The sequence below is a fragment of the Bacillus sp. FSL R9-9497 genome (assembly GCF_038005805.1).
Taxonomy (GTDB): domain Bacteria; phylum Bacillota; class Bacilli; order Bacillales; family Bacillaceae_G; genus Bacillus_A; species Bacillus_A cereus.
Genome location: NZ_JBBOTY010000001.1, coordinates 3831618 through 3889288 on the forward strand (window position 1 = coordinate 3831618; position 57671 = coordinate 3889288).

Here is a 57671-nt window from a genome sequence, read left to right on the forward strand (position 1 = left end):
GAATGGATTCAAAATCGTCACGGTTAATGCCGTAGTTTCCGATTAATGGGTACGTGAATGTTACGATTTGACCGCAATATGATGGATCAGATAATGTTTCTTGATATCCAGTCATTCCTGTTGTAAATACAACCTCACCTGACTTTTCGATTTCGCCTCCGAAACCTGTTCCAATTAATACTGTTCCATCTTCTAAGATAAGTTGTCTTTTCATACTAATGCACTCTCCTTTTGCCATGCGATCTTACCACCAACGATTGTCATTACCGGCCATCCTTGGCATTTCCAACCTGCGAATGGTGTATTTTTTCCTTTTGATAAGAATGTTGTTGGGTCAATCTCTTCTTCTTGTTCTAAATCAATGATTGTAATATCAGCTGTTCTACCTTCTTTCAGGCGACCTGCTTCTAAGCCGAATGTATCAGCTGGCTTTTCTGTTAAGAATTGAATTAATTGTTCTAATGTAATAATTCCTTTTTTCACAAGGTTTGTGTATAGAAGTGGGAATGCTGTTTCAAAACCAGTAATTCCAAACGGTGCTCTTTCAATTCCTTGTGCTTTCTCTTCCGCTGTATGCGGTGCATGGTCAGTTGCAATCATATCGATCGTTCCATCTAATAAACCTTCAATTAATGCTGCATGGTCTTCTTTTCCACGAAGCGGTGGGTTCATTTTAAAGTTAGGATCAGCTGATGGGATATCATCTTCACATAACACTAGGTGATGCGGTGTTACTTCTGCTGTTACTTTAATTCCAGCGCGTTTCGCATCACGGATTACACGTACCGAACCTTTCGTACTTACATGACATACGTGATAGTGGCAATCTGCTGCTTCAGCAAGCAGTATATCCCTTGCAATATGTACAGATTCACATACTGATGGGATACCGTTTAATCCGTGTTTCTCAGAAAACTTCCCTTCATGTACACAACCTTTATTAATAAGCGTATTCTCTTCACAGTGCGCAACTACTGCCATATCTAATTTTGCTGCACGTTTCATAGCCGCTAACATCATGCTCGCATCTTGTACGCCTACGCCGTCATCTGTGAAAGCAAATGCTCCAAGTTCTTTTAATGTTTCGAAATCTGTCATTTCAGAACCAGCTTGACGTACTGTAATTGCTCCGTATGGTAGTACGTTAACATGAGCTTTTTCTTCAATACGTTTTTGCAAGTCTTCCATATGTTCTCTGCAATCTGGTACCGGACGTGTATTTGGCATTGCGCAAATTGTAGTGAATCCACCTTTTGCCGCTGCTAGTGTACCTGTTTCAATTGTTTCTTTATGTTCACCACCTGGTTCACGAAGATGTACGTGTACATCTACTAATCCAGGTGCGATTAACTTTCCGTTCACATCGATTACTTCAGCATTATCTGCCGTAATATTTTCTGCTACCTTAGCGATTTTACCGTCTTGTACGAGAAGATCCGTTGCTACGATTTTTCCTTCTTCATTCATATAACGACCATTTTTAAACAAGTAATTCATGTTTCATTCCTCCTAATACATTTGGTAAGGCGCGTTTTAGTACAGCCATTCTTACGTAAACTCCATTTTCCATTTGTTTAAATATGCGTGAACGCTCACACTCAACAAGTTCACTTGCAATTTCAACATCACGGTTTACAGGAGCTGGATGCATAATAATGCTTCCTTCTTTCATACGCTTTTCTCTTTCCACTGTTAATCCGTGTTTCTCATGATACTCTTTCATAATGTCTGTTTCATAATGATCATGACGCTCATGTTGTACACGAAGTAACATCATTACATCCACTTCTGGAACAAGTTCATCTAATGGTTTGTATGTTCCAAATGTGTTGTCTTCATCTTTCCACTCTTCTGGACTTGCAAAGTAGATTGTTGCACCTAGTTTCGTTAATGCTTCTGCATTCGAACGCGCTACTCTGCTATGACGAACATCTCCTACTATCGCAATCTTTAATCCTTCAAATCTTCCAAACTCTTGTTTAATTGTAAGGAGATCGAGTAGGCACTGCGTTGGGTGGTTTCCACATCCATCTCCAGCATTTAAGATTGGGATATTCACCTGATCTTTTAGTTCATCGAAGTAGCGATCTTGCTCATGGCGGACGATTACCGCTTTTGTTCCGATTGATTCTAATGTTCTTATCGTATCGTATAAAGTTTCTCCTTTTTGTACGCTAGATGCATCAGCTGAAAAGTTTAAAACATCAAGTCCTAATCTCTTCTCAGCAACCTCAAAGCTAAATCTCGTTCTCGTACTATTCTCAAAGAACAAGTTCGCAACAAAAGTTTGCTCTGTCGTTTTGCTTTCTTTTCCATTCGCAAAATCTTCTGCGTCTTTTAGGATTTCTGAAATTTCTACTTCCGATAATTCACTCATCGTTAACAAATGGCTCATCGTCATCCCTCATCTTTCTAATTTTTATGTTACCACTTTCGTATATTTATAACAACCTTTGTATAAAAATACCCTAGTCATGTGAGACTAGGGTGCAAGAAAGAAGCCACCCTTTTCGGTCTCACAGGACTGAATTAAAAGGTTATTATTATGAAGCAATTTGCTTAGATTGTTTTATTTGTTTCGTTTCTGGTAGTAGTAGATTTAATAGTACACCTACAATTGCTGCTAGTGCCATTCCTTCTACTTGGAACGATTCTCCTACGTGAAGTACCGCTCCGCCAATACCAATCACTAGTATCACTGATGCAATCATTAAGTTTCGTTTGTCACTTAGGTCTGTTTTATCATCTACCATCATGCGTAATCCGCTTGATGCGATTACACCGAATAGTAGGATTGATACACCACCCATAACTGGTGTTGGGATCGAATGAATCAGTGCAGAAATCTTACCGATAAACCCGAATATGATTGCAAACACTGCTGAACCGATGAATAAGTATACACTGTATGCTCTCGTAATTGCTAGCACACCGATGTTTTCACCATACGTCGTATTCGGCGGTCCACCGATTAGTGACGCGATTAATGTCGCTACCCCATCACCGAAGATTGAACGGTGTAAACCTGGTTTTTCAATTAAATCTCTTTTAATAACATTTCCAAGTACAATTTGATGTCCGATATGCTCTGAAATTGTTACTAGTGCAACTGGTACCATCAGGAGTACAATCTTCCACGAAAACTCCGGCGTATATGTTACAAATGGTACTGTGAAATCTGGTATAACAAACCATTTTGCCTCAGCTACCGGCTTTAAGTCTACTAGCCCTTGGAAGTAAGCGAAGATATATCCGCCGACAATCCCTAGTAACACTGGTATGATACTGAAAAACCCTCTCCCGAATATCGAGCAGATAATTGTAATTGCTAACGTTACTAACGCTACTGAAAAGTGTGTAAAGCTATATTTGCCATCCGCACCGTTCATCGCCATGTTAACTGCTGTATGTGCTAAAGCTAGACCGATTACCATTACTACTGGACCAACTACGATTGGCGGAAGTAATTTCATAATCCACTCTGATCCTGACTTCTTAATTCCGAGTGAGATTAAGATGTACACAAGTCCTGCTAGCAAACCACCAAGCATTGCTGCTCCCGGTCCACCTGCCGTTTTCGCTGTTATAATCGGTGCGATAAAGGCGAATGATGATCCTAGATAGGCAGGTACTTGACCTTTCGTTATAAGAAGGAACGCTAACGTTCCTAATCCACTTGATATTAATGCTACTGATGGATTCAATCCTGTTAAAAACGGAACAAGCACTGTTGATCCAAACATCGCGAACAAATGTTGTATACTTAAAAATAACCATTTTCCCGGTTTCGGTACTTCATTAACGTCTAACACTGGCTTTTGTTCCATTGTTACATCCTCCTTCAGTTTAAATCTTTGCAATAAAAAAACTCTTTGTGCCTGTGCACAAAGAGTCCTACACTTTCGTATGCCAAATTTGACATATGAAAGCCAAGACCCTTTGGCAGCCTCACAGGACTACATTTAAAAGGGCTTTACTTATCGTATATGCTTACTCGATCTTGTTGATCTGTCTCTTGCAAATCAACTTCGATACGCTCTTCACTTGATGTTGGAATGTTCTTCCCTACATAATCAGCGCGAATTGGTAATTCGCGATGACCTCTATCAACAAGAACCGCCAATTGGATTTGAGATGGTCTACCTAAATCCATAAGAGCATCCATTGCTGCTCGAACTGTTCTTCCTGTATATAATACGTCATCCACAAGGATAACTTTCTTCTTCGTAATATCTACAGGGATATCAGAACCTTTTACAAGTGGTTCTTTATTTTTCGATTGTAGTGTTAAATCATCACGATATAACGTAATGTCTAACTCTCCAACTTCCATTTCTTTTCCTTCAATTTGACCAATTCGTTCTGCCAAACGTTGTGCAATAAAAATTCCACGAGTTTTAATTCCGACAAGAACACAATTATCGACACCTTTATTTCGTTCCACGATTTCATGACTAATTCGTGTTAAAGCGCGGCGAATCATTTGGTCATCTAAAACGACAGCTTTCTCTTGCATGCTCTACACCTCCAAGCTTTTTTCTTGCGTGAGAGTAATGGTATAAAAAAAGTCCTCTCAGCGTGTGCGAGAGGACTTTTGAAAAAAGGGTACAACATACCCTAAGTATTTCAAACCGTTACCTTCTCAACCTCACGGGGCTGTGTTAAAGGATCATTATTTAACTGTTGTCAGTATCTCAGTTTTCTTATGATTTGTCAATACTATTTTCGTAAAATATTTAATACGTCTTCAAACACTTCTGGAATCGGTGCCTCAAACTGAATATATTCACCAGTACGAGGATGATCAAAGCCTAAAATACCCGCATGAAGTGCTTGTCCATTCATATCTAACGTTTTCTTCGGACCATACTTCGGATCTCCTGCAAGTGGATAGCCAATATATTTCATATGAACACGAATTTGGTGCGTACGTCCCGTTTCTAAGCGACATTCTACAAGCGTAAAGTCTTTAAAGCGTTCTAACACTTGGAAGTGCGTAACAGCGTTCTTACCATTTTCATCAACTGTCATACTTTGACGCTCTTTCTTATCACGAGCAATCGGAGCATCAATCGTTCCCTTATCATGCGGAATCACACCGTGTACAATCGCTTTGTAACGTCTCGTTACTGTTTTTGCTACAAGCTGATTTACAAGCGATTCATGTGCCATATCATTTTTAGCAACCATTAATAGTCCAGATGTATCTTTATCAATACGATGCACGATACCTGGGCGCATTACACCGTTAATGCCTGATAAGTCTGTACAATGGTGCATAAGGCCGTTTACAAGTGTACCACTTGTATGCCCTGGTGCTGGATGTACAACCATACCACGTGGCTTATTTACAACAAGCACATCTGCATCTTCATAATAAATTTCTAAATTTAAATCCTCTGGTTGAATATCTAACTCTTCTGGTTCAGGAATTGTTACTGTAATTTCATCTTCTTCTTTTACTTTATAATTCCCTTTTACCGCTTTTCCGTTTACTGTCACAACGTCACCTTTAATCCATTGCTGCACTTGCGTACGTGACCATTCGTTATTTATCCCTGCAACGAATTTATCAATTCGCTCGTTTTTTTGCTCTGCTGCAACTGTTACTTGTACTACTTCACTCATTCAATTACTCCTTCGCTTTCTTGCCTTCTAATAATGTTTGAATAATAATTAATACAACACCAATACATAATGCTGAATCAGCTATATTGAATACTGGATAGTTGTACGAGAAAATATACACGTGAATGAAATCCACTACTTCTTGTCTAAATACACGATCAATAAAGTTACCAATTGCCCCGCCCAAAATTAGGCTTAACGAAATACCTAGAAGCTTGTCTGTTTTCGCATACTTTTTCATATAAAATACAATAAACACTACAAAAACAACTGTAATAATGTAGAAGAACCACATTTTATTTTCTAAAATACCCCAAGCAGCGCCTCTATTTCGATGTGATGTTATGTATAATACATTGTCGATAATCGGAATACTCGTACCCAATTCCATGTTCTTTACAATTAACCACTTCGATATTTGATCGATAGCAATGACGAATAACGCTATTACATAATATATCATTTTCATTTCCCCCACAAAGACAGTGTACCTCAAAATTTTAGCATAGCTGCTACCTTTTCACAATGAACCTTTATAGAAGAATAAAATAAATTTAAAAAAGGTAATATAATATCGTTGTGCGTATTCATACATTTACCTTTTCGTAGAAGAATTCATGAATCGTACGGGCAGTCGGCATTGTCTTCATTTGCTTTGTCGAAATTAATCTCCCTGTCTCTTCACAAATACCATACATGTCTATTTCCATTTTAAATAATGCGCGTTCTACATCCTTTAAATCCTCTTTTATATCATGTAATAGCAATTTTTTCTTTATCTCTTCCTTAATTTCATATCCAAGCTCTTGGCTGAACTCGACATCATATTTGTGCATTACTTCTTTAGCTAGTCTCTCTTGCAACTCTTTTCTCATCAATTGCAATTCTTCTTTTATTTCCATGTAAATTTCATTCACGTGTACATTCCTCCTAGCTGTAATGTACAGTTAGTGTGTCCGAAATTTATTTGCTTACCTCACACACATTTTTCCTTCACAGGAAAGAGTCTGAAAGTGATCTTGATATGCCATCAACAAAAAAACTGACCGCATCAATAGCAGTCAGTTTTTTATTATTTTACATAGTTTTCTTTAACAACTGTTGCACAACGCTCACATAATGTTTCATGTTCAGCATCTTTACCAATTGTTTCTGAAACTACCCAACAACGTTCACATGTTTCACCAGTTGCTTGAACAACAACAACCGCTGTATGTTCATACTTCGGTGCATCTGCTGGCGCTTCATCCATCATACCACCAAGTTTATACTCAGAAACGATGAATAATTGCTTTAAGTCTTCGCTAATAGACTCTAACATAGCTTTCATTTCTGCAGTTGGATATAGCGTAATGCTTGCATTTAATGACTTACCGATTACTTTTTCATTACGAGCTACTTCTAGTGCTTTTAACACGTCATCACGTAATGTCATAAATGCATCCCATTTTGTTTTTAACGCTTCCGCGTCATCTAATTGTACAGCTTCTGGCATATCAGTTAATTGTACACTTTCTTCTGTTACGCCTGGAATATATGGCCATACTTCATCAGCTGTGTGCGGTAAGATTGGTGTTACAAGTTTCGTTAACGCAACAAGAACATCATATAATACAGTTTGAATTGCACGACGATCTTCGTGGTTTGCACCTTCAATGTATAAAATGTCTTTTGCAAAGTCTAAGTAGAATGAACTTAAATCAATTGTACAGAAGTTATGAATTGCATGATACACAGCAGCGAAGTCGTATGTCTCATATGCTTCTTTAACTTTTGTAATTAAGTCATTTAATTTTACTAACATGTAACGATCTACTTCACGAAGTTCAGCTACAGCTACTGCATTTTCACTTGGCTTAAAGTCGTCTAAGTTTCCTAATAAGAAACGGAATGTGTTACGGATTTTACGATACACTTCTGCTACTTGTTTTAAAATATCATCTGAAATACGTACGTCAGATTGATAGTCAACAGAAGATACCCATAAGCGTAAAATGTCTCCGCCTAATTGATCCATGATTTTCTTCGGTACGACGATGTTTCCAATCGACTTACTCATTTTACGTCCTTCACCATCTAGTACGAAACCGTGGCTTAGTACGCCTTTATATGGAGCTTTACCTGTTACAGCAACTGCTGTTGATAATGAAGAGTTAAACCAACCACGATACTGGTCAGATCCTTCTAAATATAAATCAGCTGGACGCTGTAAATCTTCGCGCTCTTCTAATACCGCTTGGTGAGAAGAACCTGAATCGAACCATACATCCATGATGTCTGTTTCTTTACGGAATTCGCCATTTGGGCTACCTGGATGTGTAAATCCTTCTGGTAATAGATCTTTCGCTTCACGCTCGAACCATACGTTAGAACCGTGTTCACGGAATAAATCTGCTACATGGTTAATTGTTTCATCCGTAATAATTGGATCACCATTCTCAGCATAGAATACCGGAATTGGCACACCCCATGCACGCTGACGAGAAATACACCAGTCACCACGGTCACGAACCATATTATGAAGACGAGTTTCTCCCCATGCTGGTACCCATTTTGTTTCTGCTACAGCTTCTATTAATTCTTTACGGAATGCTTCAATAGATGCAAACCACTGTGCTGTCGCACGGAAAATAATTGGTTTTTTCGTTCTCCAATCATGTGGGTATGAATGTGTAATGAATGTTAGTTTCAGTAACGCGCCTACTTCTTCTAATTTTTCTGTAATTGGTTTGTTAGCTTTATCATAGAATAAGCCTTCAAATCCAGGTGCCTCATTTGTTAATACACCTTTATCATCGACTGGGCAAAGTACTTCTAATCCATACTTTTTACCAACAACGAAGTCATCTTCCCCGTGTCCTGGTGCTGTATGAACACAACCTGTACCTGCATCTGTTGTTACGTGATCTCCTAGCATAACTAATGAATCACGATTGTAGAATGGATGTTTTGCAACTGTATACTCAAGTTCGCTACCTTTTACTGTTTTCACAACTTCAGCATTTTCCCACTCTAACGTTTTTGCAACTGTCTCAAACAGCTCAGAAGCAATGATATATTTCTCATCATTTACTTTTACAATGCTATATTCAAGCTCTGGATGAACAGAAATACCTAAGTTTGCAGGTAATGTCCAAGGTGTTGTTGTCCAAATGATGTACTTTTCATCACCTTCTAATACGTTCTTTCCATCTTTTACAGGGAATGCTACGTAAATAGATGCTGATTTTTTATCTTGATATTCAATTTCAGCTTCCGCTAAAGCAGATTCACTCGTTGGAGACCAGTAAACTGGTTTTTGACCTTTATAGATATAACCTTTTTTCGCCATGTCACCAAACACTTTAATTTGTTGTGCTTCATAAGCTGGCTCTAAAGTAATATATGGATTATCCCAATCTGCACGTACACCTAGACGCTTAAATTGTTCACGTTGACGTTCTACTTGTTCATATGCATACTCTGCACATAACTTACGGAACTCAGCAACTGTCATTTCTTTACGTTTTACACCTTTATTTGTTAAAGCTTGTTCAATTGGTAAACCGTGCGTATCCCATCCTGGAACATATGGCGCACTAAAACCACTCATTGATTTATAACGAACAATAAAGTCTTTTAATACTTTATTTAATGCATGTCCCATATGAATGTCACCATTCGCATATGGAGGTCCATCATGCAATACAAATAAAGGACGACCTTTTGTATGTTCTTGTACTTTTTCGTAAATATTCATTTCAGCCCATTTTTCTTGCATTGCAGGCTCACGTTTTGGTAAATTCCCACGCATTGGGAACTCAGTTTTTGGCATCAGTAATGTATTTTTGTACTCCATGCTCAATTCCTCCTTACATGTATAAAAGAAATACTTAAAAAACGGAATAAAAAAGAGACCTTCTCATCCCAAAAAGGGACGAGAAAGTCTCCCGCGGTACCACCCTAGTAGATCATATACATATGTATAGAATCCTCTTTATATTCTTAACGCGAATACACGCCTACGCTTACTCTATTTGTTCAGCGCGGAACTCCAGGGTGATATTCCCACTATCTCCTTATCCTGAGCTTACACCATCCTCAGTTCGCTATATAAGGTTTGAAAAGGTACTTATCCCTATCTTCGTTTTTCTTAATAAATATGTTGTTTAAAATTATATGTAATAATGAGAAAAACGTCAAGCTTACACTGTTTCTTCTTTTTTCAACAGTTCATCTACTTCGTCTTCTAATTCAATTAGTTTATCCCAATCATCGTTGTTTAACATCTCAAGCTGTGTTTCTAATAACATACGGAAACGAGTTCGGAATACTTTCGCTTGTTTCTTTAGCTCTTCAATATCAAAAGCAACTTTTCTTGATTTTACTAATGCTTCGTTAATAATACGATCAGCATTCTTTTCAGCTTCACGCACAATTAATTTCGCTTCTTTTTGCGCATTACGTTTTACTTCTTCCGCTGCTTCTTGTGCAACAACGATAGATTTGTTTAACGTATCTTCAATATTAGAGAAATGATCTAACTTCCCTTCTAACTGCGCAACTTTTTCTTCTAAAGCTTTTTTCTCACGAATGACCAATTCATAATCTTTGATAATTTGATCAAGAAACTCATTTACTTGATCTTCATCATAGCCACGGAATCCGCGACCAAATTCTTTGTTATGAATATCTAATGGTGTTAACGGCACAACGCCACCTCCAAGTAGTTATCTAAATTTCCTCTTTCAATTATATCTTTTCTTCGACAAAATAGGAGGATTTCCTTCTAAAAAACCAATCATTTTAGTATACCATACAAAATTCTCCATTTGTCGCGTTTTGTTCTACCTTCTACAGAAAATAATTTACTTCGGCCATATCCTCTAACAGAAAAAACATCTCCTGGATAACATTCATAAGAAGTTTGCTCCACTGTTTTCCAATTGACTTTTACTAAACCATTTTTTATGAAAGGTTGTACTTTCTGTCTAGATAAATGTAACATTTCAGCTAACATAACATCTAAACGAAGTGAAGAAACCGTTCCAGATTTCTCTCCCCACGTTTCATGTATCTGTAGAATTTGTTCTCCATGCACTGACGCTAAAGAGACTTTTACTTTCCCTATTGATTGTAAGTTCATCTCAATATACGATACAATTTCTTTCGCAACTACAATTTGGGCACGATTTTCTTGCAGCAAAATATCACCACATTTTTCTCTTGTTAAACCAAGAGACATAAATGTACCTAATATTTGCCTATGTTCTAGCGTATAAAACTTGGAAGGATAGTCAATTTCTAATACTTCTACTTGAAATTCTTCTTCATTTAATTCTAGATAGTCTGGATAAATAAGTGCTCTTTTACGCTCTGCATTAGGCGTTGCACCACCAAATTGCACAGCAACATCACCTTGTCCTATTACCATAGAAACAATTTGTTGTTGCCTAGGATCGAGAAAATCCGTTAACTTCACTTGATGGTACTCCGCCGCTCGCTTCCACTCTAGCACTTTATCCACAAAGACCTCCTCATCAGGCCTAAAATGTTCGTAGATGCTCATGTATTTACCTTCTTACTATAAGAAATAGCTTAATAAACTGAACAAACCAGTTTTAGCAAGTTTCAACGCAAAGATCGCAACGATTGGAGAAATATCAATCATTCCAAGCGGCGGAATAAAGCGGCGGAACGGTTCTAAATACGGTTCACAAATACGTGCCAGGAACTCTCCAAAAGATGATTCCTTCGCACCAGGAAACCATGATAGGAGAATGTAAATAATAAGTGCCCACGAGTAAATCTCGATAGCATAACTTAACACTATAAAAACTGTTGTCATGGCGTATTACCACCTCTTTATATTTGTTTCTTCTTCTTCACCGAATAACTCTGAAATCGCACCAACAATATCTACATTTTCAGGTGTACACATAAATGTTTTCGGCCCTATTTTTTGAATGTCCCCGCCTATAGCGTATACAGTACCACTTAAAAAGTCAACGATACGTACCGCTTGATCAGTAGACATTCTCTGCAAATTAATTACAACAGCTCGTCTACCTTTTAAGTGGTCCGCAATCCCTTGTGCTTCCGAATATGTGCGTGGTTCTAATAAAACAACTTTTGAAGATTGTTTTGCTGTTTCAATACTCACAACATTTTGCTTCGGTTGCGCTTTCGGAAACGTAACGTCTTGTTGTTCTGGTGGATCTTGCTGCTTTTTCATGTCTGTTTGCTCCTTTTCATAACCATATTGAGCTGCTTCTTTTTCTTCCGGTGTATCAAAAAAGAAGTATTTTACTTTTGACCAACTCATAATAAGATTCTCCTTCCTTTTACGCTTTTCCTACTAAAATCGTTCCCAAACGAATATATGTAGCCCCTTCTTCAATTGCAATCTTGTAATCGTTGGACATTCCCATTGATAATTCTTTACATGGCGCATGTAATAACTCTAGCTCCTGCACCTCTGTTTGCAGCATACGTAATTCCTTAAAACAGCGTCTGATTTCTTCCTCTTCTTCTGTAAATGGAGCCATCGTCATTAGTCCAACCACTTCAATTTTATCGAATTCTTGCAAACTTTGAATAAAAGAAACAACCTCTTCTATTGCCAATCCTTGCTTCGATTCTTCAGATGAGGTTTTCACTTGAATAAAGCATTTCACTTTCTTATCAGCACGTTTCTGAATTTCTTTCGCCAGTGAAAGACGATCTAACGAATGTAAATAATCAATTTCATTAATGATTTCTTTTACTTTTCTCGTTTGTAATGAGCCAATAAAGTGCCAATTAACTTTTGAACCGAAATGCTCGTATTTCTGTAAGAAACCTTCATTTCTATTTTCACCTAAATCGATAACTCCAGCTTCAATTACTTCGTTTGTTTTTTCAATCCCTACAGTTTTTGTAACTGCAACAAGTTTAATATCTTGCAACGAACGTCCAGCTCGAGCGCAAGATTCTTTAATAGCTTCGTTTACAATTACTAAATTTTCTTGTACTGTCACTTGCTTTCTTCCTCCTTAAAACCTATGAAACTCAACATTCTTCCTGTCTTACCTTGATCACGACGATGAGAGAAAAATAGTTGCTCTTCACAGCTTGTACAAAGAGATGACATTACAATATGCTCTTCTTTTATGCCTGCTTGTACACATAATATACGATTAATTTCTTTTAAATTAATTGCGTACTGCCCGTCAGAAATTTTTTGATGAGGAACAGCACCCCTAACTACTTCCTGTGCTGCTGTTAATACACGATCATCCACAACATAACAACAAGATCCGATCGACGGCCCAATTGCAACATGAATTTCATCACTTGAAATACCTTCTGCATTCCACTTTTGAATCATTTCCTTTGCAATCTCTTGTACAGTACCTTTCCATCCAGCATGCGCAAGTCCTATCATACCATGTGATGGTGCATAAAAATAGAGCGGAACACAATCCGCGTAACAAGACGTTAACAGAACATCTTCATTGCTCGTATAAATGCCATCTGTTTTTGAAATGCCGTCCTCATATGAATAGACACCACTTCCCTTTTCCTGTTGCCCTACTTTTTCAACATGATGAGCATGAACTTGTTCAGAGCAAATCCAGTTTTCTAATGGTTTTTGTAACTTATTTGCTAAAATGCGTCTGTTTTCATGAACGTTCTCCACGATATCATTCACATGTAATCCTAAATTCATCGCATGAAAGGAGCCCGTACTTATCCCACCATCTTTTGTCGTAAATCCAGCAGTAATGTTTCCAAGTTCTTTCCACGCTTGTAAATACAGTATACCGTCCACATATTTAAATGGTTCTCTCATAATAAAGCGGCTCCTTTTAATTAAAATAACAGAAAAAAGCATGGTACTTCCTGTCTATTTTACCATACTTTTATTTTTTCATAATCCTAACAGAAAAAAAAGAGGAATTTGTAATATTCTTTATGAAATTGTCGGTGTTTGTATTGATTCTGTTACAGAATTAACAGGATTTACTCTTACAAGTATGACATCTTCCCCAATTTTCACAATTTCCTTCCAAGGAATTACAATCTCAACATCTTTTCCAAAAATACCTAGCATACGTGTCTGTTTGGAAATAATAACAGAACAAATTTTCCCTGTGTTCATATCAATTTCAATATCTCCAATATTCCCAATCCTTTTTCCATCTGAAATATTTATAACATCCTTCATCTGTAACTCTGAAATTCGTATCACCATTTTCATCCTCTCCCTTATATGACAAATTGGAAACTGTTTCTCATATTTACAGGAAGCCACCTATACGAAATTATATGAACACTAATCCCCTACTATGAGCACAAACCATATTACATATAAAAAGGTCTCACCATAATTGGTGAGACCTTATCCTTGAATCGTTTTATTCATTTGTTTAATGGCTGACTTCTCTAAACGTGATACTTGCGCTTGGGAAATCCCAATTTCTTCTGCAACTTCCATCTGTGTCTTTCCTTGGAAGAAACGTTTTCTAATAATCATTTTCTCTCTATCATTTAAACGCTTCATTCCTTCTTTCAATGCTAATTCTTCAACCCACTGCTCGTCCTTTTGTTTTTCATCACTTAACTGATCCATAACAAAGATAGGATCTCCCCCATCATTATAAATCGGTTCAAATAATGAGACTGGATCTTGAATTGCATCTAAAGCAAATACTATCTCTTCATGAGTTACTTCTAGCACTTTTGCAATATCCATTGCTGTTGGTTCTTTTGAATTTTCTGCAATCAACTTTTCTCTTACTTGCAAAGCTTTATACGCAATATCTCGCAATGAGCGCGATACGCGAATCGGATTATTATCACGCAAATATCTGCGTATTTCCCCAATAATCATCGGCACAGCATACGTTGAAAATTTTACATTTTGGCCTAAATCAAAATTATCAATTGATTTCATAAGTCCGATGCAACCAACTTGAAATAAATCGTCAACATATTCTCCTCTGTTATTAAATCTTTGGATGACGCTCAGTACAAGACGTAAGTTTCCATTCACTAATTTTTCTCTTGCGCTTATCTCTCCACTTTGCATTTCACGAAATAATTTACGCATCTCTTCATTTTTTAATACTGGAAGTTTAGCTGTATCAACACCGCAAATTTCTACTTTGTTTCTCGTCAAAGTGTTCCCTCCTATCGGGAGTTGCTGTACAGTGTAAAGTATTTCCTTTGAAGGGGATTTTATGCATGTGGTTTTTTCACGATTTGTTATTTAAATTATCTTTCCTAATACAACTAAATAGAATAAGACCAGCCTACATAACGGCTGGTCTTATTCTTTACACCATTTTATTAAATTCTTTTCGTAATCTTTTTATAATTCTTTTTTCTAAACGCGAAATGTATGACTGTGAAATCCCAAGCATATCAGCCACATCTTTTTGCGTCTTTTCCTCTCCTCCAGCAAGCCCAAACCGAAGTTCCATAATTTGTTTTTCACGATCATTTAATTGGTGTAATGCTTTCATTAAAAGGTGACGATCTACAGTAGCTTCTAAATCTTTTGTAATAATATCATCATCTGTACCTAACACGTCAGACAATAACAGTTCATTCCCATCCCAATCAATGTTTAGTGGTTCATCAAAAGAAACTTCCGAACGATTTTTGTTATTTCGACGTAAATGCATTAAAATTTCATTTTCTATACAACGCGATGCATATGTTGCTAATTTTATTTTCTTTTCTGGATTAAATGTATTTACCGCTTTAATAAGGCCGATTGTTCCGATACTAATCAAATCTTCAATATTTATCCCTGTATTTTCAAACTTTCTTGCTATATATACAACGAGCCTTAAGTTACGTTCAATAAGTAATGACCTTGCTGCCTGATCTCCTTTTGGCAATTTATTCAAAAGAACTTCCTCTTCTTCTTTTGTTAACGGTGGTGGCAACGCTTCACTTCCACCAATATAATAAATTTCATCGGTCTTAATTCCTAATTTCAGCAATACTTTATACCAAAGGTATACTAAATAAAATTTTAATTTCATCATATTATCCCGCCTCTCATTATTAAGCGATTACCATTTTTTGCGAAATTAACATTTTTGGATGCACAATACATTGATACTCCCCATTAGTAGACAGCTGTTGTGTATTTAATCCAATTAATACTTTGTTTACAACAATAGAACTACCTTCATGGTCAACTTGCACACTGTCAGGCTTAATTGCCCACAAAAATTGACTCTCTACTCCTACTGCACGGAAAGGAATTAAGCGTAATTTTGTCGCCCAACCAGAATCATTTTCTGGTATTTGAGGAATTTCTGTTTTGGAATAAATTTGTTCTGTTAACCAAGATGGTAAGCAATGTTCTAATGATGAAACATGCATAATCATAACGGGTGTTTTTGTTAATGGGTCATAAAGTTGGTTCCCACTGTCAATAAGACCTGCCAGTTCTAGTTCTTCTTCTGCTAATTGAATTTTTACTTTCACAATTTGATCATAGTGTATTTTCGTGACCTCTACGCTTTCAATACGCTTTTTAGAAAAATAATAAATTACTGGAAAACCAAAAATAACAAATAACCAACTAATTGGATCACCGTAAGAAATTGACTGAGATTGAACCAATCCATTTACCATTTCATTCGTTTGCAAAAAGAAATGAGTTCCAATTAATCCTCCGCCAACCATAAAGGTTACAAAGTAAAAAGTAAAAACAGTTTGTGCATAATTTCTAAATGTTGTAAACCCAAATGCTGTATACACAATAAGTAATGAGTACAGTAGTTTCATAATTGGATGTGTCATCATAGAAGCAAAAGGAGTAAAGGCAAAAATAACAATAGTTGAACCTATAAATGCCCCTAACACAAGCCTCCATTTTTTGATTTTCTTTTTTAACACGGTAGCTGTTAATAAAAGCAAAAGAAAATCAATGCAGGCGTTTAACAACCAAACAACGTCGGCGTAAACAACCAAACAATTCACCTCTTTTTTCAAGTTGAGACTAGTATAATGCATATCCAATAGGAAAGTGTGTCAATTTGCGGAGGTGTTTTTTTGTTATTTTGTGATTTCTAGACATAATCTGTCGGTAAAAAATAAAAGTACAAATTCATAGAATGATATACTCTTATTTTCACCAACAAAATATACCAAATAAAAAAAAGACCTGCTTAGCAGGTCTTTTCCATTTAAAAAACAAAAAAGGAGCATGAAAGCTCCTTTTTTTATCGTCTACGACGGTTACGTAAAAATGCTGGAATATCGATATCATCTGAATCTGAATGACGCTCATGTACAACTGGCTCTTCACGCTTCATTTCACGTTTTACTTCACGTTGTTTTGAAGGTTGAGCTACTGGTTGTTGCTGTTGTTGCGTGTGGTTCGCATTCGGACGAATAATTGGTTTTGGTGGTTGAGTTGCAATGCTATCATCAAAACCAGTTGCAATTACAGTTACAACGATATCATCTTTTAATCCTTCGTTAATAACAGAACCGAAGATCATATTTACTTCTGGATCTGAAGCTGAAGCTACAATATCTGCCGCTTCTTGTACTTCATATAAGCTTAAGTTAGCGCCACCCGTAATGTTCATGATAACACCTTGAGCTCCATCAATAGATGTTTCTAGTAATGGACTAGAAATCGCTTTTTTCGCAGCTTCTGCAGCACGATTTTCCCCGTTACCAGAACCAATACCCATTAAAGCAGAACCTCTATTAGACATAATTGTCTTTACGTCTGCAAAGTCTAAGTTAATTAAACCTGGCGTTGCAATTAAATCCGAAATACCTTGAACACCTTGACGTAATACGTTATCAGCTTCACGGAATGCTTCTAACATTGGCGTATTTTTATCAACAATCTCTAATAAGCGATCGTTTGGAATTACAATAAGAGTATCTACATTTTCTTTAAATGCTGCAATACCAGATGCTGCTTGCGTCGCACGCTTACGTCCTTCAAAAGTAAATGGACGTGTTACAACACCAACTGTTAAAGCACCTAATTCTTTTGCAACTTGAGCAACAACTGGAGCTGCACCAGTTCCAGTTCCACCGCCCATACCGGCAGTTACGAAGACCATATCCGCACCACGAAGTGCTTCTTGGATCTGTTCTTTACTTTCTTCTGCAGCTTTTTTCCCTACTTCAGGGTTTGCGCCTGCACCAAGTCCACGCGTTAATTTTCCACCAATTTGCATTTTTGTTTCAGCTTTTGATAGATTTAATGCTTGTGCATCAGTGTTCACAGCGATAAAGTCTACACCTTGTACACCGTGTTCAATCATACGGTTTACAGCATTGTTTCCGCCACCGCCGACACCGATAACTTTTATATTCGCTAATTGATCTTGAGTAGTATCAAACTCTAACATGTCGAAATCCCCCTAGAACCTCATTTTTCGTGTCCAATTTTAATCCCATAAATAACGGAATACACGTTTTACTTTTGACATCATGCGGTCATCATTTTGATTATTATTGTTTTGATTACGAGTTTTTTGTTTCGCGGGTTGCTGTTGTACCGGCGTTGGTGCTGGTGCTGGTACTGGTTCAAAATGCTCTTGCTTTTCCTGCACATTTTTCCCACGTAATTTAGCTTTTTGATAAGAATGTTTAATTAATCCAACTCCACTTGTATATTGAGGCTCACGCACACCAATATAATCAGGAGTTGCTACACGAACATTTTCATGTAAAATATCATATGCAAGATCAAGAACACCTGGCATAGAAGCAATTCCGCCAGTTAGTACATAACCAGAAGCCACTTGCTTTACTCCTAACTTACGCACTTCATCTTGAACAAACATTAAAATTTCCTCTACACGAGCCTCTATTATATCCGATAATTCCAACTGAGAATATTGTTCTGTTTGATCACTTCCCATAATAGGAACCGTAAACATCTCTTCTTCAGATGCTGTATCATAAAAAGCATGTCCATATTTCAACTTAATTTGATCTGCATTTTCTGTTGAAGTTTTCAACCCAATCGCAATATCTTTCGTTATATGGTCTCCACCTAATGGTAATACGCTCGTCGCTTGTAACTCTCCATCTTTAAAAATAGATAAAGTTGTAGATCCTCCCCCCATATCAACAAGGGCTACTCCTCTATTTTTTTCATCTGAAGATATAGCAACTGTTGCAGCCGCTAAAGGTTGAAGACAAATATCAACAATTTCAAGACCTGCTTTTTCTACACAACGAAGTAGGTTATGTAGTAAAGTTCTCGAGCCTGTAATAAGTGTACCTTCCATTTCTAATCTTACACCGATCATCCCGCGTGGATCGTTAATCTCGTCAAGACCGTCTACGATGAACTGTCGAGGTACCACATCAATAAACTCACGTTCTGGAGCAATTGACACAACTTGTGCTGCATCTAGAACGCGTAAGACATCTTCATTCCCGATTTCACGATCTTCATTTGAAACAGCGACTACTCCGTGACAAGGAAGTAGCTGTACCTGGTTTGCATTGACACCTACTACAACTTGCTCAATGTGGATTCCCACCATGCGCTCAGCTTGTTCAATTGCTTTTTTAATTGATCGAACAGTCTCGTCTATATCAACTATCGATCCCTTCTTTAAACCATTTGATTTTACATTTCCAACACCAATAATGTTTAAGCTGTCATTAACCATTTCACCAATGATGACTTTAACATTGGATGTACCGATGTCAAGACTAACATATATTTCATTGCTGTTCATTCTTTGGCACCTCCTTCTTTATTTATACCATACAACTCAATATATGGAACAACAATCGCAACTTTACTATTTATAAGAAAAATATTCAACGTCTTTATACGTTTCCCTTTTTTAACCCTATATTTTTCTTATTTTTATTTAGCATTCAATTAAGAATATCGCAGTAAACTATGAATAACTGCTTATCTTGAAATAATTCTATTTCGAGTGTAAAGTTTACCGCCAAGTATAAGTCTACACTAAGATGTACTCATAGAAAAGTGAAACTTGTACCAATACTAGTATGAATCTAAGAATTTTTACATATTTTTCATCAAATGAACCATTCTTCTAAATTCGTATACATATAATAGAACATTCGTTTCGTTTTTTCTGCTATAAGCAACGAAAACTACCATTCTATTCTTTTTTTTCTTCCGCACCTAATTCTTTCGTATATGCACCTACTTCTAAGTCAATTAATACCTTCTTACCTGGCTCAATTGTTTTTAAAATAAGTGGATAGGCTTCCATACGTTTTGCGAAATTTTGAATCGTAGTGCTCACTTCATAACCTTCATTCATATATAAAGTAAGATGATCTTCATTCGCATTCGTTGGTGAATAGCGAATCTCCGAAATAGATTTTAAAATAGCTGGTGTTAATTTTTCTAGTTCAGCGATTAACTCCTTCATTTTCTCTTCTTTAAAAGGTTCAAAAATCGGTGCTGCAACAGGAAGTTTTCCATTAGGTAGTACATCAAGCGTTTTTCCATTTTCTAATAACGGTTGTAATTTTCCCTCTTTATTTATATAACCAATCGTTAAATATTCTTCGATATGAATATCAATCTTGTTTGGAAAACGTTTTTTTACATTTACTGCTTTAATTTCTTTTCGCTTCGTTAAGTTTTCTTCAGCTTTATGTGCTGTCACTCGGAAATAACTTGTATCATATGTCACGCCTGAATCCTTCATTACTTGCTCATCCGTCATATAGTGATTTCCAAACACACTAATCTTTTTTATATTACTAAGCGGAGACCGAAAATAAATTAAAAAGAGCACTAATAAAAATAAAATTGATATGTATAAAATCAATCGATGATTAACATTTTTTTTGTTTTTTTTCTTTTGATTTTTCAATTTTGGTACACGATCTTGTAGTTTAATCACTTTACTATTATTCATGTACGATCCCCCTATGTAACATAAAGAACGGCATGTTCCTCATGCCGTTCTTATCTTCTTATTATAACATAAATGATAATGAGCGGAACGAATAACCGTTATCTTCCAATGATTTCTACTTCTGTGTGCATATCTACATCAAATTTATCCTTAATTGTATGTTTTATTAATTCAATTAAAGACAATACATCTTGCGCTGAAGCTCCCCCGGTATTAACAATAAAATTGCCATGCATTTCAGAAATTTGAGCTCCACCAATCCTATAACCACGAAGCCCTGCTTTTTCTACTAAATCTCCTGCAAAATGTGGGATTGGATTCCGAAATACACTTCCTGCACACGGGTGATTCCATGGTTGCGTTTCACGGCGGTAATCTTTATTATTTTGCATACTACGTACAATTTCTTCACGTTTTCCCGCCTGTAATTGAAACACCGCCTCTAAAACAATACCAGGACGTTTCGTTTGCAATACAGATGCCCGATAAGAAAACTCCAGTTCTTTATTTGTTAACCAGTCAATTGTACCGTCTTCAAACAGAATGAGAGCCTTCGATAATACACTCGATATATCCGATTTATGTGCACCTGCATTCATATATACTGCACCACCGACACTTCCTGGAATACCGCTCGCAAACTCCAATCCAGCTAACCCTTGACGACTAAGTAAAGTTGACAATTTAATAAGAGGATATCCACTACCAACTCTTACCTTATGTTTTTCGACCTCTAAGTGATCTAATCCTTCTCCTAAACGAATAACAACACCTTCTATGCCTTGATCAGATACAAGAAGGTTTGAACCGCGACCAATTACAGTCCACTTCGTTTTGTATTGCTTTACTAACTGTAATGTTTTTTCAATACCGGCTACATGCTTTGGCACAATTAAAATATCCGCTGGTCCACCTATTTTCATAGTTGTATAACGTGCTAACGGCTCGTTAACTAAAACACGACCAACGTCTGCTTCTATAAGCTCATTTACTAATTGTTCCATAGACAATCTCCCCCATATTAAGTCTCCTTATGACAATAATATGCAGGGCGTTCACCTAACGTTATCCCTCTATTTACGGGCAGTACAGCTCCTAAATCAAAATTCGGCGATAACAAAGAAATTAGGCGGAATCAGGATGTCAGTAAACATCCTATTAGTGAAAGATAATAATCAACGAGAGAGAATCACTCCCCACTGATTAAAGCCTCACTTTATTTTTTTACAAGCTTATTCATTACTTCATACAGCTTATTTGCTGCATCTGGAATACCTAGTTGCTTAGCCGCTAGCTTCATATTTTGTAATGTTTGTGCATTCAATAAAATCTCATCAATATCACGAATAAGCGTTTCAGCTGTTAAATCTTTTTCAAGTAACATTTTTGCCGCTCCTTTATCAACAACTGAACGTGCATTCTTTTCCTGATGATTATTTGTTACATACGGACTCGGTATTAACACACTTGGTTTTCCTAACGCTGTTAATTCTGCAAGTGTTGTTGCCCCAGCCCTTGAAACAACAAGGTCTACACCAGTTAGTACCTCTGGCATATTATGAATGAACGGCTTAATAATAACATTGCTTGGGTTTCCTTTTTGCTTCACGGCTTCCATCACTTTATCATAATGTACTTCACCCGTTACATATAGTATTTCGTAGCTTTTGTTCCCAAACTGTTCAATTGCTTCAACGAAGGCATCGTTAATCGGTCTAGCCCCACGACTTCCACCAAATATAAGTACAGACTTTTTAGGAAGAGAAAGCCCAACTGAACGTTTCCCCTTCATTCCATTTTGATCCATTACCTCTGATGCTCTTGGATTACCTGTCATTACCACTTTTGACTCTGGAAAATGCTCTATAGCTGCTTCAAAACAAACAGCAACTTTATCAACATAACGGCTTAAAAACTTGTTCGTTACACCTGGTACACTATTTTGTTCATGTACAATAGTTGGAATACCTAGTTTGGCTGCAGCGTATACAACTGGTCCACATACATATCCACCCGTTCCAATTACGATATCCGGATTAAAACGACGAATGTATCGTTTACTATCCTGTACACCTTTTAGAAAACGCATTACTGTTTTCACATTATCTAATGATATTTTTCGTTTAAATCCACTTATAACAATAGATTGAAATGGTATACCTGCTTTTGGAACGATTGTACTCTCTAGTCCATTTTCCGTACCAATATATAAAAATCTCGCTTCTGGATTTAACTTTTTTATTTCTCTAATTAAAGCAAGAGCTGGATAAATATGACCACCAGTACCCCCACCACTCACTAATACACGCACTACTAACTCCTCCGCTTCTCTTTTCTTATTTCCATTATACTTATTTCTATATACATATTGCATTTTTACACACATACGAAAAACCCTGTCTTATAAACAGGGTTTAGTAGCGAGAATGGCGACTTATATTTAATAATACACCTACTGCCATTAACATTAATGTCAAACTTGATCCACCATAACTTAAAAACGGCAAGGTAATACCCGTAACAGGCATCAGTCCTGTTACAACACCAACATTAATCATTACTTGAATCGCAATCATCGCCACAATACCTACTGCTAAAAACGTACCATATAAATCTGGCGCTCCTAATGCGATACGAATCCCGCGCCATAATAATAGACTAAATAATAATAACACAAATGAACCACCAATAAAACCTAATTCCTCGGATAAGATTGCAAATATAAAGTCAGTTTGCGGTTCAGGTAAATAAAGAAATTTTTGTCTACTTTGTCCAAGTCCAAGCCCAAATAATCCACCAGGTCCAATTGCAAGTAATGATTGGATAATTTGAAATCCACTCCCGAGCGGATCTGACCACGGATCTAAATATGATGTAATGCGTTTCATTCGATACGGTGCTGATGCAATTAACCCTACAAATCCTGCTACACCAATCAAACCAAACATTGCAAAGTGAAAGACTCTCGCTCCCGAAATGAATATCATAATGATACATGTCCCAACCATTACCGTTCCTGTCCCAAGGTCTGGCTGTAACATAATCATCCCAAAAGCAAGAAAAACAAAACTAAGAGCCGGTAATAAACCACGTTTAAAAGATGTAATCAATTTTTGCCGTTCTGCTAAAAACTTTGCCAAGAAAATAATCATCGCAAACTTCATAAATTCTGACGGTTGAATCGAAAATGCTCCGATTCCAATCCAACTTCGTGCTCCTCCTCGAACAAGACCTACTCCAGGAATAAGAACGAGAATAAGAAGAATGAAGCAAACTAGCAAAATCACTTTTGAATACGTACGCCACACCCAATAATCAATTTTCATAATAAAAAACATAGCTACTACACCAAGACCCGCAAACAGTAATTGTCTTTTTGCAAAAAAGAATGAGTCCCCCATTTTATAAGAGGCCCAAACTGCACTCGCACTATAAACCATAATCATTCCGATTGTCAACAATGAAAGTGTTACGATGATGAGAATAAAATCAGGCGTTTTCTTCATTACCCACAAACACCACCTCTTTAGGCAGAACCTTTTGCCCTATGTAACAAAACATCAGTAGGTGTTAGCCTACTGATGTTTTGATTTACTTTATATAAGTTTATGCACAGCTTGTATAAAAATGTCTCCTCTTTCTTCAAATGTTTTAAATTGATCCCAGCTTGCACACGCTGGAGAAAGAAGAACAACATCGCCATCTTTAGAATGAGCATAAGCCTTCACCACTGCTTCATCCAAAGTATCGGCACTTTCAATTATATCTAATCCCGCTTTTTCTGCCGCTCTTACTAGTTTAGGAGCTGTTTGTCCAAATGTTACAATCGCTTTTACATTTTTGAAATACGGAATTAAATCATCGAATTCATTTCCGCGATCAAGCCCACCTGCTAGTAACACAATCGGTTGTGTAAACGCAGATAGTGCTTTCTCAGTCGCTAACATATTCGTTGCTTTTGAATCATTATAAAACTTACGGTTGTTAATCGTTGTTACATATTCTAAACGATGTTTTACACCCGTAAAACGTTTTAACACGACCGTAATTGCTTCATTAGAAGTACCTAATAATTTCGCAATACTCATCGCAGCTAAAATATTTTCTAAATTATGTTGACCAGGTAAAACGATATCGCTTACTTCAACAACTTTTTCACCTTTGAAATAAAGAGCGTTATCTTTTATACACGCGCCATCTTCAATTTCTTTCGTTGTCGAAAACAGGATTTTTTGACCTTTAGAATACGCAGACAAAGCCATCACATCTGCATCATCCGCATTTATTACACTATAATCATTTTCTGTTTGGTTTTTAAAAATATTTGCTTTCGCTAAACCATATTCTTTCTTCGTCCCATGATAATCTAAGTGGGCCTCAAATAAATTTAAAAACGCAGCAATTTTAGGTTGGAACAATTCTACTCCCATCAATTGAAACGATGAAAGTTCTGTAACTACAACTTCATTTTCTTTTGCACCCTGTGCTACTTCACACGCTACAGTTCCAATGTTCCCTGCAATTACAGGATGCTTTTGTCCTTCTTTTAGCATTTCAAATGTCAGCATTGTCGTCGTCGTTTTACCGTTAGACCCCGTAATCCCAACAAATGGTGCTTCTGAAATACGATATGCTAATTCAACTTCCGTAACAATTGGAATTTGCTTTTCTTTCGCAGCAACTAATATTGGATTAGAATACGGGATTCCTGGATTTTTTACTACAAGAGAAATATTTCTCTCTAATAATTCTAAAGGATGACCACCGCATACAACGTCCATTCCTTTTGCTTGTAATTCTGCAGCAAGTACATTCTCTGCTAAAGGCTTTCCGTCATTTACAATAACATTTGCCCCTAACTTTTGTAACAATGTAGCTGCTGCATAACCACTTTTTGCAATGCCTAATACAAGAATATTCTTATTTTGAAATTCAGTTACAGTTTTCAATTACATCCACACCCCGATATAAATTCCTAACACAGCTAATAAAAATCCTGCAGACCAAAACGTCACAACAACACGCCACTCTGACCAACCACATAATTCATAATGATGGTGTAATGGACTCATTTTAAAGACACGTTTTCCTGTTGTTTTAAATGAAATGACCTGAATGATAACCGATAAAGTTTCCATTACGAATACTCCGCCAATAATTACAAGTAGCAATTCTTGTTTTAATAAAATCGCTACAGCTGCAATGGCTCCACCTAAAGCTAATGAACCTGTATCTCCCATAAACACTTTTGCTGGATTCGCATTGAATACTAAAAATCCAAGTACAGCTCCTACAACTGCCATACAAAATATCGCTACTCCAAATTGCTCTTGTGCCACAGCAATAATACTAAATGCTCCAAATGCAATAGCAGCTGTTCCTGATAATAAACCATCTAAACCGTCAGTTAAGTTAACTGCATTTGATCCACCAATAAGCATAAATAGTACAAGTACAAAATACGCCCAACCTAATTCAAACTTAACATCCGTTCCCGGAATCATGATGTATGTGTGGAACGCTTGCCCTTTTCCAATTAAAAAGAATGCAATAGCAATAACAAGCTGACCTACTAATTTTTGTTTTGATGTTAAACCAAGATTTCTCTTCTTAACTACCTTTATGTAGTCATCTAAAAATCCAATCAATCCGTAACCAAACGTCACTAATAGTAATAACGAAACCTCTGCACCTAAATAATTAAACTTAATCGCCATAATAAGTGAAGTTACCATCATAGATACGTATATGACGATACCACCCATTGTTGGTGTCCCTGATTTTTTTTGATGTGACTTTGGTCCTTCATCACGAATACTCTGTCCGAACTTTAATTTTCTTAAAAATGGAATAAACAATGGCGAAAGGGCAACAGAAATTAAGAATGCTACCCCAGCCGTTACTAATAAACCTTGCTCAAGCACATGTAGTCCTCCTCTCACGTTGTTACTCTTCGTTGCTTAAACGCCCTTTAATTGCTTCTTTAGCAACTTCACGATCATCAAAATGATGAACTTCTTTACCAATAATTTGATACGTTTCATGACCCTTACCAGCAATAATAATGATATCATCTGCTTTCGCTTTAGTGATTGCATGGTGTATCGCTTCTTTTCTATCAATAATCACTTCATAATTTTTCCCACTTGCACCATGTACCATATCATCTAAAATAGCCGCTGGATCTTCACTTCTTGGATTATCTGATGTGTAAATTGCATGAGTTGCATATTTTGTTGCAACACTTGCCATTATCGGTCTCTTCGTTCGGTCCCTATCGCCGCCACAACCAACGATACAATACACATCACCTTTTGCAAATTGTTTTGCAGTTTTTAATACATTTTCTAAACTATCCGGCGTATGTGCGTAATCAACAATAACTGTATAATTTTGTCCTCCATCAACAACTTCAAAACGCCCTGGAACCCCAGCTAGTTCTTTTATAACAGCAATGATTGTTTCTAATTTCACACCCGAAACAAGTCCTGCTGCTGTTGCTGCAAGTACGTTATATACATTAAATTTACCTATTAATTTCATCGTAACATTTACACTTTCATATGGTGTGACAAGCGTAAATGTAGTCCCGCCACTCGTCATAACGATATTTTTTGCCATAATGTCACTTGTTGTATCAATACCATATGTTACAACTGTTGCTGCAGTACTTCTCATATACTCTTCTGTTACATTATCATCGCTATTCAGCACAGCGTACTTTTCGCCATTATGATTATAACTATTGCCAAGCTGTGCAAATAGTAACCCTTTTGCATGTTTATATTCTTCCATCGTTTGATGATAGTCTAAATGATCTTGTGTTAAATTCGTAAATACCGCTACATCGTAATCACATCCGTGTACACGACCAAGATCTAACGCATGTGACGAAACTTCCATTACCGTGCTGTCCACACCTTGTTCAACCATTTTTGAAAACGTCTGTTGAAGTGTTAGTGCATCTGGTGTTGTATTTTTCACCTCAAATGTTTCATCACCGATTTTCATATTAATCGTTCCAATTAGCCCTGTTTTATGACCATGTGCTCGCATAATCTCATCCATAATATGCGATGTTGTTGTCTTTCCATTTGTACCTGTAATTCCGATTAAATGTAACTTGTGTGTCGGTTGACCATAAAAATAATCAGCTAAAACCGCTAACGAACGAAAAGTATTTTTCACAAGTACAACTGGAACGTCAACATCAATTGGTCTTTCCGCAACAATAGCAGCCGCTCCTTGTGCCGCTGCTTGCTTAGCAAAATCATGGCTATCAACCGTATATCCTTTCATACATACAAATAAGCTTCCCTCTTTCACTTTACGTGAATCAGCTTCTATAGATGTGATTTCTGGATTTTCTTTTGGAACAACTGGAAAATCATGCAAACATGATACAAGTGTATGCAACTTCATTTCACTAAACCCTCTCTACATTGTTTATTTATCTTTTTTAGTAAGCAACACATTACCTCCTATATAAGGAGGTAAGTGCTACTGACCTATTTATGAATGAGACACTTACTGTCTCAAATTAAGTAACTGTTCTATAAAGAACTCACTTCCACCAATTGTACCATAAAACGTACTATGTTACCTTTAATTCCCGAAGTAAATTCTAATTTTTGAGCCTTCTTTTACTTTAGCTCCCGCTTCTGGTGATTGTTTAATTACTTTCTCTCCATCTCCACTTATATCAAGCTTCAAATCGACGAGTTGTGTTTGTAAGTCTTTCTTTTTCATTCCAATTAAATTCGGAACTTCCACAGTTGGTGTATCGCCCCATTTATATTCTTTCTCAACTTGTTCTTTTCTCGGTTTCACTCCCATAACAGGAAGCGCATCTCGAAGAATATTCCCGACAATTGGAGCTGCTACCACTCCACCAAACTGTGTAACCCCTTTTGGATTATCAACAGCAACATACACAACAATCTCTGGATCATCCGCTGGAGCAAATCCGATAAAAGATACTATATAATTATTCTCTAAATATTTACCATCTTTCACCTTTTGAGCAGTACCCGTTTTTCCACCTACACGATATCCATCAATATAAGCACCTTTACCAGAACCTTTCGCTACAACATTCTCTAATGCATAACGAACTTTTTCTGAAGTTTCCTTGGAAATAACTTTTCTTTTCTCAACAGGTGTCTTTTTACTAACAACTTGATTATTTTTCGGATCAATAAACTCCTTAGCTATATACGGCTGATACAATGTTCCACCATTTACAGCCGCCGCTACAGCTGCTACTTGTTGAATCGGTGTAACAGAAACCCCTTGGCCGAATGAAGTTGTTGCTTGCTCTACTGGACCAACTTTATCTAAATTAAATAAAATCCCACTGCCTTCACCTTGCAAGTCAATTCCAGTCTTCTGCCCAAAACCAAAATTACGAATGTATTTAAATAATCGGTCTTTACCAAGGCGATCACCAAGTTCAATAAATCCCGGGTTACATGAGTTTTGAACGACTTCTAAAAACGTTTGACTGCCATGACCTCCTGCTTTCCAGCATTTCAATCTAGCTCCACCTACTTCAGCTGCTCCATCATCATAAAACGTATCCTTCTCTAAGTCTACTAAATTTTCATTCAATGCTGCAGCTAATGTAATGATCTTAAATGTTGAACCAGGCTCATACGTACTCCATACAGGTAGATTTCTGTTATACACTTCTGGAGAGACACTTTGAAAATCCGCTGGGTCAAAACTCGGTCGACTAGACATCCCTAAAACTTCACCATTTTTAGGGTTCATCGCAATCGCAATCATACCGTCAGGATTATAAGTTGACTCCGCGATATTCATTTCTCTTTCCATAATCCTTGTAATACGCGCATCGATTGTTAATCCTAAATTTAAACCGGCTTCTGGCTTTTTGAAATCATCACCAACATTAGGCATCCTTTGTCCTTTCGCATCTGCAAAAAAACGCACATGACCTTTGTCCCCATTTAGCTCTTTATCATAATATTTTTCTAGTCCCATAAGACCTTGGTTATCGCTACCTGCAAAACCTAATACATGTGATAAAAAGTTTCCAAATGGATAGTACCGGATAGAATCCTCTGCGATATACACGCCCTTCAGACTTAATCCTCGTACTTCTTTCGCTTTGTCATGTGATATTTTCCTTCCGCCTTTATCTAACCTTACAATCGATTCTTTTTTTGTAATCCTTTTATAAATCTCATCTTTTTCCACACCTAATACTGCAGCTAACTTCTCTGCAGTCTCTGCTGGTTTTTCAATTTGCCTCGGTACAACAAAGACAGTTGGAGCACTTTTATTCGTGGCAAGTTCCACACCATTTCGGTCTAAAATTTTCCCACGTTCGGGTTCAAAAGTAATATTACGACTCCATGAATCTTTCGCACGATCCGTTAACATATTCCCAAGAAAAAATTGCACATATCCAAGACGAATATCGATAATCGTGAAAATAAGTATACCTGATATAAGTATAAAAATAAGTCGTTTTCTAACTGTTACATTTGATACACGCATATCGGAACAAGCCTCCCTTACGCCTAGCTTGTTCCAATATATGCTTGTACTTATTTAATTAGAACTTATTCTCTTTTACCATTACGGCTTTTCTGCTTCTTGCTGTGGTTCGAGTGGCGGTACGAGTGTGACACCTAATTCTGTACCAGGTTGTAATAATGTTCCTTCCGCCACACTTTGTTCTGTTACGTATCCTGTACCAGAAGGTTTCAAGTTAAGCTGTAATGTCTTCGCTAAATTCATAACATCACGCAGTGCCCATCCTTGTATATTTGGCATTGTAGGCTTATCTCCTACCAAGAAGACTCGGTCGCCTTTTAATGTTTGTTCAGTCGCTTTTGGTACTTGTTGCTGTACTTTCCCTTCACCTAGTACGATTGGACGAAGTTTTGCTTTATCAATCGCTTTCCCCGCTTCAGCCATCGTTTTACCATTTACATCCGGAACAGTAGTTTGTTGTTCTTTCAGATGTTTTTTCGGATCTTTCACTTCATTTGGCTTAATCTTTAAATACTCTAAACTATTTTTTGTTACATATTTAAAAATATCAGCTAACGGTTGTGCACCGTTCTCATCATCTTTTAATTTCGGCTGTTTAACAGCTACATACACAACAAGTTGTGGATCGTCCATTGGTGCCATACCTAAGAATGAGAATATATAATTCTGTCTCCCTGTCATATAGCCGCCTTTTCCATCCGGAATTTGCGCTGTACCTGTTTTACCACCAACTGAATATCCATCAATTTTATAAGCTGTCCCTGTACCTTTCGGAGATGTAACAACACGTTCTAATAATTGTCTTACTTGCGCTGCTGTTTCCTTTGTAACAGGTTTTCCTACTTCTTCTGGCTTATGTTCTAATTTTACTTTGTCTGTTATCGGATCTACAATTTTATCAATTGCATAAGGTTTCATCATTTTCCCATCATTTGCAATGGCCGTTGCAGCTTGTACAAGCTGAATTGGTGTTACAGTGGAACCTTGTCCAAAAGCTGTTGTCACTTGTTGTATTTGCTGATCAAATAAAATTGTATTCGATCCTTCACCTGATAAATCAATGTTCGTTTTTTCATCTAATCCAAAACTATGAATATATTTTCGGAAACGTTCTGGACCAAGTTTTTGATCTCCTAAAATTGCAAACGCTACGTTTGAAGAACGCTCTACCCCTTCATCAAACGTGATAGAGCCCCAACCAGCACCACCGTTATGATCTTTTATTTTCCTATTTCCGACTTGATATGTCCCGGACTGATAATAATCTTGCCCTTTGTACACACCTTCATTAATGGCTGCCGCTAACGTGAAAATTTTCATTGTTGATCCAGGTTCAAATGCATTGGCAATTGCATCATTGAAGAAATATTTAATTTGACGATCATTAGGGTCATAACTAGGTTTAGTAGACATCGCTAATATTTTCCCAGTTTTCGGATCTGCAACAATCCCTATTAAACTTTCTGGCTCATATTGCTTACTTGCTGCTTTCATCGCGTCTTCTAAATAACTTTGGACACGTTGATCAATTGTTAAATACGCGTTATCTCCATTTTTAGGTGCCTTTACATTAACTTTTCCACCATCAAGGGACACACCTTTACGATCACCTGTATACGCTACTTCTCCGTTCGAAGCACTTAAGTATTTATCCAAGCTTTTCTCTATGCCAAATTGACCTACCGAGGTTCCATTCTCATTTGGTTTTGCATGACCTATAACGTAAGATGCAAAATCACCGTTTGGATACACCCTTGCATTTTCTGTAATAAAAGATATTCCCGGCAACTTCAACGCTTCTATTTGTTCCTTCTTTTCTTTCGTCAAATCCTTGCCTAACGTTCCAAATTCGACTTGACTTCTACCTTCCTTATTTAAAGAAGCTAAAATATCCTCTTCGCCTTTTCCAAGTACTCCTGCAATTTTCTTTGCAGTATCTTCTTTATTCTCAACTGAGTTAGCACCTTTTAGTGCAGCTACCATTTTGTAAGAGTTTGCATCTTGCGCTAACACATGACCGTTTTGATCATAAATGGTTCCTCGGTTCGCTTCAAGAACTCCTTTTTTACTATGCTTTTGTTTAGCAAGTGCATCTAAATCCTGATTATGAACTGTTCCTGTTGATTGTATGTAAAAAAATCGGGCTAATAACAGCAAAAAGAGCAGGAGGAAAAATATCATAAAATAACCTGCTCCCTTATTGGTATGAAATTTAGTCATATTCTTCTTCATCGTTCCTTCACACCTATTGCCTTATTTGAGGCCTTTCACATTATTCGCATTAATTTCTAGCCCGTGTTTTTTTGCAACTTCAGCGATTCGTTCATAGCGACTTAACTTCTCTACTTCAGCTTGTAATTCTTGATTTTCTTTTTGCTGCTGTACAATTTTTTCTTCTATCGTCGCTGCTTCTACATTAACTTGATAAAGGCCTGCTTTATTTCCAATAAACGCGACACAGGCATACAATAAAAAGCCAATAAACGCTACATACAACAGTTTTTCGATTCTTGTAATTTTTGCTTTAACCTTCGGCTTAGCCATCTGCTGTGGGGGCGTTTGAATTTGCACCTCTTCTTGCGCTTGTTGTTTGTACTTTACAGCTAAATTAGTCATACCTCTCTCTCCCTTTTATCGTTTTTCAGCGATTCTCAACTTCGCAGAACGCGCACGATTATTTTCTTCTAGCTCTATATCAGAAGGTAAAATCGGTTTTCTTGTAATAAGCTTTAATTTCGGCTTAAATTCATCAGGAATAATCGGTAATCCTGGCGGCAATTGTGGCGTTGTACTATTTCGCTTAAACGTTGTTTTACAAATACGATCTTCTAATGAATGGAATGTTATAACACTAACCCTTCCACCTGGCTTAACCATCTCAATAGCAGATTCCAATGCTTCTTCAAATACTTTTAATTCATCATTTACAGCTATACGAATTGCCTGAAACACTCGCTTAGCAGGATGCCCACCCGTTCTACGAGCTGGAGCCGGAATACCTTCTTTAATTAGCTCTACTAATTCTCCTGTCGTTTCAATAGCTTTATTCTCACGATAAGCTTCAATTTTTCTTGCAATTTGTTTTGAAAATTTCTCTTCACCGTATTGGAAGAAAATCCTTACAAGTTGTTCATATGACCAGCTATTTACAACATCATACGCTGTTAATGGGGCATCTTGATCCATCCGCATATCTAGCGGTGCATCATGATGATAACTAAAGCCTCGTTCTGGTGTATCTAATTGTGGGGATGAAACACCTAAATCAAATAAAATGCCATCTACTTCTGTTATACCTATTTCCTGCAGTTTTTCAGCTAAATAACGGAAGTTACTCTTTACTGTTATAAACTGTTCACCGTATGAAGAGAACTTTTCTTTCGCGTTTTGAATCGCTATCTCATCTTGATCAAACGCTATTAATTTTCCACCTTCAGTTAATTGGGATAATAAATAAGAACTATGTCCTCCTCCCCCCAGTGTACAATCTACATATGTACCATCTGGCTTTATATCTAAGCCGTCTACTGTTTCCTTTAAAAGCACTGTTACGTGTTTAAACATTGTTGCACCTACTCTTTTTCCAATTAATTATGTTGAATGTATCCCTTCCTCTAAACACATATTTCACGCTTAGAGAATGAAATAATACGAAAGAACGACTCATTTAACTTACCAACAAAGGCAACATACTATACAAATCGCTATTTTCTTTTATTATATACTAAATTTTATCATCTTTTGCGGGAATTTAAATAAAAAACTGTCGAAAAAGCGAATAATACGTTTACATTTTGTGCTATTTTGTCATATATTTAAGTATCCAACACAATTGCCATATCTAACATTTTTTGATTGATAATTCAGAAAAAAATCACTTCACAGTAAATTCAACGGAATAAAAATAAAATCCTGCTCCAAAGAGCAAGATTTTATAGTTTTATAACATGATGTTTTCCGTCCCAAGAAAAAGGGTTTTCCATTACACGATCAACGAAATCCAAACCAAACTGATTTAAATAATAACATACATTCCACACACGTTCTTGCGGTGCACCTAATGGACGAAGTGCGAATTGTATACGGCGGAATTTATTTAGCTGAACCTCATACTTTTTCTCAACATTTCTTTTCAACATTCTTTCCAACAGTTCAATTTGTTCATTAATTTTCAATTCGTTTTTCCCTGCAAACGCACCTAACCCTGGCTCTATTTTCTTTACAAATTGCTGTAAAGATGTATGAATATCGGCAATTTCTTTTTTCGCCTTTTCAAAATGATCATCAATCGGTTCCTCTATTTGATTAGACAACCAGTTTTCACGCAGTTTATCGACATCATTTAAAAACGGATCAATTTCTCTCAATTGCAGATCGAATAAATCTGTCGCTATATCTCTCTCCACATAAGTAATTGTAAGACGAGGAACGACAGGTGGCATTTGAAAACCGACAGTATGGAATACTTGTTGTAATTCACTCCAATAAGCTAATTCCCCTGGACCTCCAATAAATGCGAGCGTAGGAAATACATACTCTTGCATAAGAGGACGTGTTACAACATTATTACTAAAACGTGCCGGATTTCTCTCCATCTCTTCAATCAACTCTTCGTATGAAAAGGAATGCGCCCCATCCTTTCCAACAAACTTCCCTTGATGCTCTTCAAGCAATACTCGTTCATTATCTATTTCCATGAATATATGCACTGCATGAGACTTCGTTTCAATAATCGGTTTGTATCCTAGTTCTTTAATTACTTCCTGCTGATTACGAAGGCCCTTTTGTACCTCTTTATACTTACTTATAATTCGCTTGAAAAATGGAATTTCTAACTTTCTTAATTCAGGATGATGTGAATCAACAAGGATTAAACCAGAATTAGCAAAGATTTTCGTAATAAGATGAGCAAAGAAATCTACATACGTATTCGATTTTTTCAAAGCATCATCAACAAATTTTAATACATCTTTTGTAAAATTTGTTTCTGGGTATGTTTTAAAAATCTCTTCAATCCAATTTCTACAATCTTCAACAGAAAGTTCAGACTCAGAAGCACTTGCCTTTTTCGGATTACGGTCATAAAAAATAGTTTTTTTCATCTTTTTATTTTTCGCTACAAAAGTATGATTAATCTCATCCATATCATGGTCTTCACCCGCAATCCAGAAGACAGGGACAACTTTAACTCCTAAACTTTCTTCCTTTTCCTTTGCAAGCTGTAAAATTGAAATAACTTTATGAATTGTATAAAGCGGTCCAGTTAATAACCCCGCTTGTTGTCCAGCTATAACAACATATGTATTTTCATCTCCAAGCGCTTTTACATTTTGAAGTGTAGATTCTCCCGCTTGTAATTTTGTATTATATTCTAATAAATGCGCTACTAAATCTTGGCGGAAAAACTCCCTTTCACGCAAATCATGTAAACGTTGTTTAAAAGCATCTTCTGTTAACATATAATCAAAACATGACTGTATCTCTTTTTTACCGTTCATATAGTCCGCTACAATACCTTGTTGCGGAACAGAGATTTCTTTTATCTCCATATAATTCTTCCTTTCGTATCCAGTTCTCTCACCAATCCACATTGTAGTCAATGTTTCACGTAAAAGCAAAGAATAACACTTATACTCTTGTTTCTAAACCTTTTATTGCATCGAACAAAAATTGAAGTGTCGGAACTGGTCGTTGCTGTTTCTTAGCTTCTTCTAATACATATCCAACAATCGCATTAATTTCCGTCTGTCTACTCGCTCTTACATCCGCTAGCATAGAAGATGTATTACGAGACGTTCCTTCACACACATTTCGTACCATTTGCCATACCATTTCTTTTTCTCCTCTAATAAGAAATGCTGCCTCCTGAAACACTTGCTCCATCATTTGATAAAAAAAACGATTCGTGATTAATTCACCATTCTTAACTCCCAATAGTGCTGTCAACGGATTGATACATACATTTACTACTAATTTTTTATGCATAATCTCTTCCCAATCCGTTTCTATTTGAACTGGAAAATAAGCAACAGGAAAATAATTGAATATTTTTTTAAAATGTATAGATTGACCACAAACCACTCCAAATTTTGTTACCCCTATCCCAGTATGATGAACGATATGCCCTCCCTCTTTTTTCGCACCATGTTCTACAATACCAACAGCTATATTTTTACTCCCTATGTTCAGCATCTTTTGAAGATGCGACATTCCGTTTTGCAAAAAGATTAATGATGATGCCCCTTCCACAAACGGTAGTACGTCATCTATATGATATTGCTTCACAGCAATAAATATATAATCTAAATTTTGCGCTACCATACTTTCTATCGGTAAAACAGATGGATATACTGTTTCACATCTTCCATCTCTAATACAAGTTACACCTATTTCATTTAATTCTTCAGCTTGCTTAGCTGTTCTTGTAAACAACGTAACATCTTGGTTATTTTTTTGTAAATAAAATGTATACAATAGACCAATAGCACCTGGTCCGACAATTCCAATTTTCATTTTCACACAAGGAATTCACACTAAGTGCCCTTGCCTTCCCCCCTTTATATCTTTTTAAAGCACCTGAGCACGCCCTATAATTCCGCTGTCCTCTGCCCAACAAATATACTCTCATTTTTCACTATGTATGTACCACCTATTAATACGCTTCTACTCTTAGTTTAGCAAATCCTCAAAAAAAATAAAAAAAGAAATATACTATCTTCTTCATAAAAATAAAAAAATGAGTTATACTATTATTATAAATATTTTTACTTTTCTGCATTCAACGAGACAAGAAAAGGATGTGATGTAATGGGATTCCCAAAAGTTGAGCGCTTGCTCATCAATTATAAAACGTTAGATGAATTCAAAAAATTTAAAGGGTGCGGAGCCCAGGAACTATCTATGCTGGAAGAATTGCAAGCAAACATTATTGAAAACGACAGTGAATCTCCATTTTACGGTATTTATTATGGCGGATCACTAATCGCACGTATGAGTCTATATATGAAAAGAAACGGCGGAGAACCATTCGAAATTACAGGTCCCTACCTAGAACTTTATAAACTTGAAGTATTACCAACTTTTCAAAAACAAGGATTCGGGCAAATGCTTGTAAATCATGCGAAACAAATGCAATTTCCTATTAAAACGATAGCACGTATTCATTCAGCTGGTTTTTGGGATAAATTAAATTTCAACCCCGTATCAGTAACTGATGGAGATTTTTATATTTGGCAGCCAGAAGCAAATTTGAATGCGGTTACAAACGAAGAATCGGCTTAAGAAATAAAAAACAGCTGTATAACAGCTGTTTTTTATTTCTTAAGCTTCTCTAACTTCTCATTCGAGCGAGCATTGTTTCTTTCCGCTACCATTACACTTCTTTTTTGATCGATATAATCAAGTAGTGTTCTATACTCTTCTTCATATACTGATAATCGCTCCAGAAGACGCTCTCTTTCTGTTTGTAATGATTCAACTTGTTGTTGCAACACTGTTAAAGAGTTTTCATCTTTATAATTTTGCAAGAAATCAATAACATCATTCAACGTAATTGACGTAGGTTCTAACACCTTTGTCTCTTTCACTTCATAATTTTCTACTTTACGAAGTTGCTTTGCTTCCTCAATACGTTCTTTATATTGCTTTCTTACGTAAGAATTCCATCTAAACCCACATGCTGCTGGTGTACGAGATAAATTTTTCCCCACTTCCTTAAAGGCAGAAAGTTGTGTTCCACCTTCTCGAATATGCCGGAGTACTACTTCTGCCAGAAGCAAATCTTCATCATCAGTCCAAGCATCTTGTCTTGTTGTCGCCATCTCTCTAGTCCTCCCTATGCATTTTTTATTAAGCATATGCAGTTACTAGAAAAGATAGAATACAACAACTAAAGATTAAGACAAAAAAAATAAACGCAGAAGATATCTTCTGCGTTTATTTTCCCGCAATTACTTGCTGATTACTTCTTTACCTTTGTAAGTACCGCATGCTTTACATACACGGTGAGCTAATTTCGCTTCACCACAGCTTGGGCACTCTACCATACCAGGTACTGATAATTTGAAATGCGTACGACGCTTTCTTTTTACTGTTTTAGAAGTTCTTCTAAAAGGTACAGCCATTCTTCCCACCTCCTTAAAAGAAATAGTTATTTTCATATGAAGGCCTGAACCAGTCTTCCGATTATTTGTCAAAAAACTTTGCAAGTCCTGCCAATCTTGGATCAACAGTCTTTTCTTTGTCTTCTTCCGAAATCACTTGCCAGTCTTGACCTTGCGTCGGTGCTCCACCAGAAACATCATCACTGAAAATTTGCATTGGAATCTCCAAAAGTATATTTTCCTTGATTACGGGCAGTAAGTCAAGTACTTCTCCTTCTAAAGAATGAATTTCAGCTTCAGTTTCAAATTCTTCTTGTGAAGTTTGGAACACCTCAGTTGTTTTAATGTCAAATGGTAATGTCACATCTACTAAAGAGCGAGAACATGGTAAAACCATGCTTCCAGTTATATGTAGATGAAACGTAAACTTACCGGAGCCAAAATCAACTCTTCCCGTTACATGAACAGGATTAATTTCACGAATATCTTTCTCGACCTCTTTTAGCTCACTTACATCTACCATCTCATCCAATGTCAATCCTTTATTTCTCAATTTATTCAATTGATGGATGGACCATTTCATATCATATCACCTCAAGGCAACAAACAAAATTATAGCTAGCCATTTTATATTTGTCAATGTTTTTTCTTTACACTATAATGAAGTCATCATAGTAAATAATATATAGAGTATCACGTTTTTCAAAAAGATGCTACATCGAAAGGAGAGATTACCATAAAAGCTGGTGGTATTGTTGTTGAATATAACCCTTTTCATAACGGTCATCTTTATCATGTGCAACAGACAAAAAAGTTAACACAATCTGATATAATAATTGCCGTTATGAGTGGTCCTTTTTTACAGCGTGGTGAGCCCGCACTCATTTCCAAATGGTATCGCACTAAAATGGCCTTAGCAAACGGCGTAGACCTTGTTGTAGAGCTTCCATACGTCTTTGCAACACAAAAGGCTGAAACCTTCGCAAATGGTGCTATTTCCATTTTAAATGCCCTACGTGTTTCTGAAATTTGTTTCGGTAGTGAGGATGGACAAATCGAAAATTTTTATAATACCATCTCCGTACAAAAAAACGAAGAAGAGACTTTTAACTACCTTGTAAAACAATTCATGGACGCTGGTAATAGTTATGCAAAAGCAACATCGGATGCTTTCTCACACATTTTAACATCTGAAAAAAACATAGATATGTCACAACCAAATAATATTTTAGGCTTCCAATATATGAAAGCAATTCTGTCACAAAATAGCTCTATACAAGCTCAAACTATAAAAAGATTTGCCTCTCATTATCATGATGAAACATTTAATGACCAACATATTGCAAGCGCAACAAGCATCCGAAAACAACTCTTTAGCGAAGAAGGATCATTTACAACAATTAAACCTTTTCTCCCACAGGCAACCACTTCGCTTTTAGCAAATTACAAACAAAACTACGGGATATTACATAATTGGGAACAATACTTTTCATTTTTTAAATATAGACTCATGACGATGTCTCCAGGGGACTTACGACATATATATGAAATAGAAGAAGGTTTAGAGCATCGTATTTTATCAAAAATACAAAACAGTTCCTCCTTCTATTCATTCATGGAAGCATTAAAAACAAAACGTTATACATGGACTAGATTACAAAGAGCTTGTACACACATTTTAACAAACACAACAAAAGAGGAAATACGTAGCGCAAATATAGAACAACACGCACCATATATTCGCCTGCTAGGCATGTCACAAAAAGGACAAACTTACCTTTCAAAAAACAAGAAAAAAATCGAACTTCCAATCCTTACTCATACAAAAACATTCGACCATGCCGCTTTAGATATAGAGAAAAAAGCAAACTCTGTATATTTCTCCATCATGCACGAACCGTTACGCACACAACTATTAAAACAGGATATAACACACCATCCTATTCGCTATGATGAAACAACTACAAAATTCCTATAAAAAACCTCTCTATTTCAGAGAGGTTTTTTCCTTATCCATCTTTTCTAAATATATTAACGCATCATCCAGCGTATCTACTGGTACAATTTTCATTTTTGTTTTAATATCCTTTGCAGTCTCAAGTGCATCTTTATAGTTCGATTTCTCCGCACCTTTTTCATTTGGCGCAAAGAACACTTCAGCCCCGGCATCGCTAGCAGCCACCACTTTTTGATTTATACCACCAATTGGGCCCACTTCTCCTTTTTCATTAATTGTACCTGTTCCAGCTATTTCATGTCCTTTCGTTAAGTCTTCTTCCACAAGTTGATTATATATTTCTAATGTGAACATTAAACCTGCGGATGGTCCACCAATTTCATGAGAATTAATTTTCACTTTCGGATCGACCACTAATTCTCTTTCCGTAACGATAGAAACACCTATACCGACACGTCCATTCCCATTAGGAATCGTCTTTACATTTAAATTCTCTTTCAATTGTTTTCCATTTCTCATGTACTCAATACTTACAGCATCGTTTTCTTTTTTCCCTGTCATATATTCAATAAATTGCTCCGTCTTTTCAAATATTTTTCCGTCAACAGCTATAATAACATCACCAAGCTTAAGCTTTCCTTCTGACGGCATTCCTTTTGCCACACCAGCAACTAATACACCTTTATTTTCAAAAGATACTGAGCGATTTGCACGTTTATATGCATTATAAATTGCTGCATTTTGCGAATCTTTCATCGCATAATTTTGGCGAAATTGATATTCTTCATCACTCTCACCTTTTTGCAATATTTCTTCCGCTTTCGAAATATGTGTATATTTATTAAACTGTGCCGCTATTAAATTCACCACATTTGCTGGTCCCATTGAAACCGTAACAAGCATAAAATCACCAGATTCTTTCGTTCCACCCTCAACTTGAACATAAGGCTCTAATTTGGCAGCCATTCCTGGTTTTGTTACATAATACGGTAAACGCACGTAAACAAGTAACATCGCCAATATAACCCCTATTAAGATTGCATATATAAACCGAAAACGCTTAAACATTATGTTTCTCCTTCCACTGCTCAATTAATAAATAAATATTTGAAACATGTTTTTCTGCTTCTACTTCTCCAACTCGAATAATGTCTTCAATGTTTGTAAAAGCACGTGAACTAAATTGCTCTACAGCTGGTCGCATCATTAAATCCGATGCAATTTGCCGATTCATTACAAGCTCATGCTGCATAATTTCAATACTTTGCATAATTACGTCATAAATGGACGTAACATCGCCATTCACCTTAATTGGAGATACATCAACAGCGATAACAATATCGGCCCCTAACTCTTTCACAACCGATACTGGGATGCGATCAATGACTCCACCATCCACTAATAATCTTCCATCTATTTTTTCTGGTACAAACACTCCAGGAACAGATATGCTAGCCCTCACCGCATCTGCAACTGGCCCACTTGTAAAAACCACTTTTTCCCCCTTCAATATGTCAGTAGCCACAACAGCCGTCGGGATATCTAACTCTTCTAAATTTTTATTATATGTAAACATTTTAATCATATCTTTGACACGTTTTCCAGCAATAAATCCCATTTTCGGTACCGTGAAATCTAAATAATACTTCCGCTTAAAAACAGATGCCAATTTATACAATCTTTCAACGTTACTACTTGCCGCATAAAACGTACCTATTAGCGCCCCCATACTACTTCCTGCAATCATGTGAATAGGGATACCGGCTTCCCTTAAAACCTTTATTACACCAATATGAGCAAACCCTTTCGCTCCTCCAGACCCAAGTGCTAAACCAATCTTTGGTTCTTTCATTTTTCTCACCCTTTAATTTTTTTCATTCCTTTTTCATACTTATGGTCTAAATTCACTACGTATCCACGTATACTGAAATGAACGTTTTTTGGGACAAAGGGGGATTTACTTACATGTATGAAAAATGGAAAACCGCTTTCCTTACCATATCAACGCTATTTTTAACCTTTTCTCTTGTACTCCACCCCCAAGCCGCTTTGCAAGCTTCTATTCGCGGGTTAAATATATGGTGGGAAGTTGTATTCCCTTCACTACTACCGTTTTTCATCATTGCGGAACTTCTAATTAGTATCGGTGTTGTAAAATTTATTGGCGTTATATTAGAACCACTCATGCGCCCACTTTTTCGCGTTCCAGGGATAGGCGGATTTGTTTGGGCGATGGGAATGGCTTCTGGTTTCCCTGCAGGCGCCAAATTAAGCGCTAGACTACGAAAAAGCAATCTTTTAACTCAGATTGAAGCGGAGCGCCTCGTTTCTTTCACAAATTCTTCCAATCCACTTTTTATTTTCGGTGCTGTGTCTATCGGTTTTTTTAATAATCCGAAATTAGGAATTATATTAGCCGCTGCCCATTATTTCAGTAACTTTGCTGTCGGATTAATTATGCGTTTTTACGGCGATAATACCGCTTACAAAAATAATACACACACTACAAAAAAACGTCGCTTTCAAAACCCTTTTTTAATTCTTCACGAGACACGCTTACAAGAAAAAAGACCAATTGGTAAATTACTTGGGGATGCCATTGTTTCTTCTATTCAAACATTACTTATGATTGGCGGATTTATTATTTTATTCTCTGTGTTAAATAAAATGATTACTGTATTCCACATTACAGCAGCTCTTTCTTTTATTATGCAACATATTTTATCATTCTTCCAACTAAGTACAGATTTTAGTATACCTATATTATCAGGTATTTTCGAAATGACACTCGGAAGCCAAATGATTAGTCAAATAAATGAAACACCACTCTTACAACAAGCTATGGTAACAAGCTTCATTTTAGCATTTAGCGGTCTTTCTATTCAGGCACAAGTTGCTAGCATATTAGCTGAAACAGATATCCGATTTAAACCCTATTTTTTCGCACGAATTATTCAAAGTATTCTTGCCCCTATTTTTACATTTGTATTTTGGACACCATTTTATGAGAAAGTGAGTTCTTTCTCACCTATGCCAAAAGATATTCCTGTATTTTTATCCGAGCATCCTTCTATACTACATGAACTTTGGACATCTTTTATACATTATGGACCAATTTTTACATTATTTTGTCTATACTTATATGTTATTTTATTATTTTTGCGCACATATAAAGAAAAACCCCGTTCACTTTAACGGGGTTTGAAACTTTTCTTTTAAAGCACGCTCTACAATAGGAGGTACAAGATCTACTACACTTCCTCCATACCTCGCAACTTCTTTTACAATACTCGAGCTTAAAAATGAATATTGGTTGTTTGTCATAATAAAAAATGTTTCAATATTTTCATCTAATTTTCGATTCATAGAAGTAATTTGCATCTCATATTCAAAATCAGAAACTGCTCGTAAACCACGTAATATTGCATTTGCATTACGCATTTTTGCATACTCTACTAATAGCCCACTATGCGAATCTACCTTTACATTCGGGATATCCTTTGTCGCTTCTCGAATTAGTTCTAATCGCTCTTCAACTGAAAAGAATGGTTTTTTTGATGAATTGTTTAAAACGACTACGTACACCTCATCAAATACTTTTGCTCCCCTTTTAATAATATCCAGATGCCCAAGGGTAATTGGATCAAAACTTCCTGAAGAAATAGCTATACTTGTCATTCTGTCCCCTCACCTTCATACTTATAAATCGATATTGCAGTAATCCCATAATTCTCAGCTCGTACTTTTACAAGCCTTCCTATTGAATTAGGTAAAACTACATCATTACCATGCTCTGCCATAATTAATCCATCACTATGTAGCAATCCATGTTGATCCATTACACTAATTAAAGATACAATTTTTTGCTCTTTATATGGAGGATCTATTAATATAAGATCGAATGACATTTCACGTTTTATTAACGCCTTTACTGCACGTTCAGCATCATTTCGATATACTTCAGCTTGTTCCTGTACTCTACAACTTTCTAAATTTTGATGAATTACTTTTATTGCTTTACTATCCCGATCAACAAAAATTACTTTATCGATCCCTCTGCTCAAAGCCTCAATTCCAAGACCACCACTACCACCAAATAAATCAAGGGCGATACCACCATCAAAATAAGGACCTATCATATTAAAAATAGATTCTTTTACTTTATCTGTCGTTGGACGTGTTGTATTACCAGGAACCGCTTTAAGTGGGTGTCCTTTACATTTTCCTGAAACTACTCTCATCTGTTGTCACTACCTTTATTTCAATCTATCGAGCGATTATAGAAAGCCATTCCCACTTCGGTAACAGTTAACAAACCACATTCACCTAACTATAGAAAAACTCGGCCTCAAATAACCTCTCGTTATTTTTATGTATTCATCTCATCATTCACTAATATGAACCCAATATGTATATTAGTTCCACTTTATCTTTTTTATCCTATCACAAAATAAAAAAAAGAAAAATAAAAAGCCCAACATAAAATTTAATTTCATTATGTATATCTTCATTTAGATTGGACATAAATAATTATAACAACATCACCTTCGATGTTGTTGCCAACCGCGGAGAAGACTTACGTTTCCCCATAAGTTCTTCCTCCGGTTTCTCCTCTCCCTTTGCCTTCTTACTAGTACATGCTAGTATAAGAAGGACCCTGCTATGCAGGGTTTTTTTTCTTTGTGTGCTTTTCATTTAAAAAGTGAAATGGTACAGTAAAAGAAAGAGGAGGAAAAGATATGATTCAACGCTTTATAGAACTTGGAGAAGGCTACTCTGATTTATATGAATTACTTGAAATTGCCAAAACAAATCAAGAACGTATAGCACATATGTTACAATTTGAAACGATAAAAAACGATAAAAAAGTGTGTTCGCTTGTTGTAATATTAAAACCAACTACTACTGGTGATTTCCAACCATTATACATATGTCGTGAAGGCATTCCTGTATTTGAAAATAAAAAAAGTAAACGTGTCATTTTATTTGAAGAAACGGCAGAACAACTCGGAAAAAAAGTGGCTACCTTTACTGTAAAACCATCTACAACTTTCCCAGAAAAAGAACTATTTTTTAATCATTTAATTGGTATTTTACGAATGAACAATTTCATTCCTCCGATGAAATAACGTGTTATTTCAAGTGAAAAATCCCCGGCTAAATTTAGCAGGGGATTTTTTCTATTAGCTATAATCGTATTCTTTTGCTCGATCAGGACGGGAATTTTCAAATTCCGTTTTTAAATACGGGCGATACGACTGTTCTATCTTTTTCACAAAAGGAAGTTTGTTCAACTTATGCATCATATGCTCAATTTGTTCCATATCACAATATACTACAGCATATTTTAATCGTTTTGATATGTAATGTATGTTACCATATTTCCTTAAAATCTTGGCATGTTTCAATGAATGTAAATAAACAATCATACTTTGTCGTTGCCCGAACATAATCTTCTCCATCTTCTCCTTTTAAAAACATATATTTTATATTCTATGAAAACCAATCAGAAATTTATAACATTACAGGACAAACTCTGTATACGTTTTCTTCCAACTTCTAAAAAACGGGGTACATCACCCCGTTTTTTTACAACCACAACCTCCGCCAGTACCACAACCTCCACCACAGCCACCAGCATCAAAGAATGGATTTCCTGTTGGCACTTTAATGGAAGAAGACACTTCCGAACCGATTGCTACACTAACTTCGTCTAATAACTTCTGCAAAGCAGTTTCTGCTCTTTTAAAAGCTGCAACCTTATCATGTAAGTCCACAGAACGCTTTAATTCTCTCATTTTCATCGACACGGTAGTATAGTCAGGATGGTATTTTCCAAAACGCTGTACTTCCTCATACCGTTCTTTCATCGCTGTAAATTGCTGAATTAGCGTCTGAAGTTCCATATCTTCATGTAATTCTCTATAATACTTACGATAATCTTCTGCTATATCTGAACAGATAATCGCTTTTGCAAGCTGCTCTGCCTTATCTAATATTAATACGCTTTCTAGCGTCGCTACAATCATGAGAGACACCTCCGAGTATCCATCATACCACATTTAGATTAGAACTACTAATTGAAGTGACTTACTCAAAAGAAAGATATAACGTAACTATTTTTACACTATATCCGTACACACTTATACATTAATATGTTCCGCTATATTATATTTAAGAACATCCCATTTTCCACTATTTTGTTTCACATAACTAATACACGCATTTTTTAATGGTGTCTTAAATGTAATTTCATCTGGTTCAATGGCATGTAAAATCGCTTTTATCGCGTGTGAGTGAGCAACAATAATAATACGTTTGCCAAAATGAGTTGTCGCAACATCTTCTAAAGCAGCAAAGCAACGAACTACAATCTCTTCATCTCGCTCCATACCTTCTACTTTACCCTCAGCAATCAACTCTCTAACAGCCGCAACCGGCTTCCCTGAAGCTTCTCCAAAATTCCGTTCAACAAATCGCTCATCTAATAAAATCGATTGTAATCCAACTGCCGTTGCGATTTCATTAGCCGTTTCTTGCGCTCTAATTAACGGGCTACTTATAATGATATCCCACGTTTCTTCTTGTAAAGCAGCTGCACTTTGACTCGCTTGCTTCTTACCAACTTCATTAAGCGGAATATCTTCTCGCCCCTGAATAATTTCTTGAAAATTCCAATCAGTTTGTCCATGTCGTACTAAACAAATTTCCGTCATGCTGCAACTCCTTTTTAAATAATCAACTTCTATTGTAACAAAAGTTCTGCATGACGGACATATTTTTCACTTCCAATTAGGTTGCATTTTGTTGCTTCATATACTGAAACATATCAATCATGATCGAAGCAACGGCCAATTGATTTTGAAACTTTTCCACTTTATCTGGTATCGTTTTTTTGAAATGTTGCATCGCCGCTAACTCAAAAGCCTCTTTTTCTTCAGGATTTCGTGTTAATTTTCTATACCAGTACGGTTGCTCTCTAATATAGCGAGATAAATCCTCATCAGCCTTTATAAACTCCATAATTTCTGCTCTCATCATCTTTCCCCCTAATCCTTTTGAAAGAAAAACGGGTTATTTTCTGAAGTACTTTGCTCTTGCTGCGTACGGTTACCTTGAAATTGCTGAATAACTTGTTGCACGCTCCCAATTGCACTCGTCACATTGGCTAAATGGTTCTGCATTTGTTCCACGTCCAACTTTTTAAAAAAAGAAAGCATTTGCCCCATCACATCAGCAGTTTTTTCCTCTTCAGTTCGATTATCTTTTTCTTTTTTATTTTCTTTTACCGAAGAAAACGCAGGCGCTCCATCCGGTCTATAAGTTGCCCATATTGGATCTTCTTCACCAAGTAAGTACCATTCTTCATAAAATTGTTGCCATGTTTTATGACCACTTCTAACCTCATGAACCATTTTAGGGTGATGGTTTACAAATTCTTTAAACTGTTGAATCGATGGATGTAACGGTCCTTTTGTTGTTGGCATAATCCTCACCTCTCCATGTATATCTACTATATAGTAAGAAAAAAAAGGCGCATGGTTCGCCTATTTTTAGACGATTCATGCACCTTTTTTTCTGCTATTTGCATACGGTCAGATTCCCACCTACAATTCAGTGAATACGAAGTAACTAATTTGGTAATGTGACACCCCACCGCTTACAGTTTCGCTTTATTTTCGAATAAAGTTTTGTGTATAAAATTTATCGTATACACCAACACCTAATCCTGTAAATTGTTCATTTAATAAATTCTTTCTATGCCCCTCACTATTTAACCAACCTTGCACTGCCGCAATTCCATCACTATGTTGCGCCGCTATGTTCTCACCAGCAAGTTGAAATCCTACTTTCCCGCGCTGCAAACGATCTCCTAGTGTACCTAATGTAGGTGAGTCATGAGAAAAATAATTATTGTCTTTCATATCTTTACTGTGACCAACAGCAACATCTGCTGTTTCCTGATCCCATGTTAATAACGGTAATTTATGACGACTTCGAATGATATTTGTTAAATCAAAAATTTGTTGCATATTCCCATTTTCTACTTGTTTTATTTTTTCTGGAGTCAATGGTTGTTCTGCTATTAATTCACCTGAATAAACGAGCTGATACGGTCTTTGGCGTAATAAAGTTTCATCATCCATATAACGAACACCAACAAGCTCATGTGTAAATTGATCAAAATACAATTGCGCCCATCCATCTTCTACAGGTATTAACGGTTGTTCCATGACTTCGGTATCAGATAGCTCAAATTGATAACTATTTTTCCCTCTTTTTAATGAAATTTCATGCGAAAGCGGACTTTTTTTATATACTTCTTCATATTTTTCATTTATATAATAAGGTGGAACCTTAACTTGTTCACCAGCTGCGTATGCCGTTACAACTTTACGTTCAGAAACTCCAAATTGAACATACTGAGTTAAATCCTGGTTGTATACCCACCATTCATATCCGTATGCAGATGGCTCTATTCGAGAGGGTTCTCCCCACTTCGCTAATAAGTTTTCAGAGTCTTCACCAATCATATTTAAAACAGTGTCTGAGGAGTCTTCCTTAATTTGCTTTTTCTTTTTCACAATTTTATTTTCTTGCTTTGATTGAGATGGGGTTAATATATATTGTGAAACGAGTAATTTCCCGTATAAATCAACAGCTAAAATTAAAAATGTAATCATTACGATACGCAATAATTTCTTCAAACGATATACCTCCTGAACAAAACATAAAATTGAGATATACACAAATCCTTTTCTTTCTTTTTGTGTGTACCGTACTCTTTTCACTATATCATATTTTTGTGAAAAAAGTCTGGATTATCCCTTTTCTCTCAATATGAATTGCACTTTCTTATTATTCATACTATTATAAAAATAATGGTGTAACATTAAAAAAGGAGGTATTATATGCAATTTACAAATACGAAATTTAATGGAGCCGTCGTTGAATTAACTCTTTTAACTGAAATCATGGAAAACAACCACTTCGTACTTGCCGGACAGTGGGATTATGAACGAGTTACATACGATTATAAATTTGAAATATTAAAGGATGTTTATTATTTACGAGTGCAAGGAGTTGCTGTTGAAGGTGACATCGGCAGTAGACACGCTGAAGTAAAACTACTTCCCCCCTTATTAGGAAAACATTATTATCCTCACGGCGTTGAATATGGTGATGATGAGACTTTCCCAACGAATGTACTTCAAAAAAGCGAACAACTCCTACAAAATGTCGAAAAAGAGTTAAAAGAATTTCAAATTATTGATTAACAAAAACAAGCGCATCAATATGATGCGCTTGTTTTATTTCCCTTCCCTAAGAATGAATCGTTTTTTTTACTGGATATCCATAAATAGATCCATCTTTTACTTTAATCTCATCTTCCCAAGGAACCTTATATTTACCTTCAGCTAAATCTTTTACAAACGTATATGGATTTTCTTTCACCCCACCAGGAGTTGCTACATATCCTCTTGAACCTAGATTATATATATTATTTTCCAATCCCCATCCTAATCTAGCCTGATCTGCTAGTTCTGGATATACTTCAGCAGTAACAATCTCCCACGGATTTCGATGACCCTGTACTAAAGTAGTCCCATCAAAGTTACATACTTGTCCTTCACCAAAGTAATAAAATACACCATCATAACCCGCTAAGTTTACCGACAATGTATACATTAAATTTTGCCATGCATTTGAGCGATTGGTTAGCATCCATTGTTCACTAACTTGTGTACTATATCCAGAAATACGAATTAAGACATTTGCACCTTTATAGGCCGCTTCACGAGCTACTTCAGGGAACATGCCATCATGACAAATACAAACAGCTAATTTACTTCCTCCAGGTCCATCACAAACAGGTAAGCCTAAATCTCCAGCTTTCCAAGGCTCGACTGGCACCCAAGGATTTAGCTTACGATACTTCAAAATCATTTCACCTTGTGGATCAATAATAACTGCTGTATTATATGGCTCTCCACCATCAGGATTTTTCTCCATTATTGAAAAAACACCATATACTTTAGATTCTTTACATGCCTCAGCAAATAAGTCTGTTTCTGGCCCAGGCACTGTGCATAAAAATTCTTCTGTAGTCCATTTTTTTGTATTGAGCCCTTGTGTACTATATTCAGGAAATACTATCAATTCTAAACCAGGGTAACCTGATTTGGTCGAATGAATTGTTTTTATGATTTGTTGAATTTGTTTATCAATGTCTGCACGCGATTCTACTACTGGTACTGGATATTGAATTAGTGCTGTCAAAAAACCACTAATCGGCTTTACCATACTTCCACTACTACCCATTTAAACTCCCCCTTAAAATAGTTCGTGTTTATTAAAGATAACAATATATATTTGTAACTCTCTAAAAAACTTGCACTACATATGGAATTATTACGCATGAAAGCTAGTAGTAAATTTTATCTCCACTTTTAGTACACGCCTACACTAACTTAACATAAAAAGTTAGAAAATTCAATCTTTTTTAAAGGTAGCTAAAACTAAAAAAGAAAAAGCGCATGGAATCCCATACACTTTTTTACTTAGTCTGCAAATACGGCGGCAATTGTTGCAACTGCTCCTTATCCTTTTCACGTTCTCTACGTGCCCATCTAAAGAATACATAGCCTATAATTGTACCGTATACTATTTCCTGGACAATTTTCATTATAATACCACCAGTTTGCTGGTCTTGTACGACTGGCATCCAGTGCAAAAATTCTGGTCCCGTTATATTTAAATCTGATAAAGTGCCCGCTGGTACACATAGTTCCATCGCTTTCATCCAAGCAGCCGGATCCGTATACGTTGCAAATAACGGCGCTGTCGCAAAAATGATTAACGCACAAGCAGGCGTTAATAATATGCCGTTAGCAAACATATAACCAAGTTTCTTTATATCACTTAACGTTTGATATTCTGGTAATGGATTTAACATCGGCCACCACATCATGATTGCTGTAAAAAACAATATAGCGAGACAAATAGGATGAGCTATTTGACTTTGTTTTACTGTATCAAAAACAACTGGTAAATGATAAAAAGAAAACAGGCCGTTAAATACAAACAACGCAATAAGTGGTTTAGCAAATGCCTTTAATATAATTTGAACGAACTTAAAAGAAGTAATGTAACGATATAACCAAATTGGTATACCAAGCAACAGTAACGGTGGAACTGCAATATACATGACTGCCATTTCAAACATATGAGCACTAAATATAATATGGCCAATTAAATCAATAGGTCCTCCCTTTACAAAATACAAAAGAACAATACCAGTCGTAAAATAAAAAATTTGCTTCTTACTTACCTTCGTCGCATTTTCAAATCGCATTCTATATGGCCCAATAATTAAGAAGTACCCAATAAGAATTGAAAGCATAAATAATAAAAAGATTGGACTCCATAAAGCCTGAAAACCAAATATCCACAAGTTACTCATTTTCACACCTACCTTCGTAAGGTTATCTCATAATATGAAGAGGGAGCTGTGACAACACAAGCTCCCTTATTTTTCACTTTTCAAATCCACACGATTGTCATAAAAGCTAAAATTGTAATTAACCCTATTAGCAGACCAGAGTAAAGAAAGAAACTTGCTGCTTCATGTCCTTTATGACTCATATGCATAAAATAATACAATTGAAAAATTACTTGTACCACTGCTAATAGTAAAATAAACGGTACAGAGAAAATCGGACTAAAAGTTTTTGGATACGCCACTGCTACAAATGCAACTAATGTTAAAAAAATCATTAATGCAAACGTAATAACTTGATGCCTCATTTCCTCCGCACTTTTTCTCTTCCGATAAACAAGATCAACTTTAGGATTATTCGTTTGCTTTATCGCCATTGTTTATCCCACCATTCCCATTAAATATACTACAGTGAAAATAAACACCCAAACTACGTCAATAAAGTGCCAATAAATCGATGCAACATAAAACTTCGGTGCATTGTATAAATTTAGACCTCTCTTCGCATTTCTAAAGATTAATGTTAAAATCCAACATAACCCAAACAATACGTGGAGTCCATGTGTACCAACAAGAGCATAAAACGCAGAGCCAAACGCACTACTTCTCATAGTATGCTTAAATTCATGTGTATAATGATAAAACTCATATATCTCAAATCCTAAAAACCCTAAACCTAGCAATACTGTTACTAGTAACCAAAGCTGCATTTTCTTAAAGTTAAAGTTTTTCATGTGATACATCGCATATACACTCGTTAAGCTACTCGTTAATAAAAGCATCGTCATAATGAAAACGAGTGGCATTTGGAACATCTCTTGAGATGTTGGTCCACCATTTGTAGAATTCTTTAACGCTAAATATGTGCCGAATAAGGAAGCGAACAACACTGTTTCGCCTCCAAGAAATAACCAAAAACCGACAAACTTATTTTTCCCTTCAAGGGTTGCTTTTTCAGGCTCTGCTGGAAATGTTTCATTCGTTAACTTTTCATCTACATGCATTATGCCTTGCCCCCCTTATCCTCTAAATCTTCTTTATGAATATGATACCCATGATCATCAATTACTGAACGTAGGAACATTGCGCCAAATGTAATGATTAAACCAATAATTGCTACTAATAACCAGAACTTATCTTTTCCGCCCTGCATATACATCGCACCAAATGCCGCTATAAACAATCCGAAAGAAATAACAAATGGTGAAAACGAAGGATTTGGCATATGAATATCACCAACTGGTTCCGCTGCTGTCATCTCTTTATTACCTTCACGTTTTTCAATCCAAAACGGATCTAATCCGCGAACAAATGGTAATTGTTTAAAGTTATATTCTGGTGTCGGTGCTGGCATTGTCCATTCTAATGTACGTGCATCCCACGGATCACGACCAGCTTTTTCTTTTGATACTGTTGTTTTAATTACATTGAATAGAAGAACAATCGTTCCAAGGGCCATAAACACCGCTCCGATGGAACTAATCATATTCCCCATTTCCAACCCTTGCCCTTCAAGATATGTGTAGTAACGGCGTGGCATACCAATCAAGCCAAGGAAATGCTGAATAAAGAAAGTTAAATGGAAGCCGATAAAGAATAGCCAAAACGTTATCTTTCCTAATGTTTCATTTAATACTTTATTAAACATCAGTGGCCAATAATAATGAGCTCCTGCAAGTAAACCAAATACAACACCGCCAACGATTACATAATGAAAATGTGCTACTACGAAATAGTTATCATGAAATTGATAATCAGCTGGTGCAGATGCTAGCATAACCCCTGTAACTCCACCCATTACGAATGATGGAATGAAAGCTACTGCCCACATCATTGGTGTAGTAAAACGAATACTTCCGCCCCACATTGTAAAGAGCCAGTTGAATATTTTGATACCAGTCGGAACCGCAATCGCCATTGTTGCAACTGAGAAAATAGCATTAGCAACTGGACCAAGTCCAACAGTAAACATATGGTGCGCCCATACCATAAATCCTAAAAATCCAATTAATACAGTCGCAAACACCATCGATGAATAACCAAACAATCGTTTTTTCGAAAATGTTGCGAAGATTTCTGAGAATATTCCGAAAGCTGGGAGTATAAGAATGTATACTTCTGGATGACCGAAAATCCAGAATAAATGCTCCCATATAATTGTATTCCCGCCCAATGCCGGATTAAAGAAACTTGTTCCAAATAAACGATCTAACATTAAAAGTCCTAATCCTACAGTTAACGGCGGAAAAGCGAATAATATAAGCGAAGATGTTACAAATGTTGTCCATGTAAACATCGGCATACGCATATACGTCATTCCTGGAGCGCGCATATTAATAATGGTTACAAGGAAGTTAATTCCTCCAATTAATGTACCAATACCTGAGATTTGCAAGCCGAGTACATAGAAATCAACACCATGCCCTTTAGAGGCTAAAGCTAAAGATGCATAAGATGTCCATCCTGCATCAGGTGCTCCACCTAAAAACCAACTTAAATTTAAAAATACTCCACCAAAGAAAAATAACCAAAATCCGAGTGAATTCAAAAACGGGAACGCTACATCACGTGCACCAATTTGAAGTGGTACAGCGGCGTTCATAAATGCAAACACGAGTGGCATAGCTGCGAGGAAAATCATTGTTGTACCGTGCATCGTTAATACTTGATTATAAGCATCCCCAACAAGAAAAGCGTTGTTAGGAATCGCTAATTGAAGGCGAATAAATAGAGCTTCTATTCCGCCTATTACAAAAAACAATCCACCTGCAATTAAATAGAGAATGGCAATCTTTTTATGGTCTACTGTCGTTAAATAATCCCATATGACAGCACCCATCCCCTGTTTTTTTGCTACAGAACTCACGTTTTCAACCTCCCCTTCGCGAATAGTCCCTCTTTACTTTTCAACTTTTAACGTTTGTAAGTATGCATTTAATGCATCAATTTGATCATCCGTTAAGTTGCCATATTTGCCAGTCATTTTGTTTCCTGGCTTCATATTTTCAGGATCTTTCAGCCATTTTTTTAAGTTTTCTTCATTGTTTTCGGCAATACCGGCAACCATATCGCGATCCGCAAAGTTTGCTAAGTTTGGTGCAATACGAGCGGAAGGTGGTCTACTATCATTAGATCCAACTGCGTGACAACCAATACAGCTTTTATTAAATATTTCTTGGCCCTCTTGCGCCTTTGTTGAAGCTACTTCTTTCTTCCCATCAATCTTCTTCATATCAGCAAGCCATTTTTTGTACTCGCTTTCATCTAAAGCTTTCACTTTAAATTGCATTAAAGAATGTGATGGGCCGCAAAATTCTGTACAAAAACCATTATAAGTGCCCGACTTATCTGCCTTTAACCACATTTTGTTCACATTGTCTGTATTTGTATCCATTTTCCCTGCTAAAGATGGAACCCAAAATGAGTGTTTAATATCGGCACCCTTCAAATTTAAATACACTTTCTTACCTGTGGGGATGACCAAATCTTGCGAAGTTACTATCTTTTCTGATTTATAAGAAAATTCCCACCAATAAAGATTCGCTGTTACATCAACAACGATAGTATCTTTATCAATATTCTTTTTCTCCATCGCACTTACATCAGCAAGTTTGAATGTATATGTAACTGTTGGAACAGCTAAGATTAGTAAAAGAATAATCGGAATAACTGTCCATATAATTTCTAGCTTGTGATTCCCTTCAACTTGCTCTGGAATATAATCTTCCTGACCTCTCTTTTGTCGGAAACGCACAATTACATATAAGAAAATAATAGTAACTACTAGTACTACTCCTACCATGATTGCACTTGCCAGTAGAAGTAAATCATATTGCATTTTTGCTACTTCTCCTTGCGGAATTAAAGTAGATTGAAAGGCTTTACCGCATCCCCCTAACAGTAAAGCCAGCAGTGAAACGAACGAAAGCAGTCGCCACTGTTTCTTCATACAAACAACCCCCACTTTCCTTGTGAATTAGATTGTACTTTATAGTTAAGTAAAGTAAATCTCAACGTAAAGAAATCCAATTATGTCGTTGTCTTAGAAGAATGTAACTACAATCATTGATACAAATAAGATTGTTAAATAATTTAGGGAATAAACAAACATTTGCACGGACCATTTGATGTCATCTTTCTTACGGAAGCCATAAAATCCTAAAACGATCCATCCGATGTTAAGCAGTGTTGCAATTACCATAAATGTTATCCCTAGTCCACTCATATAAAATGGTAGTGGTAATAAACATACTGTCCAAATCATAATTTGGCGTTTCGTAATTTCAAATCCATGAACTACAGGAAGCATTGGAATTCCTGCATTTCGATATTCATCAACACGTTTCATTGCTAATGCAAGGAAATGTGGGATTTGCCAAATAAACATAATTAAAAATAACATCCAAGCAATTGGATGGCCTAAAGATGGATCGATTGCTGCCCATCCAATTAAAGGAGGAACTGCACCAGATATACTCCCTACAACAGTATTTAGTGTATACTTTCTCTTTGTCCATAAACTATATAGAACAACATATGTGAAAGCACCAATAAATCCCATTAAGACTGCCATTGGTGTTGTTAATAATAAAAATACAAAACCAAGAAGTAATATGACTAGTCCAAATGTAAGTGCAAATCCTGGTTTATACTTTCCAGTAACCGTTGGACGGGTCTTTGTTCTTTCCATTAATGGATCGATGTCTCGATCAATGTAGTTGTTTAAACAACATACCCCTGCCATAACTAATCCAGAACCAACGATTGTAAAGAATAACTTATCCAGATTGTCCATTACACTTAATCCATTAAAGTGTAATGCCAACCAAAATCCTGTAAATACAGTAAGTGTATTTGAGTTTACAATCCCCATTTTAACGAGTGCTTTTAAATCTTGTAACCGAGTTGTTTCCGGTACACTTGTAACAGCGGACTCATCATGCAGCTCACTTGTTGCATGGTTCATCACTCTAACCCCCTCTTAAAACTTTCATCTTTCTTTTTGCGCATATTTCAAATGAAATAATTCGCTTCTATATAGCAATATTATTACAGTAGAAACATTGTTAACCCATTCTACTACTAATCTACGCCCATACTCCAATATATTAAATCATATTTCCCGAACATTTTGTGAAGAAAACATGAACTTTTTGTGTCGAATATAAAAAACTTCATTCTGACTTGTCCTTATCATAACATGATGTTACCTTCTATAATAAACTATTTTGTCCTATTTAACACGTATTCTCCCCATTTCTTTTCAAAATAGCCTATTTTTCACCCAAAATTTTCCTTGCGAACCCTGTTTTTACACCTATTTTCTCTCCCTTTCCTTCCCCCTCCATTTCTTTGCTATTTTATTATTTTTTATATATCATAGGAACTAGCGCGTTTTATTCTATACATAATGGAATGAAAATATTTCGCAATAACTTCATAGCAGAAAGATGGTGAAAGAGATTGCAACGCTTTATTAAATGGTTAGCAGTCATTACAAGCCTTGATTTATTAATAGTTTTATTAGGAGGCGCTTTAGTTACAAAAACAGGTTCTGGTCAAGGTTGTGGTAAATCATGGCCACTTTGTAACGGTGAATTTGTTCCATCTAATTTATCAATGGAAACTATTATTGAACTTAGCCACCGATTAACATCAGGATCAGCTGGAATTCTTGTCACTCTACTTTGTATTTTGTCCTGGAAATATTATAAACATGTGCGTGAAACAAAAACGTTAGCAATTTTATCCTTCGTATTTTTAGTTGCACAAGCATTAATGGGAGCAGCAGCAGTTGTTTGGGGACAAATGCCAGCTGTACTTGCTATCCATTTCGGTATTTCCTTAATTTCATTTGCTTCTGTCATCTTATTAACGTGTCTTATCTTTGAAATTGACCAAAAATTTGATGCACGTTCACTTATTATGGACAAAAAAATGAAATTTCATATTTATGGTGTAACAATTTACAGTTATATCGTCGTCTACACAGGTGCTTTAGTACGTCACGAACGAGCTAGCTTAGCCTGTCCAGACTTTCCTTTATGTAGCAAAAACAGACCTATGCCAACTCAACTACATGA

The 57671-nt window shown here is 36.3% G+C and carries 60 protein-coding genes and 1 other annotated feature (2 of these 61 cut by a window edge); of the genes, 6 read left to right on the forward strand and 54 right to left on the reverse strand.

Going from position 1 to position 57671, the window contains the following annotated elements; translation table 11 throughout:
* The 34 genes from MKY21_RS19575 to panE form a co-directional block, all read right to left on the reverse strand.
* Positions 1-214, reverse strand: the start of a protein-coding gene (locus MKY21_RS19575; RefSeq protein ID WP_000828685.1) for a carbamoyl phosphate synthase small subunit. It extends 884 nt beyond the left edge of the window; 214 of the gene's 1098 nt are visible here — the first part of the coding sequence; it begins with the start codon at positions 212-214; its stop codon lies off the left edge, out of view.
* Positions 211-1497: a dihydroorotase gene (gene pyrC, locus MKY21_RS19580; RefSeq protein ID WP_001108366.1), complete on the reverse strand. Its 1287-nt coding sequence runs from the start codon at positions 1495-1497 to the stop codon at positions 211-213. The genes MKY21_RS19575 and pyrC overlap by 4 nt, the downstream gene beginning before the upstream one ends.
* A complete protein-coding gene (gene pyrB / locus MKY21_RS19585) occupies positions 1481-2395 on the reverse strand; it encodes an aspartate carbamoyltransferase (RefSeq protein ID WP_000018845.1) in 915 nt (304 codons plus the stop codon). The genes pyrC and pyrB overlap by 17 nt, the downstream gene beginning before the upstream one ends.
* A 148-nt stretch (positions 2396-2543) precedes the next feature.
* Entirely contained in the window at positions 2544-3827 is a 1284-nt protein-coding gene (gene uraA / locus MKY21_RS19590; RefSeq protein ID WP_000435931.1) for a uracil permease, read from the reverse strand.
* Positions 3828-3973: 146 nt separating this feature from the next.
* The gene (gene pyrR, locus MKY21_RS19595; protein WP_001156491.1) at positions 3974-4516 is read right to left on the reverse strand and encodes a bifunctional pyrimidine operon transcriptional regulator/uracil phosphoribosyltransferase; all 543 of its coding nucleotides are present in this window, start codon (positions 4514-4516) and stop codon (positions 3974-3976) included.
* 203 nt (positions 4517-4719) lie between these two features.
* Positions 4720-5628, reverse strand: coding sequence for an RluA family pseudouridine synthase (locus MKY21_RS19600; RefSeq protein ID WP_341077210.1), 909 nt, complete (start codon positions 5626-5628; stop codon positions 4720-4722).
* A 4-nt stretch (positions 5629-5632) separates the two neighbouring features.
* Positions 5633-6091, reverse strand: a complete 459-nt coding sequence (gene lspA / locus MKY21_RS19605; RefSeq protein WP_000642184.1) for a lipoprotein signal peptidase LspA — start codon at positions 6089-6091, stop codon at positions 5633-5635.
* 124 nt (positions 6092-6215) lie between these two features.
* Positions 6216-6545 carry a molecular chaperone DnaK gene (locus MKY21_RS19610; RefSeq protein ID WP_001002956.1) on the reverse strand — a complete coding sequence of 110 codons (330 nt, stop codon included), beginning with the start codon at positions 6543-6545 and terminating at the stop codon, positions 6216-6218.
* Positions 6546-6700: 155 nt separating this feature from the next.
* Positions 6701-9466, reverse strand: coding sequence for an isoleucine--tRNA ligase (gene ileS2, locus MKY21_RS19615; protein ID WP_000455920.1), 2766 nt, complete (start codon positions 9464-9466; stop codon positions 6701-6703).
* A gap of 71 nt (positions 9467-9537) precedes the next feature.
* Positions 9538-9761, reverse strand: a binding site (T-box leader).
* Between the two features lie 51 nt (positions 9762-9812).
* Positions 9813-10319 carry a septum site-determining protein DivIVA gene (gene divIVA, locus MKY21_RS19620; protein WP_001131611.1) on the reverse strand — a complete coding sequence of 169 codons (507 nt, stop codon included), beginning with the start codon at positions 10317-10319 and terminating at the stop codon, positions 9813-9815.
* A gap of 89 nt (positions 10320-10408) precedes the next feature.
* Positions 10409-11176, reverse strand: a complete 768-nt coding sequence (locus MKY21_RS19625) for a YlmH family RNA-binding protein (protein ID WP_016118557.1) — start codon at positions 11174-11176, stop codon at positions 10409-10411.
* Between the two features lie 15 nt (positions 11177-11191).
* Positions 11192-11455, reverse strand: coding sequence for a YggT family protein (locus MKY21_RS19630; RefSeq protein ID WP_000214233.1), 264 nt, complete (start codon positions 11453-11455; stop codon positions 11192-11194).
* Positions 11456-11461: 6 nt separating this feature from the next.
* Positions 11462-11932, reverse strand: a complete 471-nt coding sequence (locus MKY21_RS19635) for a cell division protein SepF (protein WP_000119129.1) — start codon at positions 11930-11932, stop codon at positions 11462-11464.
* A 19-nt stretch (positions 11933-11951) separates the two neighbouring features.
* On the reverse strand, positions 11952-12626 hold the full coding sequence (locus MKY21_RS19640; RefSeq protein WP_000218007.1) for a YggS family pyridoxal phosphate-dependent enzyme: 675 nt from the start codon (positions 12624-12626) through the stop codon (positions 11952-11954).
* Positions 12623-13441: a peptidoglycan editing factor PgeF gene (pgeF, locus tag MKY21_RS19645; RefSeq protein WP_001209006.1), complete on the reverse strand. Its 819-nt coding sequence runs from the start codon at positions 13439-13441 to the stop codon at positions 12623-12625. The genes MKY21_RS19640 and pgeF overlap by 4 nt, the downstream gene beginning before the upstream one ends.
* 120 nt (positions 13442-13561) lie before the next feature.
* Positions 13562-13843, reverse strand: coding sequence for a YlmC/YmxH family sporulation protein (locus MKY21_RS19650; protein ID WP_000236745.1), 282 nt, complete (start codon positions 13841-13843; stop codon positions 13562-13564).
* A gap of 147 nt (positions 13844-13990) precedes the next feature.
* Positions 13991-14770, reverse strand: a complete 780-nt coding sequence (sigG, locus tag MKY21_RS19655) for an RNA polymerase sporulation sigma factor SigG (protein ID WP_000197755.1) — start codon at positions 14768-14770, stop codon at positions 13991-13993.
* Positions 14771-14927: 157 nt separating this feature from the next.
* A complete protein-coding gene (sigE, locus tag MKY21_RS19660) occupies positions 14928-15647 on the reverse strand; it encodes an RNA polymerase sporulation sigma factor SigE (protein ID WP_000976948.1) in 720 nt (239 codons plus the stop codon).
* A 19-nt stretch (positions 15648-15666) separates the two neighbouring features.
* The gene (gene spoIIGA, locus MKY21_RS19665) at positions 15667-16584 is read right to left on the reverse strand and encodes a sigma-E processing peptidase SpoIIGA (protein ID WP_000261970.1); all 918 of its coding nucleotides are present in this window, start codon (positions 16582-16584) and stop codon (positions 15667-15669) included.
* Positions 16585-16835: 251 nt separating this feature from the next.
* Positions 16836-17990 (reverse strand): cell division protein FtsZ, encoded by a 1155-nt coding sequence (gene ftsZ / locus MKY21_RS19670; RefSeq protein ID WP_000888984.1) that lies wholly within the window; start codon positions 17988-17990, stop codon positions 16836-16838.
* Positions 17991-18029: 39 nt separating this feature from the next.
* Entirely contained in the window at positions 18030-19337 is a 1308-nt protein-coding gene (gene ftsA, locus MKY21_RS19675; RefSeq protein WP_001087557.1) for a cell division protein FtsA, read from the reverse strand.
* Positions 19338-19736: 399 nt separating this feature from the next.
* Positions 19737-20507 (reverse strand): cell division protein DivIB, encoded by a 771-nt coding sequence (gene divIB, locus MKY21_RS19680; protein WP_001065789.1) that lies wholly within the window; start codon positions 20505-20507, stop codon positions 19737-19739.
* A 98-nt stretch (positions 20508-20605) separates the two neighbouring features.
* Complete coding sequence (murB, locus tag MKY21_RS19685) at positions 20606-21511, reverse strand: UDP-N-acetylmuramate dehydrogenase (RefSeq protein ID WP_000437024.1); 906 nt, start codon at positions 21509-21511, stop codon at positions 20606-20608.
* Positions 21512-21723: 212 nt separating this feature from the next.
* Complete coding sequence (gene murG / locus MKY21_RS19690; RefSeq protein ID WP_021728036.1) at positions 21724-22818, reverse strand: undecaprenyldiphospho-muramoylpentapeptide beta-N-acetylglucosaminyltransferase; 1095 nt, start codon at positions 22816-22818, stop codon at positions 21724-21726.
* 103 nt (positions 22819-22921) lie between these two features.
* Positions 22922-24013 carry a stage V sporulation protein E gene (gene spoVE, locus MKY21_RS19695; RefSeq protein ID WP_000753520.1) on the reverse strand — a complete coding sequence of 364 codons (1092 nt, stop codon included), beginning with the start codon at positions 24011-24013 and terminating at the stop codon, positions 22922-22924.
* A 90-nt stretch (positions 24014-24103) separates the two neighbouring features.
* Complete coding sequence (gene murD, locus MKY21_RS19700; RefSeq protein WP_341077212.1) at positions 24104-25456, reverse strand: UDP-N-acetylmuramoyl-L-alanine--D-glutamate ligase; 1353 nt, start codon at positions 25454-25456, stop codon at positions 24104-24106.
* Positions 25457-26431 (reverse strand): phospho-N-acetylmuramoyl-pentapeptide-transferase, encoded by a 975-nt coding sequence (gene mraY / locus MKY21_RS19705; RefSeq protein WP_000893060.1) that lies wholly within the window; start codon positions 26429-26431, stop codon positions 25457-25459.
* A gap of 22 nt (positions 26432-26453) precedes the next feature.
* Entirely contained in the window at positions 26454-27929 is a 1476-nt protein-coding gene (gene murE / locus MKY21_RS19710; RefSeq protein WP_000766319.1) for a UDP-N-acetylmuramoyl-L-alanyl-D-glutamate--2,6-diaminopimelate ligase, read from the reverse strand.
* Between the two features lie 183 nt (positions 27930-28112).
* Entirely contained in the window at positions 28113-30029 is a 1917-nt protein-coding gene (locus MKY21_RS19715; protein ID WP_001266237.1) for a stage V sporulation protein D, read from the reverse strand.
* 81 nt (positions 30030-30110) lie between these two features.
* Positions 30111-32261, reverse strand: coding sequence for a penicillin-binding protein (locus tag MKY21_RS19720; protein WP_000739958.1), 2151 nt, complete (start codon positions 32259-32261; stop codon positions 30111-30113).
* A 21-nt stretch (positions 32262-32282) separates the two neighbouring features.
* The gene (gene ftsL / locus MKY21_RS19725) at positions 32283-32645 is read right to left on the reverse strand and encodes a cell division protein FtsL (RefSeq protein ID WP_000182804.1); all 363 of its coding nucleotides are present in this window, start codon (positions 32643-32645) and stop codon (positions 32283-32285) included.
* A 15-nt stretch (positions 32646-32660) separates the two neighbouring features.
* Positions 32661-33593 carry a 16S rRNA (cytosine(1402)-N(4))-methyltransferase RsmH gene (rsmH, locus tag MKY21_RS19730; protein WP_000472508.1) on the reverse strand — a complete coding sequence of 311 codons (933 nt, stop codon included), beginning with the start codon at positions 33591-33593 and terminating at the stop codon, positions 32661-32663.
* Between the two features lie 368 nt (positions 33594-33961).
* Positions 33962-35578, reverse strand: a complete 1617-nt coding sequence (gene bshC, locus MKY21_RS19735) for a bacillithiol biosynthesis cysteine-adding enzyme BshC (protein ID WP_000403029.1) — start codon at positions 35576-35578, stop codon at positions 33962-33964.
* 79 nt (positions 35579-35657) lie between these two features.
* On the reverse strand, positions 35658-36542 hold the full coding sequence (panE, locus tag MKY21_RS19740; RefSeq protein ID WP_016118560.1) for a 2-dehydropantoate 2-reductase: 885 nt from the start codon (positions 36540-36542) through the stop codon (positions 35658-35660).
* Positions 36543-36836: 294 nt separating this feature from the next.
* On the opposite strand from panE, the gene MKY21_RS19745 reads away from it, so the two are divergent.
* Positions 36837-37310, forward strand: coding sequence for an N-acetyltransferase (locus MKY21_RS19745; RefSeq protein ID WP_000506695.1), 474 nt, complete (start codon positions 36837-36839; stop codon positions 37308-37310).
* 32 nt (positions 37311-37342) lie between these two features.
* On the opposite strand, the gene MKY21_RS19750 is transcribed toward MKY21_RS19745, so the two are convergent.
* The 3 genes from MKY21_RS19750 to MKY21_RS19760 form a co-directional block, all read right to left on the reverse strand.
* Entirely contained in the window at positions 37343-37849 is a 507-nt protein-coding gene (locus tag MKY21_RS19750) for an RsfA family transcriptional regulator (protein ID WP_000246468.1), read from the reverse strand.
* A 129-nt stretch (positions 37850-37978) separates the two neighbouring features.
* The gene (gene rpmF / locus MKY21_RS19755) at positions 37979-38152 is read right to left on the reverse strand and encodes a 50S ribosomal protein L32 (protein WP_001984764.1); all 174 of its coding nucleotides are present in this window, start codon (positions 38150-38152) and stop codon (positions 37979-37981) included.
* Between the two features lie 61 nt (positions 38153-38213).
* Positions 38214-38714, reverse strand: a complete 501-nt coding sequence (locus MKY21_RS19760) for a YceD family protein (RefSeq protein WP_000872149.1) — start codon at positions 38712-38714, stop codon at positions 38214-38216.
* A 213-nt stretch (positions 38715-38927) separates the two neighbouring features.
* Here MKY21_RS19760 and MKY21_RS19765 point away from each other — a divergent pair, with 213 nt between their 5' ends.
* Complete coding sequence (locus MKY21_RS19765) at positions 38928-40109, forward strand: nucleotidyltransferase (protein ID WP_002000715.1); 1182 nt, start codon at positions 38928-38930, stop codon at positions 40107-40109.
* 9 nt (positions 40110-40118) lie between these two features.
* Here the strand turns inward: MKY21_RS19765 and MKY21_RS19770 are convergent, their stop codons facing one another.
* On the reverse strand, positions 40119-41156 hold the full coding sequence (locus MKY21_RS19770) for a SepM family pheromone-processing serine protease (protein WP_000476294.1): 1038 nt from the start codon (positions 41154-41156) through the stop codon (positions 40119-40121).
* A complete protein-coding gene (locus tag MKY21_RS19775) occupies positions 41149-41940 on the reverse strand; it encodes a patatin-like phospholipase family protein (protein WP_000662590.1) in 792 nt (263 codons plus the stop codon). The genes MKY21_RS19770 and MKY21_RS19775 overlap by 8 nt, the downstream gene beginning before the upstream one ends.
* Positions 41941-42053: 113 nt before the next feature.
* On the opposite strand from MKY21_RS19775, the gene ylbJ reads away from it, so the two are divergent.
* Positions 42054-43283, forward strand: coding sequence for a sporulation integral membrane protein YlbJ (ylbJ, locus tag MKY21_RS19780; RefSeq protein WP_044795376.1), 1230 nt, complete (start codon positions 42054-42056; stop codon positions 43281-43283).
* Here the strand turns inward: ylbJ and coaD are convergent.
* The gene (gene coaD, locus MKY21_RS19785) at positions 43275-43766 is read right to left on the reverse strand and encodes a pantetheine-phosphate adenylyltransferase (RefSeq protein ID WP_000200601.1); all 492 of its coding nucleotides are present in this window, start codon (positions 43764-43766) and stop codon (positions 43275-43277) included. The two genes, ylbJ and coaD, sit on opposite strands and share 9 nt — an antisense overlap.
* A complete protein-coding gene (gene rsmD / locus MKY21_RS19790; protein WP_001266981.1) occupies positions 43763-44329 on the reverse strand; it encodes a 16S rRNA (guanine(966)-N(2))-methyltransferase RsmD in 567 nt (188 codons plus the stop codon). Before rsmD ends, coaD begins: the two co-directional genes overlap by 4 nt.
* 498 nt (positions 44330-44827) lie before the next feature.
* Here rsmD and MKY21_RS19795 point away from each other — a divergent pair, with 498 nt between their 5' ends.
* On the forward strand, positions 44828-45217 hold the full coding sequence (locus MKY21_RS19795; protein WP_000616017.1) for a DUF7147 family protein: 390 nt from the start codon (positions 44828-44830) through the stop codon (positions 45215-45217).
* Between the two features lie 54 nt (positions 45218-45271).
* Here the strand turns inward: MKY21_RS19795 and MKY21_RS19800 are convergent, their stop codons facing one another.
* The 6 genes from MKY21_RS19800 to MKY21_RS19825 form a co-directional block, all read right to left on the reverse strand.
* Positions 45272-45538 carry a YlbG family protein gene (locus MKY21_RS19800; RefSeq protein ID WP_002082261.1) on the reverse strand — a complete coding sequence of 89 codons (267 nt, stop codon included), beginning with the start codon at positions 45536-45538 and terminating at the stop codon, positions 45272-45274.
* 126 nt (positions 45539-45664) lie between these two features.
* The gene (locus MKY21_RS19805) at positions 45665-46117 is read right to left on the reverse strand and encodes a YlbF family regulator (RefSeq protein ID WP_000634366.1); all 453 of its coding nucleotides are present in this window, start codon (positions 46115-46117) and stop codon (positions 45665-45667) included.
* Between the two features lie 114 nt (positions 46118-46231).
* On the reverse strand, positions 46232-46804 hold the full coding sequence (locus tag MKY21_RS19810) for a histidine phosphatase family protein (RefSeq protein WP_341077216.1): 573 nt from the start codon (positions 46802-46804) through the stop codon (positions 46232-46234).
* Between the two features lie 76 nt (positions 46805-46880).
* A complete protein-coding gene (locus MKY21_RS19815) occupies positions 46881-47126 on the reverse strand; it encodes a YlbE-like family protein (protein ID WP_001200990.1) in 246 nt (81 codons plus the stop codon).
* 11 nt (positions 47127-47137) lie between these two features.
* Positions 47138-47575 carry a YlbD family protein gene (locus MKY21_RS19820; RefSeq protein WP_001143324.1) on the reverse strand — a complete coding sequence of 146 codons (438 nt, stop codon included), beginning with the start codon at positions 47573-47575 and terminating at the stop codon, positions 47138-47140.
* A gap of 186 nt (positions 47576-47761) precedes the next feature.
* Positions 47762-48796: a CAP domain-containing protein gene (locus MKY21_RS19825; protein WP_000735378.1), complete on the reverse strand. Its 1035-nt coding sequence runs from the start codon at positions 48794-48796 to the stop codon at positions 47762-47764.
* Between the two features lie 204 nt (positions 48797-49000).
* Between MKY21_RS19825 and MKY21_RS19830 the strand changes: the two genes are divergently transcribed.
* The gene (locus tag MKY21_RS19830; RefSeq protein WP_001160947.1) at positions 49001-49366 is read left to right on the forward strand and encodes a YugN family protein; all 366 of its coding nucleotides are present in this window, start codon (positions 49001-49003) and stop codon (positions 49364-49366) included.
* A gap of 46 nt (positions 49367-49412) precedes the next feature.
* Here MKY21_RS19830 and MKY21_RS19835 read toward each other — a convergent pair whose 3' ends face one another.
* The 7 genes from MKY21_RS19835 to ctaB all read right to left on the reverse strand — a co-directional run bounded on the left by MKY21_RS19835 (position 49413) and on the right by ctaB (position 56554).
* The gene (locus MKY21_RS19835; RefSeq protein WP_000535802.1) at positions 49413-50411 is read right to left on the reverse strand and encodes a formamidase; all 999 of its coding nucleotides are present in this window, start codon (positions 50409-50411) and stop codon (positions 49413-49415) included.
* A gap of 235 nt (positions 50412-50646) precedes the next feature.
* Positions 50647-51552 (reverse strand): cytochrome c oxidase assembly factor CtaG, encoded by a 906-nt coding sequence (gene ctaG / locus MKY21_RS19840; protein WP_000069023.1) that lies wholly within the window; start codon positions 51550-51552, stop codon positions 50647-50649.
* An 80-nt stretch (positions 51553-51632) separates the two neighbouring features.
* Positions 51633-51965, reverse strand: coding sequence for a cytochrome c oxidase subunit IVB (ctaF, locus tag MKY21_RS19845; RefSeq protein ID WP_000985706.1), 333 nt, complete (start codon positions 51963-51965; stop codon positions 51633-51635).
* 3 nt (positions 51966-51968) lie between these two features.
* Entirely contained in the window at positions 51969-52592 is a 624-nt protein-coding gene (ctaE, locus tag MKY21_RS19850; RefSeq protein WP_000557861.1) for a cytochrome c oxidase subunit III, read from the reverse strand.
* Entirely contained in the window at positions 52592-54427 is a 1836-nt protein-coding gene (ctaD, locus tag MKY21_RS19855; RefSeq protein WP_153579316.1) for a cytochrome c oxidase subunit I, read from the reverse strand. Before ctaD ends, ctaE begins: the two co-directional genes overlap by 1 nt.
* 60 nt (positions 54428-54487) lie before the next feature.
* A complete protein-coding gene (gene coxB / locus MKY21_RS19860) occupies positions 54488-55537 on the reverse strand; it encodes a cytochrome c oxidase subunit II (RefSeq protein ID WP_000745276.1) in 1050 nt (349 codons plus the stop codon).
* Positions 55538-55630: 93 nt separating this feature from the next.
* Positions 55631-56554 (reverse strand): protoheme IX farnesyltransferase, encoded by a 924-nt coding sequence (gene ctaB / locus MKY21_RS19865; RefSeq protein WP_001015058.1) that lies wholly within the window; start codon positions 56552-56554, stop codon positions 55631-55633.
* 497 nt (positions 56555-57051) lie between these two features.
* On the opposite strand from ctaB, the gene ctaA reads away from it, so the two are divergent.
* A protein-coding gene (gene ctaA, locus MKY21_RS19870; protein WP_001188746.1) for a heme A synthase crosses the window boundary here: on the forward strand, positions 57052-57671 show its 5' portion. 316 nt of this gene lie beyond the right edge of the window; the window shows 620 of its 936 coding nt (coding positions 1-620); the start codon lies at positions 57052-57054; its stop codon lies off the right edge, out of view.

Coding starts and splice junctions, on each gene's coding strand:
- pgeF (WP_001209006.1), bottom strand. CDS start 13,441: ATGAGAGAACCATTTAAATATGTGGACGGTATACTGTATTTACAAGCG.
- MKY21_RS19720 (WP_000739958.1), bottom strand. CDS start 32,261: ATGAAGAAGAATATGACTAAATTTCATACCAATAAGGGAGCAGGTTAT.
- MKY21_RS19795 (WP_000616017.1), top strand. CDS start 44,828: ATGATTCAACGCTTTATAGAACTTGGAGAAGGCTACTCTGATTTATAT.
- pyrR (WP_001156491.1), bottom strand. CDS start 4,516: ATGCAAGAGAAAGCTGTCGTTTTAGATGACCAAATGATTCGCCGCGCT.
- ileS2 (WP_000455920.1), bottom strand. CDS start 9,466: ATGGAGTACAAAAATACATTACTGATGCCAAAAACTGAGTTCCCAATG.
- MKY21_RS19770 (WP_000476294.1), bottom strand. CDS start 41,156: ATGTTTAAGCGTTTTCGGTTTATATATGCAATCTTAATAGGGGTTATA.
- murB (WP_000437024.1), bottom strand. CDS start 21,511: ATGGAACAATTAGTAAATGAGCTTATAGAAGCAGACGTTGGTCGTGTT.
- MKY21_RS19635 (WP_000119129.1), bottom strand. CDS start 11,932: ATGAGTTGGTCAAAAGTAAAATACTTCTTTTTTGATACACCGGAAGAA.
- MKY21_RS19830 (WP_001160947.1), top strand. CDS start 49,001: ATGCAATTTACAAATACGAAATTTAATGGAGCCGTCGTTGAATTAACT.
- uraA (WP_000435931.1), bottom strand. CDS start 3,827: ATGGAACAAAAGCCAGTGTTAGACGTTAATGAAGTACCGAAACCGGGA.
- bshC (WP_000403029.1), bottom strand. CDS start 35,578: ATGGAGATAAAAGAAATCTCTGTTCCGCAACAAGGTATTGTAGCGGAC.
- MKY21_RS19775 (WP_000662590.1), bottom strand. CDS start 41,940: ATGAAAGAACCAAAGATTGGTTTAGCACTTGGGTCTGGAGGAGCGAAA.
- ctaG (WP_000069023.1), bottom strand. CDS start 51,552: ATGAGTAACTTGTGGATATTTGGTTTTCAGGCTTTATGGAGTCCAATC.
- rsmH (WP_000472508.1), bottom strand. CDS start 33,593: ATGTTTAAACACGTAACAGTGCTTTTAAAGGAAACAGTAGACGGCTTA.
- MKY21_RS19750 (WP_000246468.1), bottom strand. CDS start 37,849: ATGGCGACAACAAGACAAGATGCTTGGACTGATGATGAAGATTTGCTT.
- sigE (WP_000976948.1), bottom strand. CDS start 15,647: ATGATGAAATTAAAATTTTATTTAGTATACCTTTGGTATAAAGTATTG.
- ctaF (WP_000985706.1), bottom strand. CDS start 51,965: ATGGCGATAAAGCAAACGAATAATCCTAAAGTTGATCTTGTTTATCGG.
- ftsA (WP_001087557.1), bottom strand. CDS start 19,337: ATGAACAGCAATGAAATATATGTTAGTCTTGACATCGGTACATCCAAT.
- MKY21_RS19815 (WP_001200990.1), bottom strand. CDS start 47,126: ATGAGAGCAGAAATTATGGAGTTTATAAAGGCTGATGAGGATTTATCT.
- ftsL (WP_000182804.1), bottom strand. CDS start 32,645: ATGACTAATTTAGCTGTAAAGTACAAACAACAAGCGCAAGAAGAGGTG.
- MKY21_RS19810 (WP_341077216.1), bottom strand. CDS start 46,804: ATGACGGAAATTTGTTTAGTACGACATGGACAAACTGATTGGAATTTT.
- MKY21_RS19625 (WP_016118557.1), bottom strand. CDS start 11,176: ATGAGCATCTACGAACATTTTAGGCCTGATGAGGAGGTCTTTGTGGAT.
- MKY21_RS19820 (WP_001143324.1), bottom strand. CDS start 47,575: ATGCCAACAACAAAAGGACCGTTACATCCATCGATTCAACAGTTTAAA.
- ctaE (WP_000557861.1), bottom strand. CDS start 52,592: ATGCATGTAGATGAAAAGTTAACGAATGAAACATTTCCAGCAGAGCCT.
- MKY21_RS19760 (WP_000872149.1), bottom strand. CDS start 38,714: ATGAAATGGTCCATCCATCAATTGAATAAATTGAGAAATAAAGGATTG.
- MKY21_RS19650 (WP_000236745.1), bottom strand. CDS start 13,843: ATGGTGATACGAATTTCAGAGTTACAGATGAAGGATGTTATAAATATT.
- coxB (WP_000745276.1), bottom strand. CDS start 55,537: ATGAAGAAACAGTGGCGACTGCTTTCGTTCGTTTCACTGCTGGCTTTA.
- divIB (WP_001065789.1), bottom strand. CDS start 20,507: ATGAATAATAGTAAAGTGATTAAACTACAAGATCGTGTACCAAAATTG.
- rpmF (WP_001984764.1), bottom strand. CDS start 38,152: ATGGCTGTACCTTTTAGAAGAACTTCTAAAACAGTAAAAAGAAAGCGT.
- pyrB (WP_000018845.1), bottom strand. CDS start 2,395: ATGAGCCATTTGTTAACGATGAGTGAATTATCGGAAGTAGAAATTTCA.
- MKY21_RS19745 (WP_000506695.1), top strand. CDS start 36,837: ATGGGATTCCCAAAAGTTGAGCGCTTGCTCATCAATTATAAAACGTTA.
- pyrC (WP_001108366.1), bottom strand. CDS start 1,497: ATGAATTACTTGTTTAAAAATGGTCGTTATATGAATGAAGAAGGAAAA.
- coaD (WP_000200601.1), bottom strand. CDS start 43,766: ATGACAAGTATAGCTATTTCTTCAGGAAGTTTTGATCCAATTACCCTT.
- spoVE (WP_000753520.1), bottom strand. CDS start 24,013: ATGAAGAAAACGCCTGATTTTATTCTCATCATCGTAACACTTTCATTG.
- ctaD (WP_153579316.1), bottom strand. CDS start 54,427: ATGGGTGCTGTCATATGGGATTATTTAACGACAGTAGACCATAAAAAG.
- MKY21_RS19805 (WP_000634366.1), bottom strand. CDS start 46,117: ATGATTGTAGCGACGCTAGAAAGCGTATTAATATTAGATAAGGCAGAG.
- MKY21_RS19600 (WP_341077210.1), bottom strand. CDS start 5,628: ATGAGTGAAGTAGTACAAGTAACAGTTGCAGCAGAGCAAAAAAACGAG.
- MKY21_RS19800 (WP_002082261.1), bottom strand. CDS start 45,538: ATGTTCGGGCAACGACAAAGTATGATTGTTTATTTACATTCATTGAAA.
- MKY21_RS19715 (WP_001266237.1), bottom strand. CDS start 30,029: ATGCGTGTATCAAATGTAACAGTTAGAAAACGACTTATTTTTATACTT.
- lspA (WP_000642184.1), bottom strand. CDS start 6,091: ATGATATATTATGTAATAGCGTTATTCGTCATTGCTATCGATCAAATA.
- rsmD (WP_001266981.1), bottom strand. CDS start 44,329: ATGAGAGTAGTTTCAGGAAAATGTAAAGGACACCCACTTAAAGCGGTT.
- ylbJ (WP_044795376.1), top strand. CDS start 42,054: ATGTATGAAAAATGGAAAACCGCTTTCCTTACCATATCAACGCTATTT.
- MKY21_RS19835 (WP_000535802.1), bottom strand. CDS start 50,411: ATGGGTAGTAGTGGAAGTATGGTAAAGCCGATTAGTGGTTTTTTGACA.
- MKY21_RS19630 (WP_000214233.1), bottom strand. CDS start 11,455: ATGACAACAGTTTTTATAGTGTTAAGTTATGCTATCGAGATTTACTCG.
- panE (WP_016118560.1), bottom strand. CDS start 36,542: ATGAAAATTGGAATTGTCGGACCAGGTGCTATTGGTCTATTGTATACA.
- murE (WP_000766319.1), bottom strand. CDS start 27,929: ATGAAGTTGCATACACTTGTATCATGTTTGCATGATTTTCCAGTTGTT.
- ctaB (WP_001015058.1), bottom strand. CDS start 56,554: ATGAACCATGCAACAAGTGAGCTGCATGATGAGTCCGCTGTTACAAGT.
- ftsZ (WP_000888984.1), bottom strand. CDS start 17,990: ATGTTAGAGTTTGATACTACTCAAGATCAATTAGCGAATATAAAAGTT.